Here is a 53,634-nt window from a genome sequence, read left to right as displayed (position 1 = left end):
CCGGAGGTCCGAGTCGCGGTACTGCCGGGTGGAGACGATCAGTCCGGCGTGGGTCTCCGACGCCGTGCGCGCGGGCACGGGGGAGAGCGACAGGGCGTCGTCGTGGCCGGTGTTCTCGCCGTGGCCGTCGAAGACCGACCGCCACGGCCCGTGGACCGAACCGTCGGTCCACGGCCGTGCCGGCTCTCCGCCGCCGCCTCCCCACTCGGTGCTCACCGTGAAGGCGAGCCCCGCCGCGGCGGTGGCCGCGAGCAGTGCGAGGGCGAGGAGCCGGCGAACTCTCGTCATGCCGTCGAGTATGACCCCGGACCGCCGGGCAGAGGGATGGGCCGAGGGGCCGCGGACGGGTCGTCCGCCGTGGACGCCGCAGCCGCGTCCACGCCGAAGTCCCGGGCCAGCTGCGCCAGGATCCGCGCCGTGGCGTGCCCGTCACCGAAGGGGTTTCCGGCCTTGGCCATCCGCCGGTACGCCACCTCGTCGTCCAGCAGCCGTACGGCGGCGTCCAGGATGACCTCCGGGTCCGTCCCCACCAGTCGGGCCGCGCCGGCCTCCACGGCCTCGGGCCGCTCGGTGGTGGTGCGCAGCACCAGGGCGGGCTTGCCGAGGGTGGGGGCCTCCTCCTGGATGCCGCCGGAGTCGGTGAGGACGAGGTCGCAGCCGGCCAGGGTGGCGGAGAAGTCCGCGTAGCCCAGCGGTTCGACGATCCGGATGCCGGGGTGGTCGGACAGTTCGGGCAGCAGGGCCTCGCGGACGGCCGGGCTCTTGTGGAGCGGCAGCACGATCTCCACGTCGCCGCGGTCGGCCAGTCGGCGCAGGGCCTTGCCCATGGCGCGCATCGTGTCGCCCTGGTTCTCGCGGCGGTGCAGGGTGACCAGGACGCGCCGCAGGCCGCTGCTCTCGAACTGGTCGTGGCCGGCGTCCTGTCCGAGCACCCACAGCAGGTTGTCGATGACGGTGTTGCCGGTGACGAACACCTCGGCCGCCGGTACGCCCTCGGCGATGAGGTGCCCGGCGGCGCGGGGCGTCGGCGCGAAGTGCCGGCGGGCGATGCGGCCGACGAGCCGGCGGTTGAGCTCTTCCGGGAAGGGGTTGTCCGGCACCCCGGTGCGCAGCCCGGCCTCGACGTGCGCGACGGGGACGTGCTCGTAGAAGGCGGCGAGGGCACCGGTCAGCGCGGAGGTGGTGTCGCCCTGCACGATGACGAGGTCGGGGCGTTCGGCGCGGACGACCTCGCCCAGCCCGTCGACCAGTCGGGCCGTCAGCTTGGACAGTTCCTGCCGGTCTCTCATCACGTCCAGCTCGAACTTCGCCTCGATGCCGAGGAGTTCGAGCATCTGCCGGAGCATCTCGCGGTGCTGGCCGGTGGTGACGACGAGGGGTTCGAAGTGCGGGGAGGCGGCCATGGCGCGGGCCACGGGCGCGAGCTTGATCGCCTCCGGGCGGGTGCCCAGGACGAGCATCGCGCGGACGGGCGCGGTGCCGGGGTCCGGGGGCATCGGGTCGGTCCGGGGCGTGGAGTCGTTCCGGGGCATGGAGTCGTTCGGGGCCATCGGGCCGTTCGGGGACATGGAGTCTCCAGAGAGGGTGCTTGAGGCACAGGGAGGGAGGGAGACGGCGACGGGACGGGTGCGCGTCAGGTGCGCGCGGTCTTCAGCCAGGTCCGCTTGCCGGTGAGCATCCGCCACAGGCCCCACCATCCGGCGGCGAACCAGATGTAGCCGTAGACGACGAAGACGTGGGAGAGCAGCACCGCCCGGACCAGACCGAGTCCGCGCTCGCGCCGGGAGTAGACCCAGCCGTAGGCGTACGCCGCGGTGAAGGACAGGACGTACGGGCCGATGAACCACATCGGCGACATCAACGGGCGGCCGGCCTCGACGGAGCCGAGCACGATGCCGCCCGCGGCCACGGCGAAGGAGAGCGGCAGCAGCGAGGTGAGCAGGATCAGCACGGGGCTGGAGAGGTGGTACAGCAGGTCGATCGCGGCCTTGGTGGGCACCTCGCGCAGGATCAGCGGGACCAGCCGGGCGGACTGGAGGTGGCCCTGGAACCAGCGGGACCGCTGGCGCACCAGCCGCCGCACGTCGAGCACGGCCTGCTGGGACACGGCGGCGGTGGTGCAGTGGTGGTTGGTCCAGCCGCGGGCGATCAGGCGCACCCCGAGGTCGAGGTCCTCGGTCAGGGAGTCGCTCCACGGTCCCGTCCCGCTCCCGTCGCTGAGGGTGTCCAGCGCGGAGAGCCGCATGAACTGGCCGTTGCCGCCCATGCCGACGCTGCCGAAGTAGCGGCGGGCGGACTGGAAGATGTCCCCGTAGATGACGAATTCCATGTCCTGGAGCCGGGCGAGGAGGCCTTGGTGGCGGTTGTACATCCGCACGCCTACCTGCGTGGCGCCAGCGCGCGGGTCGTCGAAGAAGGGGTCGACGGCCTGGACGACGTGCGGGTCGAGGCGGCCGTCGGCGTCCACCACGCAGACGATGACGTCGCTCGGGTCCCGGCCGTCGAGGATGCCGGATTCCCGCAGGTGGCGGATGCCGGCGTTGAGGGCGGCGCCCTTGCCCTTGCGGGCGTCGGGCAGGTGTCGCTGGAGGAGTCTGACCCGGTCGGGGTCGGCGGCGCGGGCGATCTCGGCCGTGCGGTCCTCGGACGCGTCGTCGATGACCAGGGCCATGAAGCTGCCCACCGGCAGTGAGGTGATCCGGGCCAGGCTCTCGGCGAGGACCTTCTCCTCATTCAGGCAGGCGAGGAGGAAGACGTACAGACGCTCGGCCTGCGGGGCCCGGTCGTTGCGGAGCCGGCGTCTGGAGAGGAGGAAGAGGGCGGAGTTGTAGCAGCCCGCCATCACGATGATGGCGATGCTCGACCAGAGGAGAACATCCGTGATCATCGGTTCTCACCGGGGTTCCGGAAAGCGAACCAGAATTTTACCCCGATAAGGGAGACGGCCAGGAAGCAGTAGAGCAGGAATCCGGCGCCGGCCGCTTCCTGCAGGTCTTTGGCGAAGGGCAGCCCCGGCAGAACTTCTGGGGCTGCCGTCAGCCCGGCCAAGGGCAGGGCTATCCCCAGAGCGGGTTTTCCGTACATGAGATCCCCCCGGATTCCGCCTCGCCTGTCGTTCCGAGGCGTTGCGAACCGGAAGCTATCAGACGGCAGGCACGGGCCAGTTGGAGATGATGAGAAATTTAGGGTCGGAATGATTAATTCCACCGATCAGCGGCACGTCGTGGCTGGTCAGACGGCTGTGTGGCGCGTGGGACCAATGGCCTGAACCGGCCCGGCCTGGCTCATTTCGCTGCGGCGGGGGTTGATCTGTCATGAATGCGGCATCCCGGACAGTGATTTCCTGTTGACACTCCTCCTGGCCCGGCGCAAGAATCGGCATTCTGTCGGGTCTCATCTCCGCGCCTTCACCGGTTTCATCGAGGGATGCCCGGGGTTGAGAACTCAGGTGGAAGATCTCCGTCGTGGATCTCAATCGTGGATCCCGGGCGTGAAACCCGGGTGGTGATGCCGGGCGGGGATCCCTGGTGGAGGTGCCGGCGAAACTCTTGAATCAGGGGGGCACCATGAAAAATGTGCGAGGGAGAACTCCGTTTTCCCGCGTCCCGCTCGTCCTGGCCGCGGTCGGTGCCCTGCTGGGTGGCGTCGTGTTCTCCGCGGGCGCCGAAGCGGCGACGGACCGGGGCTGGGGGCCGCCCGCCGCGTCCCGTGGCGTCGGGGCCGCCGATGCCGGGTCGCCCTCCGCCGTCGGCCCCCAGGACCTGACGGCCTGGAACGCCGCCGGGCTGGCGAACGACCGCAAGCGCCACGCCCACCAGCTCACCGTCACCCCGACACCGGCCCGGGCCACCGTCGCGGCTCCGAAGACCGCCGCCCGGAACACGGCTGCCGCGGACACCACGACCGGCACCTCGGCCCTCGTCCTCTACGACACCACCGGCCCCTACGGCTACCTCGGCGAGCTCTACGCGATGGCCGTCGCCAACCTCGCCGGCCACTTCGGCGCCGTCACCGCCAAACCGGTCTCCGCGTACACCGCGGCCATGGTCGAGCAGTACACCGCCACCTTCTACATCGGCTCGACCTACTACGGCGGCTCCGTCCCGGACGCCGTCCCGGTGGCCTTCTACCAGGACGCGATGACCACCGCCAAGCCGGTCACCTGGATCGGCGACAACGTCTGGAACATGGCCAACGCCGTCGGCATCGAGAACTTCAAGAAGAAGTACGGCTGGGACCCGACCAACTCCTACTTCGAGACCAACGGCAGCGTCGGGAACATCAACCAGGTCACGTACAGGAACCAGTCGCTGACCCGGAAGATCCCCGCGGGCCAGGACGGCGGAGTGCTGCACCCCGCCCTCTCCGGCGCCGGCTACCCCCAGGTCACCCAGCTCGCCCAGGCCGTCGACGGGACGACCGGAGCCACCAGCCCGTGGGCCGTCCGCTCGGCCAACCTCACCTACGTGGGGGAGATCCCCTTCTCCTACGTCTCCGAGTCGGACCGGGTGATCGCCTTCGAGGACCTCCTCTTCGACTTCCTCGCCCCCGCCACCACCGAGCGCCACCGGGCGTTCGTGCGGCTGGAGGACATCAGCCCCGACTCGGACCCGACGCAACTGCGGACCATGGCCGACTACCTGGCCTCGCAGCACATCCCCTACGGGATCAACGTCATCCCCGTCTACACCGACCCCAAGGGCGCCTACGACAACGGGATCCCGCAGACGATCACTCTGGCCCAGGCCCCGGACGTCGTCGCCGCGCTCCAGTACATGCTCCAGCACGGCGCCGTCCTGATGAACCACGGCTACACGCACCAGTACGGCAACGTCGACAACCCCTACACCGGCGTCACCGGCGACGACTTCGAGTTCTTCCGCGCCCACATCGACGCCGCCGACAACGTCGTCTACGACGGACCGCCCGCCGAGGACTCCACGGCCTGGGCCCAGAACCGGGTCACCTCGGCCCTCTCCGCCTTCGCCGCGGCCGGCCTGCCCAGGCCCACCCTCTGGACGACCCCGCACTACGCCGCCTCGGCCGCCGACTACCAGGTCTTCGGACAGAACTACACGGCGCGGCTCGAGCGTTCGCTCTACTTCGCCGGAACGCTCAGCGGCGGGACCGGAACCGTGAACGCCAACCGTTACATCGGCCAGTTCTTCCCGTACCGGGTGAAGGACGTCTACGGTACGACCGTGCTGCCCGAGGACCTCGGCAACTACGAGCCGCTGCCCTACAACAACCACCCGGCGAGGCTGCCCGCCGATCTGATCGCCTCCGCCAGGGCCAACCTGGCCGTCCGGGACGGCGTGGCGAGCTTCTTCTACCACCCGTACTACGACGTGGCGCCGCTCCAGCAGACGATCGACGGCATCAAGGCCCTCGGCTACACCTTCGTCGGCCCGACCGACCTCGCCAACTGAACTCCCCGACAGGTGAGGAGCCCCGAGCAGTGAACCCGATGAAGAGGACGGCCGCCGCGGCCCTGTCGGCGGTGGCCGTCCTCTTCGCCGCCGTCGGATGCTCCTCGTCCGGCGGCGGCGAGGACGAAACGCCCACCCCCTCGGCCAGCGGACCGAGCAGCCGCAGCGGCCCGACCGGGCCCGGTACTCCCGCACCGACCACTTCCGGTGGTGCCAGCAGCCGACCCGAGGACGGGACGGCGAGCCGGATGCGGGGCATGACGCTCCCCTCGTGGAACACCGACGACTACGACAGCCCGCAGGCCACGGCGTACCTGCGGCAGATCGCCGCCACCGGCGCCCGGTGGGTGACCTTCACCCCCACCTGGTACCAGGACCGCGTCAGCGATTCGGACATGCACACCACCCAGGAGACCGCCGCCGACGACAGCCTGCGCAACATCATCCGCCTCGCTCACGCCGCCGGCCTCAAGACCATGGTCAAGCCCCACGTCGATCTGACCAAGGGCGGCGACCGGGCCGAGATCAAGCCCGAGGACCCGGACACCTGGTTCGCGGCCTACGAGCGCTTCATCACCCACTACGCCCAACTCGCTGCCGACGCGGGCGTCGAACAGCTCTCGGTCGGCACCGAACTCGCGGGCACCTCGCAGGACGGCGCGCACTGGAGCAAGGTCATCGCCGCCGTCCGGGAACGCTACAAGGGCCCGCTGACCTACGCGGCCAACTACGACGAGTACCAGAAGGTCCCGTTCTGGAAGGACCTCGACGTGATCGGCATCGACGCGTACTGGCCGCTCGCCGACAAGGCCACGACCGACCCGGCCCAGCTGCGCCAGGCCTGGCAGCCCGTCGCCGACGAACTCGCCGCCTTCTCCGCGAGCGGGCAGCGGAAGATCCTCTTCACCGAGGCCGGGTACGTCAGCCAGCGCGGCACCACCACCGCCCCCTACTCCTGGACCGTCAGCAAGAGCGCCGGTGACGCCGAACAGGCCGCCGCCTACGAGGCGTTGCTCGAATCCTTCGACGGCAAGGCGTGGTGGGCCGGCGTCTGCTGGTGGATGTGGGACGACTGGCCCGACAGCGGCGAGACGGCGAAGAACCTCGCGTACACGCCGCACGGGAAGCCGGCGGAGCAGGTGCTGCGGAAGTGGTGGGCGCCCGGCACGTGAGGGTTCTCGGGAAGTCTCGGACGCGGCGGCTCACGACCTCACGACCGTCGGACGCGCAGCACACCGGTCAGCATCGCCAGGGTGAACTCGCCCTCGGCGGTCTCCGGCCTGCCGGCCAGGAACGCCCGGATCCGGCCCAGCGCGGCCTCCCGTGCCTCCTCCGGCATGACCAGCATCCCCGCCCGGGTCCCGAGGGTCGCGACGAGGGAGTCCGCGGTGCGGCGCTGCCCGTGCGGGAACAGCCGCTGCTCCGCCGAACCGAACCGGGCCGCCCCGCCGCTCCTCGGAAGGTGAGCCCCGGCCGTCTCGGCCCGCCAACCGTCCGGGGTGTCCCGCGGCCCGACGGCCGCGGGCCCGCTGACGCGCGCGAGTTCGGCCACCCACCCGACCCGGTCGTCCATGACGTTCCACAGTCCGGCCAGGACACCGCCGGGAGCGAGCACCCGGGCGATCTCGGGCCCGGCGAGCGCCATGTCGAACCAGTGCATCGCATTTCCGGCCAGTACGGCATCGACGGAGGCGTCCGGCAGCGGAATCGCCTCGGCGCTGCCCGACAGCGCCCGGACGGCCGGTTCCTCGCGGCGCAGCTCGGCCAGCATCGCCGGATCCGGCTCGACCGCGACCGCCTCGGCCCCCAACGCGACCAGTACGGCGGTCAACTTCCCGGTCCCGGCCCCGAGATCGAGCACCCGCGGACCGGGTGCGGCCTCCAGTGCCCAACGCACCGCATCGTGTGCGTAGTTCGGACGGTGCTCGGCGTACGCAGCCGCCGCCCCGCCGAAGGATGATGCGTGGAGCCTCCGCTCGTCCTGATCCATCCGGCCACGCTATCGGCGCGGGTGGTGGATGGTGGCCGTTCTCATCAGTTCCGCACGTGCCGGCTGACGGGTGGTGCCCCCGTCGAGGCCTGCGCGCTCCTCGGCTGCCGTACCGGCGACCCCGCCGCCGCCCGGGCCGTCCGCTCTGCTCTCGACCTCCCCCTCGCCCGAGGCCCCGCGCCGCCTCAGGGGCTGCTACGACGCCCTCCTCGCTGGCCCCCGCGCGGGCGTCGAAGCCGACGTCGGCGGCCTCCTGCTCGCCACTCACTGTGGCACCGGGTAGCCCGAACACCCCATGCCTGAACACGGGAAGTCGGCCTCACCGACTTCCCGTACCGCAGGCTTCCGGCGCTGGTCGCAGGCTTTGCGGGGGGCCGGAGGTAGGGGGCGTTTCATCCGGAGCGCGGCCGCTCCATTGACGTCGGGCGGCCGGGCCGGGTGGGCGGTGATCGATCTGGATCCCAGTGGCGCGACGACGGGTACTGCGCAGGGGGTGAACGAGATCAACGTGCTGGTCGACCAGGACGGTACCAATATGCCGCTGGCCAACACTCGGAACTTCCCGTTGCCCGGTGGTGTGCGGGTGCTGGATCCGCGGATGGGCCTGTACCGGGCCAGTGTCGCGGAGGCGGTCGCCTCCGCGGCGTCGGCCGGCAAGTGATGCCCGGGCACTGAGCGTTCGGCCGGCCGGCCGGGCGGGGTGGTGCGGGTGGTGCGGGCGGTGCGGGTGGTGTGGGGCGGTGGTCAACCGGTCAGTGGCAGGCGCCAGTTGTTGGAGCGGATGTGGTGGCCTGGCGGGTACTCGAAGGCGACCTCGCCGAGCAGTTCGAATCCCGCCTTGCGGCAGACCGCGTTGGACGCGTCGTGCCGTACCGAGGGGAAGGCGTGCAGCCACGCCAGCACCCCTTCGTGCCCGGCCCGCCGCGCGCATGCCAGCAGCGCCCGTACCGCCAGGCCCCGGCCCTGGTACTGGGGCAGCACGGTGTATCCCGTCTCGTAGACGTCTCGTCCCTGCCAGGTGTGGGGCCAGTAGCCGACCGATCCGGCCACCTCGCCGTCGGACAGCAGCAGGAACATCTGTCCGTCGGTCATTGTGAGGTAGCGCTCGTGCCGGCGCCGTACCTGCGCGGTGTCCTCCACCCCGCCCAGGTGTTCCGTCAGTTTGGGGGTGTTCTGGCGGTGCAGCAGGTCAAGGCCCGGTTCGGACCACGGCGCGAGGGTGAGGGACGTCGTCATGTCCGCACGCTAGCGCCGGGCACTGACATTGATGCCGAAGGCAGCCCAGCAGGGCGTCAGTCAGTGCCCGAGTCACGACCACCGGAACCTGACGTGTCCGGGGCCGCGCGAAACCGTCTTTGACTTGAAGGCGGCTTGAGGTTTTACGGTGGTCGTGTCCTGGTGGTGGAACGGAAAGGGCGGATCGGCGTGACGTTGAAGGGGTATCCGCACGAGGTGCTGGCCGGCCAGCCGATCGGTGCGTGGAGCGGTGAGGTGTACCGGCGGGTGGTGGGGGCGCTGCGTGAGCAGTTGGCGGTGGAGGGCTTGACTCAGCCGCATTGGTGGACGCTCAACCACGTCGCCGGGGCGCCGGGTGCCTGGAATCGTACGACGCTGACCGCGCGTCTGGCCCGTTACGAGGATCTCGGCATCGATTTCGGCGGGGTCTTCGATGATCTCGCCGCTCGTGGCTGGCTGCTGGAGGACGGGGTGGGGGGCGGCCTGTCGCTCACCGGGGAGGGCGAGGCGGCGCGCCTGCGGGCCCGTGAGCGCAACCTGCGCGTGCACCGCCGCTGTCACGAGGGTGTGGAGGAGGCCGATTTCGTGACCGCCGTCAACGTCTTGCGCCGCATCACCGCCAACATGGGTGGCGACGGCGGCCTGCCGGAGTGAGGGGCGCCGTTCGTGGCGGCGGGGCGTGGAGGGGTGGGTTGGCCGCGGCGGGGCCGCCCGCCGGCGGGGCCGTCACCCCGCCGGCGGCGCGGGCCGGGGCCGTTGCCTGTGCAGGAAGTCCATGGGGGTGACTTCCCGTGCGGGCGGGCGGCTGCGGGCCCATGCCCCCACCAGAGCGCAACGGGCAGCATGACCAGCCGGGTTCACCACCGCCCGGCCCGGCTCGGCCTGGCATGCCACGGCTCGGCTCGGCTTGGTCTGGCTCGGCCCGGGCACAGGATCGGGGCGAGGGGTGGGGGGCTGTGGCCTGTGGCTGTCCCGGGGTGGGCGTACTGGTCGGTGTCTGCGCGTGTTTCTGCGGGTACTGGCCACAAGTGGTGGAGGCGGAGCGTTCAGGGGCGGAGGTTGGCCTGGGGTGGGCGTGGCCCCGCCGGCCCGGGGGAGGGGCGGTGGGGCCGTCGACTGCGGTCGGCGGGCGTCGGATCCGCGGGGGCGGACGGTGGTGATGAAGGACTGTCAGGCGGTGGCGGTCAAGGCGAGGGCACGGCCGTGGGGGTCCTTGGAGTCGCGAACGGGCTGGACGCCTGCGAAGCGTCGGCCGGCACGCCGGCCTGGTGGTCGGACTCGTCTGGTGGTCGGATTTGTCTGGTGGTTGAACACCCGCCGACGGGTTGTCTTGTTGGCCGCTGCCTGCCGGCCCCCTTTCGGTCAGTGGGTGAATCGGCCGCCCAGGTAGCGGTACTCGGGGTCGTCGGCGGGTAGTTCGCCCAGTTTCGCGATCAGTTCCTGTGCGTAGACCTCGGCGTCGTCCTGCGGCTGGTAGCCCAGTGCCCGGGCTGTCGAAAGGTCCCACCAGCCGCGGGTGTTGGCGGAGACGCCGTATACCACGGCATGGCCCGTCACCGGGGCGGTGAGCGCGGCGTGCACGAGGCGGGCGCAGTCGCCGGGGCTGAGCCAGGTGCCCAGCGCCCGGATGCTGCGCGGTTCGTCGCCGAAGGAGCCGATGCGCAGCGAGACCGTGTCCAGTCCGTGTCGGTCGGCGTACAGCGAGGCCAGGTTCTCCCCGAAGCATTTGGACAGTCCGTAGTAGGTGTCGGGCCGCTGTGGGGTGTCCACCGGCACGACGGCGCCGTCGGCGGGCCGCTCGGTGAAGCCGACCGCGTGGTTGCTGCTGGCGTAGACGATCCGGCGCACCCCCGCCGTCCGGGCGGCGTCGAAGAGCCGGTAGGTGCCGTCGATGTTGGCGGCCGCGATGTCGGCGAACGGCGCCTCACCCGCGATCCCGGCCATGTGCACCACCGCGTCGACGCCCTGCGTCGCCGCCGTCAGCGCCGCGGTGTCGCTCAGGTCGGCGACGACCGCCGCCGCTTCCCCGGGCACCGGCACACGGTCGAAACAGCGCAGCCGGTACCCGTAGGCGGGCAGTAGTTCCCGCAGGCGGGTACCGATCCGGCCGGCCGCGCCGGTGAGCAGGACCAGGCGGGGCTGAGCGGCCATGTTCGGTGTCTTCATGACGTCCTCGCAGACTCGTTCGACGTACCGACGATCGAATTCGACGGTCTGTGACTGTGCCTGACAGGGCGTCGGGTGAGCCCCGTACGCGGTCTGCGGACCGTGTACGGGGCCCTTCGCTCAACCGGCCGCAACCGGTTCAGCCGGCGGTCACCGGCATCCGATGGGTGTGGTGACGGTGTGGGTCACCGTGTCCACCGCCACCGTCGCGTTCTCGCCGGGAATGCAGAAGTAGTAGGTGGGGTGCGGCCTCTGTACGACGGGCTCGTTGAGGTACAGGGCCTTGAACGCGCCGGTGTGCCCGTGCCTGGCGGCCAGTTCGTGGGCCTGGCTCTCGGTCATGGTGAACGCGGAGACGGCACCGAGTCCCAGGGGCGGCTTCCACGACTGCCTGCCCTGGTACTGCCCGTTGGTCGCGTACGTGTACTCGAAGGACTTCGCCGGGTCCTTGGTCCGGAAGTGGATCATCCAGGCCCGGATGTCCTGGGGATTGGTCGTGGGCCGCGGCAGGACGGCGTCGGCCCCGTAGAACTGCGCGTCAGGGTGCTCGTGGTGTGCTCTGTTCACGGCCTCCCGCAGGATCTGCGTCAACGGCAGGTGGGCGGAGGGCGCCGCGTCGGCGGACGGCGCGATCGGCAGCAGCGACAGGGCCGTGGCGCTCGCCGCGAGCCCGATGCGCCAGGGGGCTGCGCGAAGGCGACGGCGCGGGTTCCCGTTCCCGTTCGAGGGGACGCACGCGGGCGTGGGGGTGGTGCGTGTGGTGGTCATGGTCGTCATCTCCTCCGACACGGACCAGGTCGTGGTCACGGTGGAAGCGCGGTAGCGGGTTCGACGCGAGTCGCGGCCCGGGACCGGGGGTTCGTCCCGGCCGGACTTCGCTCCACTGCCCTCCCGAGGACCAACGCTAGGGAGGTCTTCGTACGCCGTCGCCCCCCGCTGAGCCGATCAGGCGAACCTGCCCCGGACGGAATGCCCGCCTGGGGTACCGGGGGATGCGCTCCCCGCCGCACAGCCCGATCCTTCGGGCGCCGGCCCCCGCGCGGCGGCGACGACACGGGGGCGCGCGGACACCGAAGACGTCGCAAAGGGCGCCGTCACCCACCCCGGTATGAGACGGCGGCGCGCACATGTCCCGGCCCCTCGGGGGGCACGGCACCGGTGAGCGCGCTGCCGCGCGGGCGGCCCCCCTCGGGGGCACGGCACCGGTGAGCGCGCTGCCGCGCCGGCGGGTTCGCGGGCGTCCACGTCCCGGGCGCCACCCCCCTGTGTCTGCCCTGGCCCGGGGACGGCCGACGGGGAATCAGTTCAGGGCCGTCGGTGCAGGGCGTCCCCTATGGGCGAGTGGTCGCCCGTCACGTACGCGCGGATCGAGGTCAGGTGCTGCGCGCGGCTCACGCGCCCGTCGCCGTCGCCGTGCGGGGCGTCGAGCGCGGCGTCGGCGTTGTCGGCCCGGTTGTCCAGGGCCCGGCGCGGCGCTGTGAACTGCGAGCGGTCCAGGGCGCCGTCCTGGTCGGCGTCGGTGGGGTCGAACAGGGTACCCAGCGCGTGGCGGCAGACGTTGTCGAACTTGTCGGCGTCCACCCAGGCGACGTAGTCCTCGGAGGTCATCACGCCGTTGCCGTCGGCGTCCGTCGCGGCCCAGGCGTGTTCGCCCGTGGTGCGGGCGGCGACCACCAGCGGGTCGTCGTGGCCGCGCGCGGTGGCCAGTCGGGTCCGTTCGATGCGCACGAAGTAGTCGTGGCGGGAGGAGGCGCCGTCCCCGTCGGTGTCGAGCATCGCGTAGACGCGGCCTTTCGGGGTGGCGGCAGGGCGGGCCGGGGCCGGCTGCGGGGCGGTGCGGGACTGTGGCGTGTCGGGACTTTCCTTCTGGTGTGCGAGGCGGTGTGCCGGTCAGTGGGTCTGGCGCAGCACGAGGTGGAGTCGAGGGTGCTCTCGCCGGCCGGGGTGCCGCAGCCGGCACCCGAGCTGGTGCCCACCGCGGTGAGGGCCTCGCCCGCGAAGTGCGCGCTGTCGGCGCTGACGGCGCCGGAGACGACCGGGGAGGCGGTGCCGTTCGCCTTCACCTCCTCCGTCCGGTCGAACCGGAGGACGGAGGTGCTCGGATCGGCCCAGTGGACGGTCGTGGTCGAGGTGTCCGCGTGTTCGTCGCCGGTGCACTCGGTGGCCGGCATGGTGACCGTGCGCTCGAACGTGCCGGTGGCCAGCGGCGCGCCGGTGGCGTCCACGCACGAGACGGTGCCGGTCATGGCCGGGGTGTCGGGCAGGGGCAGGTTGACGCCGCCGGGATCGAGCGCGTCGGCGAAGACGCCATGGGCGTTGAGTACGCAGGTGGCGTCGGTGCCGGGCGCGGCGGAGACCGGGCGGGCCGGGGCCGGGGCACCGGTGAGCGGCGGCACCACGGCCAGCAGCGGGGTGGCGGCCAGTGAGACGCCACGGACGGAGATCTTCATGTCGTGTTCTCCATAACGGTTTCGGTCATGCGCGGGAAAGCGGGTGCGCGGCTGAGCCGGCCCGCCCGGCCCGCCCGGCGTGCCCGGCGCGGCGGCCCCGGGGGCGGGTGCTGCGTCCGTGATCGGGGGCGGCGTCCCGGGTGGCCTGACGACCCGCCAGGTGCCGGGAAGAGGAGCCGTTGGCAGGGCTGGGGCCGGTTCCGGAGCGCTCCGGTTTTGCCGAAGGCGTGCGCGGCGAGGGTGTCCGGGCCACGGGTCGTGTCGACGGTGCCGGCCCCGGTGTACTTCTTCTCGCTGTGGCGCTGTGGCCACTGCGCGTACTGCTCGTCGGGCACGCCTGTGTGCCGGGCCCACTGCGCGGCGTGGGTGCGGGCCCGGTCGACGTGGGGGTTGAGGCGGGGCTCGAAGGGCTGGGGCCGGTCCCGGAGCGCTCCGGTTTTGCCGAAGGCGTGCGCGGCGAGGGTGTCCGGGCCACGGGTCGTGTCGACGGTGCCGGCCCCGGTGTACTTCTTCTCGCTGTGGCGCTGTGGCCACTGCGCGTACTGCTCGTCGGGCACGCCTGTGTGCCGGGCCCACTGCGCGGCGTGGGTGCGGGCCCGGTCGACGTGGGGGTTGAGGCGGGGCTCGAAGGGCAGGGGGAAAGGTGGTGGTGGAAGGGATCCCGTGGTCGGGTCGCTTTCCTTCTCCGGCTCCGGTGATGCCGCGGTTCACTCGTCGGAGCACCGCGCGGGAGGGAAGTTCACGTTCTGGGCCCCGGGGGGCGGCCGGTCAGGGGACCTCGGTGACGATCCAGTCCGCGGACGGGGTGGTGCCGCCGGGCTGGGCGCCGACCGTCCCCGCCCGGGTCTGCGTCAGGTAGAGGTCGTTGTCGTTGAGGTCCGATCCCGACCGGACCCGGGAGCGGCCGCCGCCCGTCAGGCTCCACGCGGACTCGGTGGCGCGGCACTGTCCGTAGCGCACGTTCCAGTTGTCGCCGATGGCCACGCAGCCCACGGTGCCCTTGCGCGGGTCGAACGCGGCGACGTTGGTCCAGGCGCCCTGGGGCCGCAGCTCCCAGCGCTGCTCGGGCGCCGCCTGGCACGGTTCCAGCCGCAGCTGCTCGGTGCCGAAGGTGTGGTGCAGGCAGGTGCCGGTACGGGCGTTGCGCAGCGTGTACGCCGGCGGCGGGCCCGTGGCCGCGCGGGCGGCGGCGGGCAGGAGGAACAGGAGCAGGGACGCGAGGGCGGCTGCGGCCGGCGCCGCGCGCCGGGAACGAACGGGCAAGGGGGTGGCTTTCCGTTGAGGCTCCGCGGATCCGTTTGTGCAACGCTCAACGATCGACGGGGAGTCAGGCAACGCACCACCGCCCGCCGGGGCACGCCGGGGCGCGGGAAGCCGGCCCGGCCGCCTTCGCGCCCTGCGGGGCCACTACTCGCCTGCGGGGCCACTGCTCGCGCCTTGCGGGGCCACTGTTCCACGGGGGGCCTTGCGGCAGGCGTTGGCCGCGGTGACGAGGGGGAGGTAGCCGTCGCGCGGGATCCGGTAACAGGTCCGGAAGGCCTGCCGGGACCACCCCCGGGAGCGGTGCCGCGGTCACGGGCGCCGGGCCAGGAAGACCAGTTCCTTCCCCGGCCGGTCCACGGCCCCGCGCACCTCCTCCAGCCGCAGGCCCTCGGCCGCCAGGTCCTCCTCGACCTCCTCCCGCCCGCGAAAGCGCAGCGTCGAATCCGAGGTCAGCACCTGCCCGTCCACACCGAAGACGTACGTCCAGCGGAAGGTCACCCACGGCCAGCGCACCCCGGTCAGCTCCACCCAGCTCTCCACCGCACCGGCCCCCGGTACCCGCGTCACCCGGTGGGTGCGCTCACGCGTCCACCCCTCCCAGGCCCGCGCGGCCGGATCACGGGTCTCGAACACCAGGTGCCCGCCGGGGCGCAGCGCCCCGCGGGCGCCGCGCAGCGTGTGCCGCCAGGCCCGCGCACCGGTGATCGCCTGGGCGACGTTCGCGGTCATCGTCACCAGGTCCACCCGCAGCGGCGGCAGGCTCCTCGCGTCCGAGTGGATCCAGCGCACCCGCTCGGCGCCCGGCTTGGCCCGGGCCACCTCGATCGACGCCGCGGCCGGATCCACCCCCACCACCTGCACCCCGCGCCCGGCCAGCAGCAGCGCGAACACCCCGGTGCCGCAGCCGATGTCCAGCACCCGGCGCGCCCCCAGCCCGGCCGCCAGCCGCAGGTAGGCGTCCAGATCGCCGCGTTCGGCCTCGAGCGTGTCGTAGAGCGCGGCGAGCCGCGGATGCCCGAAGCACTCGTCAGCCATAGAGCGACCGTAGCCGGGGCCCCGGGCCGCCCGCCACCGGGACCTCCCCGGACCGCGACGGCGCTCAACTTCCCGCATCGCGTCGCCAGTTCGGGGGATTGCGGTATCCGGCCGGCCGCCGACACGATCCTGCGCACGGACACCGCCACCCCGTCGCGGTGCCGCCCCCCGAAGAGGGAGGAAATCCCATGCGTCGTCAGATCATCGGGGCCGTCATGCTGGCCGCCGCCGGAACGTTCGCGCTCACCGCACCCGCCGAGGCGGCCACCGGGCTGCTGGTGGTGAACGGCGTCCCCCACCAGAACCCGCAGCGCGGCTGCTACCCGACCTCCTCGCCGGTCACCGTCCACAACCGCACGAACACCGTGGTCCTGGTGCACGCCGCGGCGAACTGCCAGGGCCCGGTGACCGCCGAGGTGGAACCCGGCCGGTCCGCCACCACCTTCGGGGCCAGCTACTTCGTCTTCTGACCCGCCCCCAGGGCCCGTCCCGCCCCCAAGGGCCCGTCCCGCCCCCAAGGGCCCGTCCCGCCCCCAAGGGCCCGTCCCGCCCCCAAGGGCCCGTCCCGCCCCCAAGGGCCCGTCCCGCCCCCAAGGGCCCGTCTCGCCCCAGGGCCCGTCCCGTTCCGTGCCGCTGCGCCGACCGCGAACACCGGCCCTGGGCCAGGGCCGGGTGCACGACGTGAAGGCGGCCGGCACGAACATCCGCTGCCCGGTGCGGGCCGGTGCCGGACCGCAGGACCCGGCCATGCCGGCGCGGCCCGGCGGGACGCTTCGCCGCCGAGGTGAGGGCTGCCGGCATCGACTGGCAGCTGAGCGTCTACGGCGGTCCCCGGTGTCGCCCGCCACTCGCCCGTCGACCAGTCGCCCGTCCCCGGTGTCGCCCGCCACTCGCCCGTCGACCAGCCGCCCGTCCCCGGTGTCGCCCACCACCCCTGGTGTCGCCCATCACTCGTCCGTCGACCAGCCGCTCGTCCCCGGCGTCGGCTGCCACCCCGGCACGCCTGGCACGCCTGGCGGGTGTGGCGGGTGTGGCGCGATGTCCTCGCCCTGCTCGCCCGGTGCCCGCCCCTGCAGGCCCGTTGACGGTTGCGGACCGGCCGGGGAGCGGGTCCTTGCCGGCACACTCGACCGCGGGTTTGAACCCGACGGCTTCCGGCCGCGGCGCCGGGTGGGATGCCGGTTCCTTGCGCGCGTTCGCGGGCGTCTCACCCCGGGGGGCGGGCCGCTTCGGTGTGCGGCGTCCTTCGGGTGGTGGCCGAACGGGGAGGGTTGCGAGAGCGCGGCCGAGCTGACGTCCTGACCGGGTCGGGGCCCGGCGGCCGTGACGGCGCAAGCCGGCGGCCGTTTCCTCGGTGGCCTTGACCTCGACCGCACTTGAGCTTCTACCGTCGGCCGTGTGAACTTCACCGAGACGGAACGCCGCTACCTCGCTGGCCAGCCGCTGGCCCGGCTGGCCACCACCGGCCCCGACGGCAGCCCCCAGGTGCGCCCGGTGGGCTTTCGGCTCAACGACGACGGCACCATCGACATCGGAGGGCCCGCGATGGCCCGTAGCCAGAAGTACCGCAACGCCCAGGCCCGGCCCGACGTGTCCGTGCTGGTGGACGACATGGCTCCGGCCGGCGATCCGGTCGCGGCCGGGTGGGGGCGCGGTGTGGAGATCAGGGGCCGGGCCGAGGTGCTGAGCGTCGAGGTGGCGCCGGTGGCGCCCGGGCGCTTCAGTAACGACATCATCCGTGTCCATCCCCGGCGGGTCATCACCTGGAACCTGGAGGCGCTGGGCAGTGCCGCCCGCGTCGTCGGGTGGCAGGGGCGGCGGCTGCGGCCTGTCAGGCGCGGGTGCAGGTGTGGGTGGTCCTGCTGCTGCCGGCGGTGTGGACGATGGTCAGCGTGGTGCCGTCGTAGGTGACCGCGAGGTTCTCGCCGCTGCTGTCGGTGGAGCCGGGCGGCTGCCAGGGCAGGGTGAGTTGGACGCTGCCGCCCACCGTGGCGGGGACGTTGAGGGCCTGGGGGGCGTGGTCCCGGGGCAGCGTGGCGGGGCCGTCGACGATGTTCAGTGACAGGTGGCCGCCGCGCAGCAGGAAGTTGCCGCGCCAGGTGCCCGCCTTGCCGCTCAGGCCCTGCCAGGTGATCGTCCAGCCGCCGTTGCCGCCGCCGTCGGTCTGGACGTCGACCTTGCCGGCCAGGGGCTTGCCGTGGGAGCTGGTGGACGTCAGGTTCCAGCTGCCGCGTACGAACGCGTCGAAGGCGCGGTCGGCGACGGTGGGCTTCGCGGCGCCGGAGGGGGCACCGGTGGTGGCGCCGGAGGGGGCGGCCTGCCCGCCGTCACCGTTCGTGCCGCTCGTGCCGTTCGTGCCGCTCGTGCCGTTCGTGCCGCTCGTGCTGCTTGTGCTGCTTGTGCTGCTCGTCGCGGTGCTGCTGGAGCAGGCGGCGGCCAGGGCGGAGCCTGCGCCGATCGCCAGGTAGCGCAGGGTGTTGCGGCGGCCGATGGCGCGTGCGGCGGTGTTGAGGTGACGGATGCTCATGCTGTCCCCGTTCCGACGTGCGGTTGATCAGGACGGGGAGTCTAGGGGAGCGGGCTTCGCGTCCGCTCTGCGGTATCCGGGCCGCGGGGCGGGTGCGGGGCGGGTGCGGGGCCCGGGGTCAGTCCGGGGCCGGGAAGCCGGCGGCGTTCTCGTCCGGGCGGGACTCGCCCGGGCTTAGGGGGTTGAGGGTTTTTGTCGTGCAGTTGCCGCCGGGCGGGAGCGGGATGGGGGCGATGGTCCGGTTGGCGGTCGCGGTGTCGGCCCCGAGGCCTCGGTGGCACCGGCCGGCCTCCAGGTCCCGCACGGAGGTGAACCGGTCGTCGTTCTCCGTGGTCCCGACGCCCGGCGCCACCGAGGCGGTCGGGACGCCGGCGAAGGACAGGGCCAGGGCGCCGGCGGTGACGGCGAGGGTCGCGCGCGGGCGAAAGCGCATGGGCATGAGGGAGACCTCCTGACGGCGGGGGTTGATCACCGGGAGCCCCGGAGAGCGCTTCGACGCGGTTCCTCGGTGACTCCCGGTGACGGGTACCCGGCCGGTCCCGCCGCCGACGGGCGGGGGCTGCGGTTCACCCGAAGGGAAGGCCTACCGCCCCTGGCGTTGCCGGGTCCTGCGCAGGCCGAGGTCGGACACCTCGCCCAGGTGGCCGAGTTTGTCGGGGTTGGTCACGGCGTGGATCTCGCGCACCGTGCCGTCCTGGGTGACGTCGAGTGCGATCACGTTGAGCACCCGTCCCCGGCCGTCGTAGGCGACCATGCCCGGGCGGGCGTTGACCCGGGCCGGCACCAGGCGCGCGCCGAGTTCGGTGATCCGGCGCACGGCGCCGGTGAGCAGCGTGGCGACCTGGCGCGGGTCGGTGACGCGGCGGCCGATCGCCCGGGCCTTGCCGCCGCCGTCGCCGTGCAGGACGATCTCGGGGGCGAGCATGCCGAGCAGCCGCTCCAGGTCCCCGCCCGCGGCCACCTCGAAGAAGCGGCGGGCCAGTTCGTCGCTTTGCGCCCGCCGGGCCGGGGGCGGCGGCGGGGTGGGGGTGCCGGATGCGGACAGGTGCTTCCTGGCGCGGGTGAGGATCTGACGGCAGTTCGCCTCGGACTTTCCGGTCAGCTCCGCGACCTGCGGGTAGTCGTAGCCGAAGGCCTCGCGCAGCAGGAACACCGCCCGCTCCACGGGGGAGAGGGTCTCCAGCATCACCAGGAACGCCATCGACAGGCAGTCGGCGAGCTCGGCGTGCTCGGCCGGGGCGTCGCCGGGGCGGTCGGCGAAGGCGACGACGGGCTCGGGCAGCCACTCGCCGACGTAGGTCTCGCGGCGCATCCGCGCCGAGCCGAGGTGGTTGATGCCCAGCCGGGTGACCGAAGTGGTCAGGTACGCCTTGAGGTTGGTGATCGTGGTGCCCGCCTGCTCGGCGCGGGTCAGGTTGAGGAAGGTGTCCTGGACGAGGTCCTCGGCGTCGCCGACCGAACCCGTCATGCCGTAGGCGATGGAGAACAGCAGCGGCCGGTACCCCGCCGCCGCGTCCGCCGCGTCCGCCACATCTGCCGACCCCGCCATGGAACCCCGTCCCTTCCGGCGCCCCCCGGCGGGTGGCGCGCGTCACACCGGCACACCTGTCACAGGCGGCCCGGCTGCCCTGTCCCAGAGGGCACCAGCGGACAAGGTACCGAGGAGAACATGATGGAAGCCCGCCTGAACCCTTTCGCCAGCCCGGTCATGGGCAAGGTCTTCAAGCAGCTGATCGCCGCCAACCGGATCCTGCTGGAGTCGAGCCTGCCGCTCGCCGTCCAGGAACTGGTCAAGCTGCGGGCCAGCCAGATCAACGGCTGCGGGTACTGCGTCGACATGCACTTCAAGGACGCCGTGCACGCGGGCGAGGAGGCGGCCCGGCTGAACCTGGTGGCGGCCTGGCGCGAGGCCACCGTCTTCACCGACGCCGAGCGGGCCGCCCTGGAGCTGGCCGAGGAGGGCACCCGGCTCGCGGACGCGGCGGGCGGGGTGAGCGACGAGGTGTGGGAGAAGGCCGCCGCGCACTACGACGAGGAGCAGCTCGCCGCCCTGGTGGGCCTGATCGCGGTGATCAACGCCTTCAACCGGGGCAACGTCCTCACCCGCCAGGGCGCCGGCGGCTACCGGAGCGGACAGCACCCCGCCCTGTGAACCCGCCACCCTTGGACGCCCTGCCCCGTGAACCCCGCTTGCTGAACCGCCCCGCCTGCAAGGAGAAAAGCCGTGAACCTCGCACTGTGGACCGTCACCGCCCTGCTGGCCGCCGCCTACCTGCTCGGCGGCTTCTTCAAGGTGCTCGTGCCGAAGGAGAGGATCGCCGCGGCCGGGCGCAGCGGGCGCTGGGTCGAGGACTTCAGCGCCGCGGGGGTGAAGGCGATCGGCGCCGTCGAGGTGCTGGCCGCCGCCGGGCTGGTGCTGCCCGCCGTGCTCGGCGTCGCGCGGCTGTTCGTGCCGCTGGCCGCGTTCGGGCTGGTGCTGCTGATGGCCGGGGCGGCGGCGGTGCGCCTGCGGCGCCGGGAGTACGCGCTGGTGGCCGTGGACGTCCTCTACGTCCTGCTGGCCGCGTTCGTGCTGTGGGGGCGCCTGGGCCCGGAGTCCTACCTCAACTGACCGCCCGGGCGAAGCGGCACCGCGCCGGCGCCAACGCCCCTTGGGTACGAGGCTGTCGCGTTCCCCTCCCGTCCCGGTGGCCATCGGCGCGACAGCGACAGCGACAGCGACAGGGGCAGGGGCAGGGGCAAGGGCGCGGGGCAGGGGCAGGGGCAAGGGCGCGGGGCAGGGGGGGGCACGGCGCGCGGGCGCGGCGGTAGTGCCGGCGCGGGGGCGGCGGCCTGCACGGGGCGCCGGCCCGGGGGTGGCCGCGGCCGGTGTCGACGGTGAACGCGGCGGTGCTCTCCGAGCCCGCCCCGCGGTCGGTGCGGTGGACCGTGGATGAGCTGTCCGAGCCCGGCGCGTACCGGGACGGTTGTTCCGGTCCCCTCGCGCGCCGACATGGCCGTGCCCGACAGCGACGACCGCCCCCGCGCGTGCGCGGCCGTGGTGGGGCGGGGGCGACGGCCTGCGGGTGTGCCCGGCCGGGATCGGCCGCGGCGCGGGCGGCGGCGCGGTGGTCGTCTCCTCGGGCCGGCTCCAGGGCCTCACCCGTGGGCCGTGGTCACCCGCGGGCCGTGGTCGCCCTGGCCGGCGGGGTCCTCCTTCGGCCTCTCGCCCGGTGGGGCGGGGACGGTGGTGATCGGGGGCGCGACGGCCACCGCTTCGGGCCGTCGCACCAGCCGGTGGCGGACTTCGGCGGCGGCCGCAAGGCCACCTTCGTGCGGCGCGCCGTCGCCGGTCCCTCCTCGCCGCCCCGCTCGTCCCGTGCCTTGGCCCGCGCCCGGCTGTGCCCCCGCGCGGGCGGTGACTGCCGCCTTGCCGGGGTGGGCGCGTGAGCCTGCGGCACGTGTGGCCGTCGCCCGTTCAGGTCAACAGGGCCGCCACCGCCCCCACCCGCCAGTGCCCGGCCGCGCCGGGGCGGGTGGCGAGGTAGCCGGCGCTGCGCCAGGGGCCCCAGTGGTGGGACTCGGCCAGGCCCGCGGCCAGGGTGCGCAGGTAGGCGGGGGTGGGGGCGCTGAGGTCGGCGCCGGCCAGGCCGGTGGGGGAGGTGAGGGTGAGCACCGGGCGCCCCCCGATCGCTCCCACGCGCAGCAGGGTCTCGTAGCGGCCGGGGCCGAGCCGCTCGCGCCCGGTGGCCAGGACCCGGGTGAGGTCGAGGTCGGTGCCGGGGCAGCGGTGCATCTCCTGGGCGGCGAGGTCGCCGAACTGGCCGCGGGTGACCAGGTAGGCGCGGCAGGGCACCCGTCCGGGTGAGGCCGGGTCGTAGAAGGCGATCGCGCCGCCCCAGGTCCGCGATCGCCCGGCGAAGTAGAGGGTGCCGGGCAGCGTCAGCACGGCCTCGCGCCGCGGCGGCCGGGGGTCGCGGCAGCCCGGGCAGTGGCGGGCTCCGCCGTCCGGACGGCCCCCGTACAGGTAGCAGGCGAAGCGCGCGGCGTGCAGGTTGGATCCGTAGGCCGCGTACCAGACGAGCGGCTCACCGGGCGCTCCGCCGGTCGGAGCGCCCGGTGCTTTCCCGTCATCGCGGCCGGAAGGGGCCGCTGTGGTCCACACCGTATTCACAGGAAACATCCGCACGGAAAAAGACGGCGGCAGAGTCTCACACAAACGTGCGACCGACGTGAACGGGACGATGATCCGACCAACCCCCCCCGATTCGGTAGCCGGCCCCTCACTACCGGTACCGTTCCGGACGCCATGGTGTCCATCAATCTTCCCTCTGCCGTCACGGCCCCCAGGCTCGTGCCGATTACGCTTCACCAGCGAAAACGTTCGAAAAACATCGAAACGACATTCGAATCGCATCGCTGCCGGCCCCTACGGCATCGATGATGAGAATTCCCTTTGACCGCACCTTCGCTGCATCCAGCCGACTCCCAGTGGAGTCATGGTGAGTGGGCGCGTCCCACCAGGTGACAACACCGTCACCGTCCGTAGCAAGCGATACGCGCCCCCAGGAAAAACGGAGCCGAGGAACCCACCCCCATGGACGCACGCCACGACACGGCCGGCCCAGGCACGCTGCACCGCCCCCATCCCGGGCCGGCCGCGGGCTGGCCGGTGGCCCAGGCCGCCCACCCACGAAGCCTGCTCGACGTCATCGCCACCACGGCCGACGCGCACCCCCACGCACCCGCGCTCGACACCGGCGACACCGTCCTGGACTACCGCACCCTGATGCAGGAGGTCGACGCCCTCGCCGGCGTCCTGGCCGGCCACGGCATCGGCACCGGCGACCGGGTGGGGGTACGCATCCCCTCCGGCACCGCCGACCTGTACGTCTGCATCCTGGCCGTACTGCGCTGCGGCGCCGCCTACGTGCCGGTGGACGCCGACGACCCCGACGAACGCGCCGAGATGATCTGGCAGGACGCCCAGGTCTGCGCGGTCCTGGGCGCCGAACGCCGCCTCTTCGCCGGCCCCGGCGCCCGCCCCTCGGGCCGCCCCGCCTGGCCGAGCCCGGCCGACGACGCGTGGATCATCTTCACCTCCGGCACCACCGGCCGCCCCAAGGGCGTGGCCGTCACCCACCGCAGCGCCGCCGCGTTCGTCGACGCCGAGGCCCGCATCTTCCTGCGCTCCCGGCCGCTGGGCCCCGGCGACCGGGTCCTGGCGGGCCTGTCGGTGGCCTTCGACGCCTCCTGCGAGGAGATGTGGCTGGCCTGGCGCCACGGCGCCTGCCTGGTCCCCGCCCCCCGCTCCCTGGTCAAGGCCGGCACCGACCTCGGCCCCTGGCTGGTCGAGCGCCGCATCACCGCGATCTCCACCGTCCCCACCCTGCTCGCCCTGTGGCCGCAGGAGTGCCTGGACCAGGTGCGCCTGATCATCGTCGGCGGCGAGGCCTGCCCGGCCGAACTGGTCGAGCGCCTGGCCGTGCCCGGCCGCGAGTTCTGGAACACCTACGGCCCCACCGAGACCACCGTGGTGGCCACCGCCGCCCGGATGCTGCCCGGCCAGCCGGTGCGCATCGGCGCCCCGCTGGACGGCTGGGAGATCGCCGTCGTCGACCAGGCCGGCAACCCCGTGCCCTGGTACGAGAGCGGCGAACTGCTGATCAGCGGCATCGGCACCGCCCGCTACCTCGACCCCGCCAAGGACGCCGAGAAGTACAGCCCCCACCCCGCCCTCGCCTCCCCGCGCGTCTACCGCAGCGGCGACCTGGTCCGCAACGACCCCGAGGGCCTGGTCTTCCTCGGCCGCGCCGACGACCAGATCAAACTCGGCGGCCGGCGCATCGAACTCGGCGAGATCGACGCCGCCCTCCAGGCCCTGCCCCACGTACGGGCCGCCGCCGCCGCCGTGCGCAAGACCCCCGCCGGCGCCGACCTGCTGGTCGGCTACCTGGTCGCCCGACCCGGCACCAGCCCCGACCTCGCCACCGCCCGCCAGCACCTGCTGGAGCGCCTGCCCGCACCCCTGGTGCCCGTCCTGGCCGTCGTCGACTCCCTGCCCACCAAGACCTCCGGCAAGGTCGACCGAGGCGCCCTGCCCTGGCCACTGGCCACCACCGGCACCACCACCGACGGCCCCGCCGAGGAACTGGACGCCACCGCCGGCTGGCTCGCCGGCCAGTGGGAACGCCTGCTCGGCACGGCCCCCCGCAGCAGCGACGACTTCTTCGCCCTCGGCGGCTCCAGCCTCACCGCCGCCCGCCTGGTCTCCGAACTGCGCACCCGCCACAGCGGCGTCTCCGTCGCCGACCTCTACGCCCACCCCGTACTCGGCGACCTCGCCCACTACCTCGACTCCCTCGCCCCAAACCCCCGGGCCGCGGCCGAGCCAGGGCCGCAAGCCGCCGCGACCGCCGGGCCCGTACGACCGGTGCGCCCCACCCCGCGCAGCGCCGCCTTGTGGCAGACCCTCATGCTGCTCGCCCTGTTCGCCCTCGCCGGACTGCGCTGGATGATCGTCCTGATCGCCGTCGACAACCTGCTGGGCACCCACCTGCCGTGGGCCCCCCACACCTCCTGGTGGCCCGTCGCCGCGGGCGCGGCCCTCTTCTACAGCGCCCCCGGCCGCACCCTGCTCGCCGCCGGCGGCGCCCGCCTGATCACCGCCGGCATCCGCCCCGGCAGCCACCCGCGCGGCGGCCACGTCCACCTGCGACTGTGGGCCGCCGAACGCTACACCGCCATGTTCGCCACCGCCTCCCTCAACGGCACCCCCTGGGCCCCGCGCTACGCCCGGATGCTCGGCTGCCGCATCGGCCGCGGCGTCCAACTGCACACCGCGCCCCCCGTCACCGGACTGGCCCGCATCGGCGCCGGCGCCTGCCTCGAACCCGAGGTCGACATCGCCGGCTGGTGGCTCGACGCAGACACCCTCCACCTCGGCCGCATCGACATCGGCGAAGGCGCCAGCATCGGCCACCGCGCCACCCTGATGCCCGGGGCCCGCATCGGCGCAGGCGCCGAGATCGCCCCCGGCACCTGCGTCACCGCGACCGTGCCACCCGGCGAACACTGGCACGGCTCCCCGGCCCGCCCCTGCACCGAAGCCCGGACCCGCACCCCCTGGCCCGCCGGCCCGCCCCGCACCACCCGGGCCTGGAACGCCGCCTACGGCCTCGGCTTCGCCCTCTTCGGCCTCATCCCCGTCATCTCCGCCCTGCCCGCCCTGTTCCTCGTCTACCCGATGGTCGACAACGACCACACCCTCGGCGCGGCCCTGCTCCAGCTCCTGCCCCTGACCGTGCCGCTGGCCGTACTGACCCTCCTGTGCCACGCCACGCTGATAGCCCTGCTGATCCGCCTGTTCTCCCTGCCACTGCGCCCCGGCTTCCACCCCGCCACCGGCCCCGTCGCGTTCTGCGCCTGGGCCGTGTGCGGCCTGAGCGACAGCGCCCGGCGCACCCTGTTCCCCTTGTACGCCAGCCTCTTCACCCCGGTGTGGCTGCGCCTGCTCGGCGCGAGGATCGGCCACCGGGTGGAGGCCTCCACCGTGCTCGCCCTGCCCGGCCTGATGCGGGTCGACGACGGCGCCTTCCTCGCCGACGACACCCTCGTGGCGCCCTACGAGCTGCGCGGCGGCTGGCTGCACCTGGGCCGCGCCCACGTCGGACGCCGCTCCTTCGTCGGCAACTCCGGCATCGTCGGCCCCGGCCGCACCCTGCCCGACAACTCCCTGGTCGGCGTGCTCTCCGACACCCCCGCCCACGCCCCCGAGGGCTCCTCGTGGCTGGGCCGGCCCGCCTTCGCCCTGCCCCGGGTGGCCGAAGCCGGCGGCGAGAACCGCACCTACGACCCGCCCAAGCGCCTGATGTGGGCACGCGCCGGCGTCGAGGTCTGCCGGCTCGTCCCGGTCATCGTCGCCGCCCTGCTCGCCGACCTGGTCTTCGCCGCCCTCCAGGCGACCCGCAACGGCTACGGCCTCGGCGTCGCCCTGGCCACGGCCGGCCCGGTGCTGGTCGCCGCCGCCGTCGCCGCCTGCGCCATCGCCACCCTCGCCAAGTGGCTGCTGGTGGGACGCTTCCGGGTCGGGGAGCACCCGCTGTGGTCGTCCTTCGTCTGGCGCAACGAGCTCTACGACACCTTCGTCGAGGAACTCGCCATGCCCTTCGGCGGCGGCGCCATGACCGGCACCCCGTACCTGAACCTGTGGCTGCGCAGCCTCGGCGCCAAGATCGGGCGCGGCGTGTGGTGCGAGACCCACTGGCTGCCCGAGAGCGACCTGGTCACCGTCGGGGCGGGCGCCAGCGTCAACCGCGGCACCGTGCTGCAGACCCACCTGTTCCACGACCGGGTGATGCGCCTGGGCCCGGTCCACCTGGGCCCCGGCTCCACCACCGGGCCGCACTCGATCGTGCTGCTCAACTCCTCCCTCGGCGACACCACCACGGTCGGCCCCGCCTCGCTGGTCATGCGCGGCGAGAACGTCCCCGGCGCCACCCGCTGGCTCGGCAACCCCGTCGCCGCCTGGAACGCCGACCCCACCCCGCCGCCGGGGCGCCGCGCCGCCCGGGGACGACGCCGAGCCGCCGTGAGGTAGGCCACACTTTCCCGGCCCCGGGACGGCGGGGGGGGGGGGGGGCCCCCCCCCCCGCCCCCCCCCCCCCCGGGGCGCCCCCCGGGGGGGCCCCCCCCCCCCCCCCCCACCCCGGGGGGGGGGGCCCCCCCCCCGCGGGCCGGGCGCGGGGGGGGGGGGGCGCCGGCCGGGGGGGGCCCGGGCCCCCCCCCCCCCGCCCCCCCGCCCCCCCCCCCGGGGGGGGGGGGGGGGCCCGGCCCCCCCCGCCCCCCCACCGCCCGCGCTTTGCCCGCCCTTGGCAGGACGCCCGGCATGACCACGACATCTGTGAAGGGTCCGCCCGGCGACGGCGGACGCACACCGCGCCGCGAACGCCTCGTCCCGGCGCCGCGGTGAAACCCGGCGCACAGGAGCCGGGACCGCCCACGGCACGATCGCGAAGGAGGCGGCCCCGGCCCCGGTCCGCTCCCGTACGGGCGGGGCACCGACCGCGAAAGCCCGTACGGCCGCGGCCGGCACCCGGGGAACGCCTTCAACAGCACGTGAAGTCAAGCCCGCCCCGCCCGCCCCCGGCAGGAAGACCGGCACCCGCGCCAGGTAGCCTCGCTCCCGGCGGGGGCCGACAGGCAGGACGGAACAGGGGCGGACGGATGACGCAGCACCAGCGCGGCTACTGGCGGGACTCGGACGGCTCGGCCGTCGCCGTCAGCCAGGCACACATCGTGTGGACCAGGGCGGCCTACCCGGCCCTGGTGGACGTGGCACGCCGCTACCACGCGGTGATCACCTACGCCGAACTGGCCGAGGCCGTCCAGCAGGCCTCCGGGGTGCGCACCAGCGTCAACCAGCGGCACTGGATCGGCAAGGTACTGGCCCTGGTGGTGCGCGAGGCCCACCGGCGCGGCGACCCGCCGCTGACCGCCCTGGTCGTGCACGCCACCGACGGCATGGTCGGCGCGGGCTACCAGGACGTGCTGGCGGTGGCCGGACAGCCCCCGATCGCGGACGAGATGGACCGCGAACAGCACGCCGCCGCCGCCCGGCTGGCCTGCTACCGCCACTTCGGCGCCGACCTGCCCGCCGACGGCGGCATCCCGGCCCTGGCCCCGCGGCTGAAGACCACGGTCACCCGCAAGGCCGCCGCCACAGCGCCCGCGCCGCGCCCGCCGGCGATCTGCCCCACCTGCTTCCTGGAACTCCCGGCGACCCGGGTGTGCGACTCCTGCGGGGCGACGATCGCGCCCTGAGCACCGGGGGCGGGCCCCGGCCCTCACACGGTGGCCGGCAGCCTGCCCGGCATCCGCCAGCCCTCGGCCAGCCGCGAGGGGCTCAGCCGCCGGCCCTCGCCGAAGAACTCGCAGAACTTCATGATCAGCGGGTCCCACCCGAGCGGATCCACGTAGTGGTCGCTGCCCGGCACGATCAGGCGCTCCTCCACATGGGCGCGCACCACGGTGACCTCGAACGCGGTGCACCCCGGGTTGCCCGCCAGCGCCGTGGCCGCCTCCACCCGGCACTCCAACTGCACCGGGCACTCGGCCGCCCGCGGCGCCCGCACCAGCTCGCCGGGCAGCTCACTCAGCCCGGCCGCACCGAACTTGTCCCGCTCGTGGCGGTAGCCCTGCTCACGCCGGTACTCGGCGATGTGCGCACTGGCGGTCAGCAGCGCGAGGGCGTCGACGGCGTCCACCTGCGCCGCGCAGGGCAGGTTGAGCACGCACTCGCCCTCGCGCCGCAGGTTGGCGGAGGTCTGGGAACTGTTGCCCAGACCCAGCACGCACGACTGGCCCAGCCACCAGGCCGAGGACATCGGCGCCAGATTGGCGCTGCCGTCCTCGTTGCGCGAGCCGATCAGCACCACCGGGGTGCCGAAGTAGAGGACCTTGAGATCGGTGACCTTGTGCACGGGAAGAGCCGTTCCTCGCATCGGGGAAGCGGGCGGACCGGGGATGATCCGCCGCCGGCCACCGACTCTGCCCCCGCCCGCGCACCGGCGCTGGCGGGGATCGGACACCCAGTTCCCCCCGGCTCCCGTGCTGACCTCAGCTGACGCCGCGCGAGGCGACCGTACGGGCCTGGCCGTCGTGCAGCCGGTACGACAGGCCCACCACCGCGAGCCGCCCCTCGGCCACCCGCGAGGCCAGCAGCTGGGAACGCTCCAGCAACAGATCCACGGTCTGGCGGATGTGCTCGTCCACGATCGCGTCCGGGTCCTCGATGCCCGCCGCCCGCGCGGACAGCACGCTCGGCGTCACCCGCTCCACCACGTCCCGCACGAAACCACCGGGCAGCCTGCCCTCCTCCAGGGAGTCCAGCGCCGCCGCCACCGCACCGCACGAGTCGTGGCCGAGCACCACCACCAGCGGGCAGTCCAGCACCGCCACCCCGTACTCGACACTGCCCAGCGCCTCCGCACCGGTCACGTGCCCCGCGGTGCGCACCACGAACAGGTCGCCCAGGCCCTGGTCGAAGATGATCTCGGCGGCCAGCCGGGAGTCCGAACAGCCGAACAGCACGGCGAAGGGCTTCTGCCCCGGCGCGAGCGCCGCGCGCCGCCCGGCGTCCTGGTTGGGGTGCTCGGGACTGCCGGCCACGAACCGGGCATTGCCCTCCAGCAGCACCCGCAGGGCCCCGTCGGGATCGGATATCGGACCGGACATCGCAGAGGTGATCATGCCAGCCACCCTAGAACGCCCCCGACAGAACCCGCAGCCGGGGGCCCCGCCCCGAAACGCGGATGCCCGCCCCGCCCCGGCCGTGGGAGCCTGCCGCCCATGAACACCGACACCGGCAACGCCTGGTCCTTCACCACCGCACGGCAACCGGCCGCCTTCGGGGCCTGCACCACGCACGACGACCCCGACCTGGAACACGCGGCCCTGGGCGAGGACCGGACGCTGTGCGCCGGGACACCACGCACCATCATGCGCTACCGGCACCTGTTCGGGGTGCGCACCGGCGCCCGGTCGTGCGCACGCTGCCTGGAACTGGCCGCCGCGGCGCCACCTCGGCCGAGCGTCCAGGAACGCCTGCACGAGCACGTCCTGCACGCCGCCCGGGCAACACCGCGCGACGAACTGCTGGCCGCGCTGCGCCGCGGCGCACCCGTACCCAAGTGGCTCAACGGCCCCCCGGACTTCCTGGCGGAGCACGCCCGGCTCGACGCCCTGACCGAGGGGGCCGGGCCCGCCGCCGCGGCCTTCAGCGCACCGACCCTCTCCATGGCCCGCGTCGAGGACGGCCCCTGGCACTACCTCGTCCTCCTGCCCCAGGACGGCACAGCACCCCTGGTCGCCCGCGGCCCGCGCGACACCACCCCGGACGGGTCCTAGCACTCAGCGGGCCGGGCGCAGCACCAGCACCGTGACGTCGTCGCGCCTGCGCCCGCCGCTCCAGCGCCGGGCACACCCCTCCAGCGCCCCGGGCAGCTCGGCGGCCGGGGCGCCGGCCAGGTCCGCGAGGCCCCGCTCGACCGGGTAGAAGGCACCGGAGGCGTCCTGGGCCTCGGTGATCCCGTCGGTCAGCAGCACCAGCACCCCGCCCCCGGGCAGCGCGAAACGCTCCACCGTCCGGGGCTCGCCGGTCAGCGCCGCCAGGCCCAGCGGGACCCCGGCCGGCAGCCGCACGGACTCCACCCGGCCGTCGGCGTGCAGCAGGCACGGCGCGAGATGACCGCAGTTGACGGCCCGTACGTCGCCCCCGCGCCGCACGCACAGCACGGTGGCCGTCACGAACCGCTCCAACTCGCCGCTCTGCACGGCGTAGGCGTTGTGGCGCTCGACCGCCGCCTCCAGCGCGTCGGCCACCGCCGTCAGCTCCGCCTCCCGGAACACCGCCTCCCGGAAGGCGCTCAGCACCGCGAAGCCCGTGCCGATCGCGCGCAAACCCTTGCCCTGCACGTCGCCGACCAGCACCCGGGTGCCGTGCGGGGTCTCGGCGACGTCGTACAGGTCACCGCCGACCAGGGTGTCCTCCTCCACCGGCCGGTACAGCCCGAACAGCTCCACCTCCGCGGTGCGCACCGGCAGCGGCCGCAGCAGCTGGCGCTGCAGCGCCACCGCGCTCTGACGCATCCGGAACAGCTGGCGCTCGCGCCGCACCCGCCGCGCGCACAGGCCGATCACCGCCGCCTCGGCGGCGACCACACCCAGCAGCGTGCCCAGCCGGGCCGGCAGGTCCGCGGGCGGGTACAGCACCGAGTGGACCACCACCACGCCGATCACCCACACCGAAACGGCCACCGTCTGCGCCACCGTGCCCAGGCCCGCCAGCAGCGCGGGCAGGAACACCAGCAACAGCACCAGCCGCGAACTGGGCCCGCTGGCCGCCTGGGCGAGCAGCACCAGCGCGGTCGCCACCAGCACCCCGACGGCCACCGCCCCGCCGGCGGGCGCGCGCGGGGCGGCGGGCTGCTCCTGGGCGCCGTCAGGGCCGGCGAAGGCGTCACTGTCCACCCTCCAGGGTGGTCGGCCCCAAGCGGCGCACGCGAGCGGGCCGCCGCCGGGCGGGGGAGTGCGTCAGCGGCACCGGGTACGGTGGCCGGTGTGCCCACCCGAGTACCCCTCGCCGACCTCGTCCGGCTGCGCCGGGCCCGCGACCGGATGGACCGCGAGTACGACCAGCCGCTGGACGTGCCCGCGCTGGCCGCCACCGCGCTGATGTCCCCCGGCCACTTCTCCCGCAGCTTCCGCGCCGCCTACGGGGAGACCCCCTACGGCTACCTCATGACCCGCCGCATCGAACGGGCCAAGGCCCTGCTGCGGCGCGGCGACCTGAGCGTCACCGACGTGTGCATGGCCGTCGGCTGCACCTCGCTGGGCTCCTTCAGCACCCGCTTCACCGAACTGGTCGGCGAGAGCCCCAGCGCCTACCGCGCCCGCGACCACGCCGACGGCGAACCGATCCCCGCCTGCATCGCCAAGATCCGCACCCGCCCCGTGCGCCGAACGGAGGCGAGGGACGCGCCCCCTCCCGTAGCGTGACGGCCATGAGCATCGAACTCGCGCAGTGTTTCATCGCCGTCGACGACCACGACAAGGCGCTCGCCTTCTACCGCGACGTGCTCGGCCTCGAGGTGCGCAACGACGTCGGCTTCGAGGGCATGCGCTGGGTCACCGTCGGCTCGCCCGACCAGCCCGGCGTGGAGATCGTCCTGGAACCCCCGCTGGCCGACCCGCACGCCTCCGAGGACGACCGCCGGGCCGCCGCCGAACTCCTGGCCAAGGGCCTGCTGCGCGGCGTCATCTTCCGCACCGACGACTGCGACGCCACCTTCGAGCGCATCCGCGCCGCCGGCGCCGAAGTCCTCCAGGAACCGATGGACCAGCCCTACGGCGTGCGCGACTGCGCCTTCCGCGACCCGGCGGGCAACATGCTGCGCTTCAACCAGCCCCGCGCGAGGTAGGCCCGCGCTCAGCCGCCGGCCGGCCTCCCGGCCCGGGCGCGGCCCAGGCGGTGGAGGACCAGCCGGGCCCGGACGCCCTGGGCCGGGGCCACGCTGGGCAGCAGCGGCCGGGGCAGCGGTCCGGCCGGCGCGAGCGGGGGCAGGAACACGGCGGATGCGGCCAGCACGGGCAGGGCGCTCGGCAGGCTGACGCGCAGCCGGATGAGGCGGGGCACCGCGGTGGTCATCGCGACGCCTCGCGGGCCCGGTCGAGGAAGGCGCGCAGCGGGGCCCAGGCGTCGGCCGGGGGCGCCGGGGTCGCCGGACAGCGCGACCGGGTCCCGGCGCCAGGCGGTGCGCCCGGCGGCGGACAGGGCGGTGTCGCCACCGCTGAAGAGGCGGCAGAGTTCGTCCAGGCGCGCCGCGACGCGGCGCACCCGGGGGTCGGCGGGGTCGGTGCCGGCGGTGCGCAGGGCCTCGGCGCGGCGGTAGAGCTGGGGCCATTCGACGTCCAGCAGGTAGTGGGCGGCGGGGCCCAGCGCGGCGGCGTGGTCGGCGAGGGCGTGCAGCTGGTCGTCGCCACGGGCATTCCTCCTCACGCCGTATCAGGTGCAAGCCGGGGCGCACGCCCGACGGCCCCGGCTCAGACGGCGCGGGCGGCCTCAGGCAGTGCGGGTTCAGGCGGTGCGGGCGGGCTCAGGCGGCGCGGGCCGGCAGGGGGTAGTCGGGCAGGGCGATGCCGCCGGCCTTGGCGAACTGGGCGGCCAGGATGGGACGCAACGGCCAGCGGCCCATCCAGCGCATGGAGGCGGCGCGCAGGCGGATCATCAGGGCGCTGTCGGGCGCGTAGCCCCGCACGCCGCCGGGCGGCAGCTCCTGGGCGCGGGTCACGTAGGGGCGCATCAGCTCCTCGTAGCGGGCGTAGGCGGTGGTGAAGTCGCCTGCCGCGGCGGCGAGTTCACCGGCCAGAAGGTAGGCGCCGACCAGGGCGAGGCTGGTGCCCAGGCCGGTGAGCGGGCTGGGGCTGTAGCCGGCGTCGCCGAGCAGCGCGGTACGGCCGCGGCTGTAGCGGTCGAGGTGGATCTGACCGAAGGAGTCGAACGCGAAGTCCTGCGCGGTGGCCATGGCGGCGAGCAGGCGCTCCACCTCCCAGCCGGCGCCGGCGAAGCGCGCGGCGAGCAGGCGCCGCTGGGCGGCCGTGTCGCGGCGCTCCACGGCGAGCGGGCCGCAGCGCACGCCCAGGCCGGCCTTGACCTCGCCGGGCAGCCGGCCCGGCCGGGCGGTGGCGACCAGCCCGCCGGGGGCGTTGTACATCAGGAACCACCCGTCCAGGCCGCGGGCGAACGCCGGGTCGTGGACGGTGAACCAGCAGTGGTAGCCGCCGAGCGGACGGTAGTGCTCCTGCCCGGGGCCGAACGCCAGGCGCCGCACGACCGAGTGCGGCCCGTCGGCGCCGACGACCAGGTGGAAGCGGCGGGCGGGGGCGTTCTCGAAGTGGACGGTGACCCCGTTCGCGTCCTCGGCCAGCGCGGTGACGGTGTCGTCGTACAGGTACTCCACGCCGCCGGTGGCCTCCCGTAGCAGGTCGGCCAGGTCGCCGCGCAGGACCTCGACCTCGGAGACGATGCCCTCGCCCCCGAACAGCTCGACGGGCATCCGGGCGGTGTGCCGGCCGCGGCGGTCGACCAGGGCGATGCCGCGCTGCTCCACGCACAGGGCGCGGGCCCCTTCCATCAGGCCCATCCGCTCGATGACGGTGCGTCCGGCGCCGCGCAGGTCCACGGCCTGCCCGCCGGGGCGCGGCCCGGGGGCCCGCTCGACGACGGTGGGGCTGAAGCCGTGGCGGCGCAGCCAGTAGGCGAGGGCGGGGCCGGCGATGCCGGCGCCGCAGATGAGGATGTCGGTGTTCTCCACGCCCGCAACCGTACGCCGTACGCGCGATGCTCAACAAGCCTTGTCCTAGGGCGATTTGGGAAAACGCACTAGTGCACTAGGGGTGTTTCGGGGCGGCGTCGGCGGGGCGGGGGAGGGTTTGCCCAGGCGGGCGGCCCGGCGGGGTGCACTAGTGCGGACGGCGGCGGGGGAAGCGGGGCGGCGGGGCGGGTCGGTACAGGAACGGCGGGGCGGGGTTCAGGGGCTGGGGGCGGGGCTGGGGGTCGCCGAGGGGGCGGGGCCCGCGGGCGCTGCCATCAGGGTGCGCAGCAGGTCCTCGCCCAGGGCCAGGCCGGTCTTCGACTCGTCCGGCAGGCCGTAGTCGCGGTACCACTCCGAGGACGCCTCCGGGTGGGGGCCGCTGACCGCCACCCGCCCCGCGCCGTAGGAGGCGACCACGGCGGCGGCCCGGCCGTTGGTGTAGTGGGCCAGCACCTCCGCGCCCGGGCCGTTCACGTCGAAGTACGGGCCGTCCTGGAAGTACATCTTGCGCGGCTGCCCGCGCCACAGGACGTCGACCAGGTGGTCCTGCTCGTCGGTGACGGTGGCGCCCGGGGAGCTGACGTACTGGCCGGAGTCACCCGGCAGGAGGCCGTAGCCGGGTTCCCGGCCCGCCAGGTAGCCGCCCATGCACAGGCCCAGGTAGTGCCCGCCGGCGCGCACGTAGGAGCGCACCAGCTCCGGGGAGAAGCCCGGGTCGCCCCGCATCAGGCGCCACGCGGTGCTCACCTCCTGCCCGTTGGTGCCGCCCGGCTGCACGTACAGCGCGGCGCCGGACAGCGCGTCCGGGCCGAAGTGGGTCTGCTCGTCGGGTCCGATGTAGCGCACCGCGTAGCCGTCGTGCTCCAGCATGTCGTGCGCCGCCTCCGGGCAGCCGTCGCAGGCCGCCTGACCCCGGTAGACCAGGGCCAGCGGACGGCCGCGGGGATCCTGCCCTCCCTGGTCGGCCACGGGCGCCCGGTCGGCCCTGTCGCCGCTGCTGCCGGAGGAGGGTGCCCCGCACGCCGTCGCCACCAGCACCGTCGCCGCCAGCGTCAACGCCACGGTGACCCGTCCAGCCCTCATGACCTGCACTCCTGTCGCCCTCCCCGGGCCTTGCGACATCCGCTGTCACGACGCTAGTGCCGTGCGCCCCGGCTTGCACACCAGCCTCCCTGATCGGGTTGAACGGCGGGCTGGTGGTTGACGGCGCGGGCCGCTTCCAGGGCGGCCCTCAGGCGGACGGGCCCGTCGCCGCGCGCCGGGCGACGGCCGCCCGATGCGGCGGGTAGCGCCGGGGGCGCACCAGCGTGAGGGCCGGCACCACGGCGAGGCCGCCGGCCAGCGGCCCGAGGCGGTCACCGCCAGGCCCTGCCCCGCGATCAGCCCGCTGCCCAGCAGCGTCATCGCCCCGCCCATGCGCCCGGCCGGGGCGATCCGCTCGGCCAGGGCGAACACCGCGATCAGCGTCGGGCCACCGCCAGGCCGATCGCGGCCACCGCCAGCGCCGCGCCCGCCACCGCGTCGACCGGCAGGAGCGTCAGCGACAGGAGCGCCTGCACCGCCAGGGCCGCACGCCGCCGCGGCCCACGTCGCCGAGCACGGTGGCCATGAGCAGCGTCCCGGTCGGGCACAGGGCGGCGGGCAGGCGGGCGAGGAAGGAGACGACGGGCAGCCGGGGCCCGGCGAGCCGGACGACGCCGTACAGGGCGCCGTGAGCGGACAGGGGGCTGCGGGTGGGCACGCGGTCACGGGCGGACAGGGGGCTGCGGGTGGACAAGGGGGGCGCCTTCCGCCGGCGGGGGTGGGTGCCCCCACTCCACCGGACGGCGTGCGGGCCCGGCCATCGGCGCCGGCCACCAAGCCGTCCGCCGCACCCCCGGCCGGGGTGGACGTTCCTCCCGGGCGGTTGTCCCGGACGGTTCATCTAACGGCTCCCGGCCCGTGAGGCGTTGAGCAGGGTGCGCAGCTGCGCGGTGTGGGTGCGCAGCAGGCGCACGGCGCGGTCGGTGCCGCCGGGCAGGAACGGCAGGACGACCAGCGCGGGGACGGCGGCGAGCACGGTGACCAGCAGCAGGGGCGTCAACAGGGCGACCAGCAGCACGCGTTGGGCGGTAAGGCCGGACAGGGGCAGCAAGGGCAGGTGCACGGCGGATCTCCTCGCGACGGTGGTGCCACGGCGGGTGGCGAGGAGGAATCTGGCACCGGTCGAGTTGATCCACCCCTGTCCGGGGCGTTCTTGCAGGTAAGGTCCGGACAACGGCGGGTTGGCCCGGGACGTCCGGGACAACTGCGGGGGAGCGGGCGGGGGTTGAGGGCATGGGAAGGCCGTGGGGGCCGATCCGGGCACACAGCGCCGAGGGCCGGGAACTGGCGCGCTTCCTGCGCGCCCTGGTGGACGCGAGCGGCATGACGATGACCGCGATCGCCGGGCGGATCAACCGGTCCAGGACGCAGGTCGGTTCGTACCTGGCCGGCAGTCAGCTGCCCGAGCGGGACTTCGTCCTCGCGCTGGTGGCGACCGCCGTGCCGGAGCCCCGGCTGCGCGAGCGCCGGCAGGCCGAGGCGCTCGGGCGCCTGCGGGCGGCCCAGCACCCGGCGGCGCCCGCGCCCGTGGGCGCCCAGGCCCCGGCGGGCGCCGCGGCCCCGGCCCCGGCGCGCCTGGCCGTGGAGCTGGCCGAGGCGCGCAGGCAGCAGATCGACACCTACGACCGGCTGACCAGGTCGCTGGAGCAGCAGGCGGTCCTGGAGCGCACCTCGCACAACTCCGCGCAGCTGGTGATGGCCCTGCTCTACATGATCAACAAGCTGGAGCAGCGGGTCCACACCCTGTCCGCCGAACGCGACGAACTGCGCGGCCACGGGCGCGCGTACGAACTGGAGCAGGCCCAGCGGCAGTTGGAACGCGCGCTGGACCAGGAACGGCGGGCGCGGGAGGAACTGCGCCGGGCCGAGGACAAGCAGCGCCGGGCCGAGGAACTCGCCGCCCGGGTGCAGGAACAGGCGCGGCGGCTGACCGACGAACTCGACCGGCTGCGGGCGGGGGACACGGGCACGCACACCGGCCGGCCGCGCCCGGTGGCCGAGGTGGTGGCCGGCGCGGCCGACGCCGACCCGGTGGGCGACGACATCGAGCAGGCGCTCGCCAAGGCGGCGGCCGTCAACGACGCGGACGGGGAGGCGATCGAGCGGGTCAGCGAGGAACTGGGGCAGGAGGCCCTCCCGGTTGTCCCGCCCGTCCCGGACAACCGGGACAACCCCGCGACCGGCCACCCCGCGGCCCGGGCGCGGATCCGGGCCCGGGCCGCCGAGGCCGCCGCCGCCGGACCCGGCCGGGCCGTGAGGCTGTGGGAACTGCTCGTCGCGGACGCCGTGCGCGCACTCGGCCCCGACGACCCCGAAACCCTGGCCATCTGCGGCAACCACGCCAGGACCGTCGGGGGAGACGATCCCGCACGGGCGCTGCGCCTGTACGAGAACCTGCTCCCCCGCTTCGAGCGGGTCATGGGGCCCGATCACCGCGAGACCCTGGTCGCCCGCAACGGTCATGCCCTGAACGTGGGCGACGCCGGGGGCCATCCGGATGCCGTCCGACTGCTCGAAGTCCTGATCGGCGACTGCGAACGCGTGCTGGGCCCCGACCACCCCGAGACCCTGGCCGCCCGCAACAACCACGCCTGCAACGCCGGTCACGCCGGGACCTGGCGTTGGGCCGCGGAACTCTTCGGCGGCCTGGTCGAGGACCGCCGGCGGGTCCTGGGGGCCGGACACCCGGACACCCTGGCCACCCGCAGGAACCACGCCTACGCCCTCGGGCGCTCCGGCTCCCGAACCGAGGCCGCCCAGCTCCTGGACGCCCTGGTCCTCGACCACGTCCAACTCCTCGGCCCCGACCACCCCGAGACCCTCGCCACCCGCCGCCACCGCGCCGACCTGACCCGCAACGGGCAGCGCTAACCCTCCCGCAGCGCCGACACCACCGCCGACAGGTCCAGGTCCGCGATCGACGGATCGGCCAGCAGCACCTGCCGGGCCGCCGACAGCACCGGGCCGCCGCCCGCCAGGGCGAGGTCCTTGGCGGCCAGCCGCACCGGGAAGTCCGACTCCGCGCTGCGCGCCCGGGCCAGCGCCCCCGCGAGCGGCCCGGCCGACAGCACGTCCAGCGCCGTCTCCCGCGGCACGCCCAACTCCCCGGCCACCGAAAGCACTTCGGCGACCACGGTGACCGAGGCCACGATCCCGCCGATCACCACGACCTTCAGCGCCGCCCCCGAGCCCGGGCCACCGCAGCGCCGCACCCGGCCCAGGTGGGCCAGGACGGGTTCGGCGCGGTCCAGGTCGGCGTCCTCGCCGCCCGCGAAGACGCCCAGCTCGCCGCCGGCCGCCGGGCCGACGCTGCCGACCACCGGGGCGTCCACCATGGAGACGCCGTCCGGCAGTTGGGCGCGCAGCTCGGCGACGGCGCGCGGGCCGATCGAGGACATGTCGATCCACAGAGTGCCCGGGGCCAGTCCGGGCGTGAACTGCCCGGCGACCTCGGCCGCGGCCCGCGGGTCGGACAGCATGGTGACGACGATGCCGGCCCCGGCCACGGCCTCGGCCGGGCTCGCGGCCTCGGTGAGGCCGTCGGCACGGCCGGGGGAGCGGTTCCAGACGGTCAGCGGGTAGCCGGCGGCGGCCAGGCGACGGGCCATCGGCTGCCCCATCCGGCCCAGGCCCAGAAAGGCGATCTTTTCCATGGCCGCAACGCTAGGCAGCCCCCAGCCAGGCGACAAGCGAATGTCCCGCATGGTATCCATGCGCAATGGACATGGCTTGGCTGGACGTCTTCCGCACCGTCGCACACCTGGGCTCCTTCACCGCCGCCGGGGAGCGGCTGGGCTACACCCAGTCCGCGATCTCCCGCCAGATCGCCACCCTCGAAGCCGAGTTGGGCACCCCGCTGTTCGACCGCCTGGCCCGCGGCGTACGGCTGACCGAGCACGGACGCACCCTGCTCCCGCACGCCGAGGCCCTGCTGGCGCGCCTGGACACGACCCGCCGCGACCTCCTCGCCCTCACCGAACTGGGCGCCGGACGCCTGCGGGTGGGCGCCTTCGACAGCGCCAACGCCGAACTCGTCCCCAGCGCCCTCGCCGCCTTCCGCGCCGCCCACCCGCAGGTGGAGATCGCCCTCACCGAAGGGCTCACCGCCCACCTGCTGGAGCAGCTCGCCGACGGCGCCATCGACCTCGCCGTCGTCGCCTCCTACTCCCAGGACGCCCACGACAGCGACCAGTTCGACCTGCAACCCCTGCTGGACGACCCGGTCCTGGTCGCCCTGCCCCGCGGACACCGCCTCGCCGGCCGGCGCCGCCTGCGGCTGGCCGAACTCGCCGACGAACCCTGGATCGCCGCCCGCCGCCACCCCGAGTCCACCCTCCTGGCGGCCTGCCTGCGCAGCGGCTTCCAGCCCCGCATCGAATACGCCGTCGGCGCCTGGACCGCCAAACTCGGCCTGGTCGCCGCCGGACTGGGCCCCACCCTCATCCCCTCCCTCGCCGCCCGCGCCGCCCGCCCCGACATCGCCCTGGTGCCCCTCCACCCCCTGGACACCCCGGTGCGCCACGTGTCCACCGCCACCCGCAAGGGCCGGCAGATCGCCCCCGCCGTGGCCGCGTTCACGACCTACCTGCGGACGGCGGTGGGGAGCTGACGGGCCGGCGGGCCCGCTGCCCGGCGACGGCCACCCCAACGCCGGTCACAGCCCGCCGCCGGCCATAAACCCTTTGACGGGAAGGGGTGGTGGCGGGTGAGCATGCCGTATGACCGAGCGACCCGAGCGATGGACCCAGGCGAGCGTGTACCCCGACATGTGGGCCGACCCGGCCGACGATCCGCGCAACAGCGAAGGGCCCGCCCCGGACGGCGAAACCGCCACCCTCGCCGACTACTTGACCAACTACCGCCTGACGCTGCGAATGAAGTGCGAGGGCCTGGACGCCGAGCAGCTGGCCCGGCGCTCGGTGCCGCCGTCCACGATGTCGCTGCTGGGCCTGGTGTGCCACCTCGCGCGGGTGGAGCGCGACTGGCGCAACTGGATCACCGAGGGCGAGCCGCTGCCGAAGCTGTACGGCGCGCGGGACGCGGACTTCGACGGCGCGGTGGCCGACCCGGCCGTGGTCGAGACCGCCTGGCGGGACCTGGAGCGCGAACAGGCCGCACTGGATGGCGAGTTGGCCACCCATCCGGACCTGGGGGAGCGGCTCGGCAAGCAGCGCCTGTCGGTGCGGGAGCTACAGGTGCACCGCATCGAGGAGTACGCCCGTCACTGCGGACACGCCGACCTGCTGCGCGAATGCGTGGACGGCCGGGTGGGCCAGTGACGGCCTCCGGGGAATGGGTAACCACCCGGTACGGGACCGCCGCCGGCCCCGAACAGCACCGGCGCACCATCGCCCGCCCCCCACTCCAGCCCGGCCGTCGACCACCTCTTCACCGAAGCCGCCTCCTACGACCCGCGCGCCCTGCTCACGCGAGGTCGGGCCGGCGGGCGGGGGCGTCGACGGACCACAGGCCGAGCGTCCGGTCCCGGTCCGCGGGAAAGCGGTGGGACAGGCCCGGGTGGAGGCCGTCCGGATAGGCGGCGGGGGTCCTCGTTCCAGGCGCGGGCGCACCACGGTGACGTCCAGGTCCAGGTCGGCGTGGACCGCGTCGGCTTCGGCCTGGAGGCCGGCCCGGCGGCGCAGGAGCTCGTCGTCCGTGGTCATCGGGCCGGTGTGCCGGTGCGCCGGGGCGGGGGGCGCCGCTCGACGGGCCGGGGCGGGCGGGGTGTGGAACGGTGGAAGACCGGGGGTCCTGGCTGTGCAAGCCGCGAGAGGAGTCGCCATGTCGTCCAAGCGCCGCCGCAAGAAGAAGGCCCGGGCCAGGCGCGGGGCCAACCACGGCCGCCGGCCCCAGTGCTGAGCGGCTGAGCCGCCCGGCCCCGCGGCCGTCGCTGCGTTCCGCGGGGTCGGGTGCGCCCACGTGGGGGAGGGTTCAGGCGCGTCCGCGTCCGGCGAGGCCGCCGCGCTTGGCGGTGTAGTAGGTGCAGGCCTCGCGCCCGTCGGTCCGCACGTCCAGTTGCAGGACCAGCCCGCGCCCGTGCGCGCGGGCGGTGCGCAGCAGCTCGGCCGGGTCCGCGTCGGGCGGGGTCTGCTCGTTGCTGGAGCGCACGCTGCTGGCGACGCGCTTCCAGTACGGGTCCGGGCGCAGGGTGGCGGAGTCCCGCAGGTCCCAGTGCAGGCGGGCGCCGGGGCTGCTCAGGCCGGGGGCTTCCATCCGCCAGCCGTCGGGGTCCAGCCGCCAGCCGTCGTCGGCGAGGTCGGCGCCGTACCAGCGCAGCGCGTAGGCGGGGGTGCCGGTGCGGTTGTTCGGAGAGCCCCACTCGGCCAGGCCGGCCGCCGCGATCCTGGGCAGCAGGGCGGTGATGTCCTCCCGGGTGGCGAAGTAGGCGCTCGCGGTCATCCGGCACACCAGGGCGAGGCGCCCCTCGGGGCCCGGGGCGTGGATGTCGAAGGACTCGGGGCGGCCGCAGTGGTCGCTGATCCGGGTCAGCAGGTGCTCCATCCCCTCCACCGCTTCCAGCGCCGCCACCATGCGCTCGATCCGTTCCCGCTCCGCCTGCCGGGCGCAGCGGGCCCGCGGCGAGTCGGCCAGGGCGCGCAGCCGCCGGTCGGTGGGCCAGATCCGGCGCGACGCCTCCAGGCCCCGGCCGGGCAGGCTCAGCAGGTAGCCGAGGACGTACGTCAAGCTGTTCACCGGCCGGTGGTTCCTCTCGGGGAGTGGGGCGAGCGGCGCGTGCCGGACCACACCCTGGCCCGGCCGCGCCGCTGTCCGCAATCCGCTCCCGCACTCAACTCCCTTACGTGGCAGGGTGATCACCGCGCGGCGTCGAGCGCGGCCGCCTTGCGCAGCAGTACGGCCCGCTCGCGGGTGTTGCGGCACAGCCGGGCGGCGAGCTCCAGTTCGGCCCGGGCCTCGGCGGTGCGGCCGAGCCGGGCCAGCAGTTCGCCGCGCACGCCCGGCAGCAGGTGCGAGCCGGACAGCCGGCCGGAGACGGCCAGGTCGTCGACCAGGGCGAGCGCCTGCCGCGGTCCCTCGGCCATCGCGACGGCCACCGCCCGGTTGAGCTCGACCACCGGGGACGGCGCGACGCGGCCGAGCGCCTCGTAGAGCAGCACGATGCGCTCCCAGTCGGTCCGCTCCACCGAGGGCGCCGCCGCGTGGCAGGCCGCGATCGAGGCCTGGAGGCCGTACGGGCCCAGGCCCCGCCCCAGGGTCGCGGCCCGGCCGAGTGCGGCCAGGCCGCGGCGGATCGCGGAGCGGTCCCAGCGGCGCCGGTCCTGGTCCTCCAGGAGCACCGCCTCCCCGTCCGGGCCGGTGCGGGCCGGGAAACGGGCGGCCGTGAGCTCGAACAGGGCGAGCTGGCCGTGCACCTCCGGTTCGGCGGGCAGCAGGGCGGCCAGCATCCGGGCCAGCCGTACGGCCTCGTAGGCGAGGCCGGGGCGCAGCAGGTCCTGGCCGCCGGTGGCCGTCGAGCCCTCCGTGAAGATCACGTACAGCACGCTCAGGACCGCGCCGAGCCGGGTGCGCCGTTCCTGCCGCGGGGGGAGCTCGAAGGGGACGTGCGCGGCGGCGATGGTCTTCTTCGCCCGGGTGATCCGGGCCTGGACGGTGGGCACCGGCACCAGGAACGCCCGGGCGATCTCCTCGCTGGACAGGCCGCCCACCACGCGCAGGGTCAGCGCCACCCGGGCCTCGGGGGAGAGGACCGGGTGGCAGGCGGTGAACATCAGGGCGAGGACGTCGTCGTCGACCCGGTCCGGGTCCCACGGCAGGTCGTCCGGCTGTGGCGGGGCGCCCGCCGCGCCCGTGCTGAACTCGCCCTCGGCGAGCGGGCCGGCGAGCGCGGCGTAGCGCTCGTCGAGCGCCGAGGCGCGGCGGAAGGCGTCGATGGCCCGGCGCCGGGCGGTGGCCAGCAGCCAGCCCACCGGGCTGGCCGGCGGGCCGTCGCGCTCCCAGCTGACCAGGGCCTGCGCCAGCGCCTCCTGCGCGACGTCCTCGGCGAGCGCGAAGTCCCCGGTGTAGCGGGCCAGCGCGCCGACGATCCGGGCGGACTCGATGCGCCACACGGCCTCGACGGCCCGCCGGGCGGACTCGCCGCCCGGCGGGACACCGGTTGCCGAGGGCATCAGAGCTGGCCGGTCCGCTCGCGCCAGGCCCGCTCCTTGACGATCCACTCGTTGTCCTGCGGGAACTCCTCGATGCCCGGCACCCGGCGCACCTCGCACTTGGAGCCGGGGAACGACGGCAGCCGCTTGGCCCACTCGACGGCCTCCTCCTTCGAGGCGACGTCGAGGATGTAGAAGCCGCCGAACAGCTCCTTCGTCTCCCCGTACGGGCCGTCGGTGACCACCGGCGCCTCACCGCCGAACTCGACGACCACGCCCTGCGACGGGTCGTCCAGCCCCTCGGCCGCCACCAGCACGCCGGCGCGGATCAGCTCCTCGTTGAAGCGCCCCACGGTCTCGAGCATCTCCTCGAACGGCGTCTCCATCATCTTCGCCACGGACTCGTCCGTGCCCCGCATGATCAGCATGTACTTCGCCATCTCAACCTCCTCGAACGGGGCCGCCTGCCGACCCTCTCCAACCCAAGGTCGAACGGCGCGGTGGCAGATCGACACGGTGGACGAAGACGGACCATATTCCTTTCCGCCGCCCCTCGCCCGCCAGGAAGCGCGTCGCTGTGCAGGAAGTCGGACCGGCCGACTTCCTGCGTGCGCGGGCTCCGGGACGGCGGCGCGTGGGGTGTGCTGTCGGCGGCTGCCGAGGGGTGGGTCGCCGATCTGCCGCCGGTCAGTGCCGGACGGGGAACTCCCCCGCGCGGACGGCGGTGATGAAGGCCGTCCAGGCATCGGGGGTGAAGAGGAGGCACGGCCCCTGCGGGTCCTTGGAATCGCGGACGGGAAGCAACCCCGGGAACCCGTCCGCCACTTCGACGCACTCGTTGTCAGGACCGCTGTACGAGCTCTTGCGCCAGGTGGCGGTGGAGAAATCGGGTATTTGGTTCATGCGCCGAGGTCCTTGATAGAGGTGATCAGTTCCAGGGACTCCGCAGGCGGGAGTGCCTTGGTGCAGACATCGTGCCAAAGCTCCAAGTACGCCTCCACCTCCGTTGCGCCCTCAAGCCACATGGACCCCGACGGGTTGTCCAGCAGGACGACATCCATCGCGGCCTCGGAGGGAAATCCCAGGATCACGTAGGGGCCGGCCATGCTGGCGTGCGCGCCGACGCTGAACGGAACCACCCGGATCGTCACGTTGGGCATGGACGCCACATCCACCAAGTGCGCGAGCTGCTCCCTCAGGACATCAGGTCCACCGACCTGCTGGCGCAAAGCGCCCTCGGCCAGCACAACGGAGAGGGACAGCGGCGGATCGGCCGTCAGGCGCTGCTGTCGCTTCAGGCGAACAGTCACGAACTGCTCGATCTCCTCCGGCCGCTTCCAGCGACGGCCCGCCGCGGTGAGCGCGCGTGCATGGTCTGGAGTCTGCAACAGCGCCGGAATCATCTGAGTTTGGAAGGTGCGCACCGACGACGCCACTTCCTCCAGCGCGATGAAGTCGCGGTAGGTGTCAGCGAGTACATCGCCGTACTCGTTCCACCACCCGCTCCCACGTCGCCGCTTGTTGGCCGTACGGGCAAGTTCGGCAAGGCGCTCATGAACGGCCGGCTCGTCAACGCCGTAGAGCCGGAGCATCGCAGTGAGATCCGGAATCCGAACAGGGCTGCGACCATTCTCGATCCGCGAGATCTTGCCCTTGGTGCAATCCAGCGCTTCGGCAACCGCGCCGGTGCTCAAACTGGCACGCTCGCGCATGCCCCGCAGTTCTTCGCCCAACTGCCGCCCCAGCACGGTGGACGGCGCGCTCGCCACGCGATCCGGTTGCACCCGACCTCCTCTGATCAGCAGTCAATGTGCGCTCACAGTAGCCGGACGGGCAACCGAAGCTCCTCGCATCTTTTCTTCAGGCAACGTTGCGAATGATCTTAGAGTGGATGCATGCTACTTGGCGTAGCTACTCGCCTCACAGAGGGTGACAGTGTGAGTCCGCTGCTCGGGCATTCCTATGCCTCGACCCCCGCCGTCAGGCCTTTCGCCGATCTTGATCCGCATCCCCCCGGAGGTGGCTCCGCCATGCCTGAAACCGACGCGCCCGTCAGTCCGACCGCCGTCCGCAGCTGCTGGTTCCCGCGGTCGTGCCGCTCACCGTTGCTCGCGCGGCGGATGCTGCGCGATCTGCTCGCCACGGTGCCGGGCGGCGACCGCTACTCGGAGGTCGGCGAGTTGCTCGCCACGGAGCTGGTGGGCAACGCCGTGCTGCACTCGGGCATGCCGGGCCGGCTGATCCGGGTGTCCTTCGACGTCAACGCCATCCGGCTGCGCATCGAGGTCCACGACGCGAGCGACCGGCCCCCGCTTCGGCAGCAGCCCGACCCCACGGCCGGGTGCGGGCGCGGGTTGCTCCTCGTGGAAGCCCTCGCCACGCAATGGGGGCACTTCCCGCGCTCGGGCGGAGTGGGGAAGGTGGTGTGGTGCGAGTGCGTTCCCGCGCCGCTCGTGGTGAAGGCGTGAGTCCGATAGGCCGGAGGGCGGGCCGTGGTGGTGTCCACGGCCCCGCCCTGTCCAGTGGATCTCCCGTGGAACGAAGAGTGGGTCTGCGTCGCTGCTTCGGCCGGCCGAAGCAGCGACGGCATCGTCCGGACCTTCGCGCCAGAAGTCGGCCCGGCCGACTTCCCGCGCAGCAGGTGGAGGTGGGCCCGGGTCAGGCCTGGGGCGGCTGGTGTTCCAGGGTGGCGGCGAGGGCGGTGGCGGTCGCGGCGATGCGTTGGAGTTCGGCCAGGTGGGAGGCCAGGGCGCGGCGGCCCTCGGGGCTCAGGCGCAGCCACGTGCGGGGGCGCTTGCCGACGTAGCCGCGGCGGACCTTGACGTAGGAGGCGGCCTCCAGGGTGCTGACCACCTTGCTCAGCGCCGACTCCGAGACCCCGCAGTTCTCCCGTACCGTGCGGAACTCCGCCTCGGCGCAGCCGGAGAGGAAGGCCACCACGGTGAGCCGGGTGGGCTGGTGGATCAGCTCGTCGAAGGCGGGGGCGGCGGCGGGCGGTTCGGCGTTCACTCGGCGCCCGCCCGCGCCCGCTTGCGGCGAAGCTGCAGCAGGTGGGCGAGGCCGCAGGCGGGGCCGAGGATCAGCAGGAACCCGCCCGGGCCGAACGCCAGGCCCAGCGCCCCGGACACGGCCAGCGCCAGTAGGTGGGCCGCCGCGGCCGGGAACCAGGCGGCCGGACGTGGCAGGGCCGCGACGATCCCGGGCCGGTGCTCGACCCGGTGGCCGACCACGACGTGGCCGGTCAGGACCGCCGCCGCGGCCAGTTGCAGGCCCGCGGCCGGCAGCCAGAGCCGTTCGGGCAGCAGGGCCGACAGGCCGAGCAGGAAGAACCCCAGCGCGAACAGCCCGGCGGCCGTGGCCGGGTACCAGCCCGGCAGCGGGCGGGGCCGGGCCGCCGCCCGGGCCCGGTGCGCGGTGCGCAGGGAGGCGAGCGCGTCCGCGGGGTCGATGTGGTGAGCCGCCATCAGATCTCCAACTCCGGAGGGCCTGAGCATGGTTGAGAGCGCGCCTGCGATCCTGGCATTTACTTTCCCGTCAGGCAAGTACTAGCGTGGTGGGCATGCGCAGGGGGGGCAGCGAGGACATGACCGCGACGACGCCGCGGCCGGCCGGGCCGGAGGCGAACCCGGGGCGTCCTGGACGGCCCGGACCCGACCGTGCGGCGCGCCGGACCCTTCGCCCCGCTCGGCCCCGCCCCGACCCCGAAGAGCGCAGACCGAATCCGATCGGAAAAAGAGGAACCACCATGTTCAACCCGCTGTCCAACCGCGCCAAGCCGGCCAACCTCGAAGCCCTTCAGGCGGCCCTGCGGGCCGCACTGGACACCGCCGACGCGAACGAACTCCCGGGCCTGCGCCGCGCGATCCGGATCGTGGAGGACTTCGTCCCGAGCGGGGGTGCGGCCGGGGTGCAGTGGGCGCGCAACGTCCTGGCGCTGGCCGGGATCGACCCCCGTACGGCCGAGGTCAAGGCCGTCCGCGAGCTGCGCCTGGCACGGCCGGCCCTGAGCCTCAAGGAGGCCGTCGCGCTGGTCAAGGCACTGACCTCGCAGACCGGTTGAGGCGCCAGGGCCGGGGGCGCTACGGCTGGTTGAGGTAGGCGGCGACGAAGGCGTCCAGGTCGCTCAGGGCCGCGGCCAGGTCGGCCCGGGTGAGCTGCTCGGCGGCGGCGCCGGTGGCGAGGAAGTGGCCGAGGGCGGCCTGGCAGGTGCGGACGGGGGCGGCCGAGGCGGGCAGGGTGCAGCTGATCTCCTGGGCCGGGCCGCCGGGGGACTGGAAGGTGAGCAGGGCGACCGTGCGGTTCGGGCCGCCGCTGGTGCGCAGGTTCGGCTCGCGGGTGTTCGCCGGGACGCCGACGGCGGTCAGCAGCAGGCCCGGGGCGCGGGTGGGCACGGCGTGCACCCGGTCGACCGGGAGCCGGGCCGGGGCGTTGCAGGTGTTGGGCGAGGCACCGGCCCGGGGCGCCAGGCCGCAGACCAGGTCGACGTTCGTCTGCGCGCCGCCGCTGACGAACACGGCCCGCACCACCGCGTCGAATCGGGCGTCGACCGGAGCGGCGACCGGCGCGCCGGGGTGGACGAAGGCCTGCTCGCCGCCGTCCGCGGCGAAGAACACCACCTCGCAGGTCCAGGCGCCGGGAGCCACCAGGAAGTGCGTCTCGCCCGGGTAGCGGGCTGCGTACACCGCGGCCGTGGCCGGCACGTCCACCCCGTTCGGCACCGGCGCCGAGGCCGGTACGGCGCCCAACGGCGGCAGCCCCGGGCCGGTCGCCTCCGCCGGACAGGCCCGCACGGGCACGCTCCCGGCGGCCGACGCCGTCCCCGCCCCGGGCGCCAACAGGCCGCCCGCGGCCAGCAGCACTGCCGCTGCCAGGACCCCCGCCCGGCGCGAACCGGATGCACCACGCATGCTCCACCTCCAGGCACCCGCGGTGGAGGCCCCCGGGGACACGGCGACCCCGCCGCACCCCTTCAGCCTAGGACCGCCGCCCGCCCGCCCGCGCGCCGAACTGCCCCCGGCCTGCGGGGACGTGAGGAGGGTGGGTGGCGGTGCGGTCGCTCAGTCCCACGTCTCGGCCCGGTGCGGGAGCGCGCTCCAGCGGGGCAGCCGGCCCGCGGGCGTCCCCGCCCGTCGGCGCGGGGTACAGCCGGTCGCCGAAGCCCAGGCCGGAGTGGTGCCGCGCCGGTGCCGGCCGTGTCGGAGCCGGGCGCCGGCCTCCCGTCGGTCGACGGGCCCGGGGAGGCGGACCACGTGGGGACCGTCGCGGACTTCGTGCCGCTGCTCCAAGCGCCCGTGCGGGAGAACGAGGGGCCTGTGGTGGAGGAGGTGGCCGCGTCCCGGTCGGTGGTCCTGCCCGAGGACTACGGGGAGATCGCCGGCGCCTACGGCGACTCGGCCGTCGCGCAGCGCCCCTTCCTCTTCGGGGCCCGCAACCTGCGCTCGTACCCGGCCACGGGCGGCCTGCCGGAGCAGTCCGGCGCCGCTTTCCGTCGGTGCGTGCCCCTACCGTGGGCGCCATGATCGATTCCCACCTGCTCAGCGGCCTGCGCCGGCGCTTCCCCGACCGCAGCGCCGAGGGCCGCACGACGCCGTTGCTGCCGGGCCGTCAGGTCGCACCCGCCCTGTGGGTGAGCGATGGGGCGCCGCCGCAGGGGGTGTGGCAGCGGCTGCACCGGGAGCACGGGGCGGGCTCGGGGCTGTGGCCGCTGCTGCTGGAACCGAGGGGCGACGGGCCGCACCTCGACGGCGCGGACCTCGGCCTGGCGCCGGGGGAGTTCACGCCGGACGGTTACGACCCCGCCGCCGTGCTGCGCGGGTGGTGGGAGCGCGCGGTGCTGTGGTGCCCGACGGGCGATCCGCAGGAGCGGGCGGAGCTGCTGGAGACGCTGCAACCGTTCGGCGCCGCCTGGCCGGGCCCGGCCCCCGCCGCGTCGTCGCCGGGGGATCCGCAGGCCTGTGCGGACGCGCTGGCCCGCCAACTGCTGCGCGGCCGAGCCGGGTTGCGGATCGGACTGGTCCGCGCGGACGGCGGCGCCCAGGCGCTGGCCGCCTGCGGCTGGAACGGCACCAACGGCCACGGCGACAGCGGCGCGATCGCCGCCGTGCTGCACAGCTGGCAGGAGCGCTTCGGCGTCCGGGTCGTCCATGCGGGGGCCGACTCGCTGTCCCTGAGCGTCGCGGCGCCGCCGGCCGGCCCGGAGGAGGCGCTGGCGGTGGCGGCCGAGCACGCGGCGTTCTGCCCGGACAACGTCTTCCGGTCCGACGAGGGCCTGGCCGGCTACGCCGAGGAACTGGTCGACGAGGACTGCTGGTCGTTCTGGTGGGACTGACGGGCCCTGACCTGGCGACCGCGGGAACGGACATCCAGGGCGGCAGCGGCTACGACGAGGGCGAGCCGTGGATCACCGCGCCGGCCCGCGGTCGCTGCACGACCAGGCCGACTACCTGGCCTTCGGCTGCCCCTTCGGGGTACGCGACGAGGCCGGATTCCGCCCGCCGACCGGCCGGAGGACGTCCGTGCCCGGCTCGGCACGCCGCCGAAGGGGCGGGGCGATGCCACCGGGCCGGTGGAACCGACGGCGGGGGGAGTACCACGGCCGGTACGAGCCGCCGACCGCCGGGACCGTCCTGGGGGAGGGGGACGGACCGGCCGCACGTATTCGCGGTGCTGAAGGATCTGGCGGACCGTTTCACACGGAACCGCTCGACGCCTGACGGGTGTTCGGCCCGGGCGGGTCACTTTCCGCGGGAGACGACGCGCCCGGGCGCCACCACGAACAGGTGCCACGGGGCGCCCGCGCCGATCGCCGTCGGCAGGAGCAGGGCCGGCGGGGCCGGCCATGGACGGCGGCTCACCGTAGCGCGCCCTCGGTACGGCGGGCCCGCTCGGCGCGGGCGCGGGTGCGGACCTCGGCGACGGCCGGGCAGGTGGCGTAGACGCGGGCCAGGTGGGCGAGGTGCTCGGCCTCCCCGTCCATGGTGTCCGGCGTGGCCGTCCCGGGTGCGGCGGGTGCGGCGGGTGCGGCGGGCTGCGGTACGGCTCCGGCCGCGGCCAGCTCCAGGGCGGCGGCCAGCGCCGCCGCCTCGGCGGTGGCGGCGGCATGGGAGGGGGAGGAGGGCGGGAAGCGGCGGGTGGCGTGGTCGAGCCACTGGGCGGTGCGCGGGTCGCAGTGCGGGCGCAGGATCAGGCGGGCGTCGTGGATCTCGATGATCCGCCGGTAGAGCGCGAACTGCGGGTCGCGCGGGGGCAGCGGCAGGCGGCGGGCCGGGCCGAGGGCGATCTCCGGCAGCACGGTGTGCAGGTCGCGCCAGAGCGGGGTGAGTGCCCGGTAGCGGCGGTGGGCGCGCAGCCAGCCCCGTACCGCCCCGGTCGCGACGGGCCACAGCGTGCTGCCCAGGCCCGCGGCGACCAGGGCCGCGCACAGCCCGCCCAGGACGGCGCACAGCATGTCCTCGGGGCCGTCCTGGCTGCCGGTGGCGGCCGCGCGCAGCACGTCGTCCATGCTCCAGGCGTTCCACAGCAGACCGGCCACCAGCCCGCCGGTCAGCAGCCGCAGCCCGGTGCCCAGCCGCCCGGGGCCGGCCGCCCGGGCCCGCCGGACCAGTTCGCGCAGCAGCGCGACGAGGCACATGGCGGTGTGGAGCATGCCCACGGCGGTGTACCCGGCCAGCGCCAGGCGCGCGGACAGCTCGGGCCCCACCGTCAGCTCATCGCCCGCCAGGCCCGGCGCGGCGGCGGTGATCAGCGCCAGCCGCAGCCCCAGCACCGTGCCCAGCAGGGCCAGTGCGCCCCGCACCCCGGGCCGGCGCGCACCAGCCGGGCCGGCCCGCCCGCCGTGCGCGGCATCGGCCTCCCGCAGTGCCGGCGCGAGCAGCCGGATCGCCGCGGCCGCGCCGTCGCGCAGCCCGTCGCCGAGCACGATCACCATCACCGCCAGCACCGGAACCCCCGTGCCCTGCACCGCCCGTACGGTCGGCGGGGCGAGCACCAGCAGGGCGGAGCCCAGCAGGGCGGTGCCGTAGCAGGTGTAGCGGGCGGCGGCACGGGAGTCGATGCGGCTGCGGGCGAAGTGGGCGGCGCTGAGCACGAAGAACAGCCCGACGGGGTAGAGGGCCAGACTGCTCACGGCCGCTGCTCCTCCTGCGGTGCGCCGTCCTCCGGTTCGCCGCCGTCCGGCTCCTCAGCGGGCCCCGGGCCGCGGCCGCCACCCAGCAGCAGGCCCAGCGCGTCCAGCGAACCGCGCGCCGGCGCGGGCCCCGGCCCCGGCCGGTCGGCGGCGTCCGCCCGGTCCGCCCGGTTCAGGATCAGCGAGGCCAGCAGCTCCGCCTCCCGCTCCTGCGGCTCGTCGTAGCTGGTGCGCCCCAGCACCCGCTGCACCAGCGCGGGGGAGAGGCTGGGCAGCAGCGCGGCGGCCGGGGCCAGCGGCGCGGAGCCGGCGTGGTCGAGCAGCAGGTGGGCGATCTCGTGCACCAGGATGTGCCGCTGGTGCAGCGCGCCGGTGTCCGCCGCGTACAGGATGTAGTCCGCCTCCAGGGTGGAGACCAGCAGCCCGCAGGGGGCGTGCGGACGGGCCGGCACCGGCAGCAGCTCGATCGGCCGCCCGCGCCGCGCGGCCAGCCGTTCCAGCAGCACCACCGGGTCGAACGGGCTCGGCAGCTCCAGCTGTTCGGCCATGCGGCGACAGCGCCGCAGCGTGGCCCGGTAGCCCCGGCCACCCCATAAGTCACCCCACAAGCCGAGCTCCCCTCCAGCTCCACCCCTGCGCAGGTCCCGGGTATCAGGACGAGGGGCGTTTGCGCGACGCGTCCCGGCGGGCGATCACGTCGACCAGCTCGCTGACGGTGTCCAGGCCCTCCGGCGACAGGCCCACCGCCCGCAGCGCCAGGCTGCGCACGCCCGCGTCGCGCAGCGCGCCCAGCAGCGCCAGCTCCTTGGCGATCTCGGCGCCCTGCTGCTCGTCGAAGAAGTACGCGGGCGGGACCTGGAAGAACTGGGCCAGCGCCTCCAGGTGGCGCTTGGTCGGGTTGTCCCGGCGCCCGGTGCGCAGCTGCCACAGGTAGGTGGTGGAGAAGGACTCCCCGGTCGCCTCGCGGCAGGCCCGGGCCACTTCCTCGTTGGTGTACTGCTCGCGGTCGGGGCGGCGGACAGTGTGGAACAGCGCCTCGATCCGGGCCGCCAGCCCGCTCGCCTCCGCGCTCGCCGGACCGTCCCCGGATCCGTCCTCGTGCCCGTCCCCGGTCCCCTCCGGATGCCCGTTCGGCTCCGGGGGAGCGCCCTCCGGTTCCACCTGAACGCCGTCCCCCGTCGACTCCGTCATTCCCCACCCTCCTCACGCCCGGGCCCTCGGCGCCGCGACCTCGACGGACGGGCAGGGCCGGCCAGGTCACGATAGCCGAACGGCATCAGCTGACGTGGACCCGAAGGTGTTCGCGATCAACTCCAGTTGACCCGCGTACCGGCGGCTGACATCCTGGACGGGCAGCCCGAAGGCGCCGCCCAACCCGCCTGATGCGCCATCAGATCACGTCGCACCGCAGGCCTTCGGCCCGTTCACGCGGTGCCGGACCTCCCGTGCGCGCCGGACCTCCCGTGCCGCCGCCCGCGCCCTGCGGCTGCACCCGCTCTCCGCCCGGGCCGCCCGTACGGCCCGGGCGGCCGCCCCGCGCCGGTACGCCCCGGAACCGCCCGGTCACCGTCCGTCTGACCCTCCCCGCGCCCCGCATCCGTTGACCCCTTTCGAGGGCGCGCCCGAGGAGCGGCGCGCCGCGAAGGACGGGAGACGGACGTGCTCAGGTTCCACGGCGCGTGGCGTATCACCGTGGTCGGCCGCAACGCCGACTTCGACCAACGGGCCCTCGTACGCGGCCCCTGCGGCACCCGGGTGCTCCCCGGCCGGGCCGGCGCCGCACTGGAAGTGGACGAGGAGAGCTGGACCCTCGTCCTGGAACACCACCTGTGGGGCCGCAGCTGGCAGCCCAACCTGCGCACCACCACCGGACCGCTCACCGAACGCGACGGCGTGCGCAGCCAGTTGCTCATCAGCAACGACCGCCACTGGCCGGGCAAGCCGCTGGACTACGTCAACTTCGTGCTGCGCCTGGACCAGCCGCTGGCCGGTGCCGGTGCCGGTGCCGGTGCCCCCGCCCCCGCTGCCGCCCCTGCCCCTGCCCCGTTCCTGTCCACCCGCTCGGCCGGGCGGCCCACCGCCGGTCCAGCGCCCGGCCGCCGCTAAAGTCCCCGGTGAGCACCCCCGCGCCCGCCCGAGGAGATCCCGCCGTGCCGACCGACCCCGCCGCCCCCGCCGACGCGGCCCGCCCGCACGCCGCCCGCCCGCACGCCGCGCGCCTGGGCCTGGGCACCGCGGCGGTCGGCCGGCCCGGCTACATCACCCTGGGCCGCGCCGACGACCTGCCCGCCGAACGCACCGTCGAGGCCCTGCGCGAGCGCACCCACGCCCTGTTCGACGCCGCGTACGGCGCCGGCGTGCGCTACCTCGACAC

At 74.6% G+C, this 53,634-nt stretch carries 59 protein-coding genes (2 of these 59 only partly in view); 23 read left to right on the top strand and 36 right to left on the bottom strand.

Annotated features, from left to right (window positions below):
• The 4 genes from ACH4J0_RS00610 to ACH4J0_RS00595 all read right to left on the bottom strand — a co-directional run.
• Nucleotides 1–288 carry the start of a calcium-binding protein gene (locus ACH4J0_RS00610; RefSeq protein WP_396235474.1) on the bottom strand. It extends 381 nt beyond the left edge of the window, so 288 of the gene's 669 nt are visible here — the first part of the coding sequence; it begins with the start codon at nucleotides 286–288; its stop codon lies beyond the left edge, outside the window.
• The gene (wecB, locus tag ACH4J0_RS00605) at nucleotides 285–1,568 is read right to left on the bottom strand and encodes a non-hydrolyzing UDP-N-acetylglucosamine 2-epimerase (protein WP_396235473.1); all 1,284 of its coding nucleotides are present in this window, start codon (nucleotides 1,566–1,568) and stop codon (nucleotides 285–287) included. The genes ACH4J0_RS00610 and wecB overlap by 4 nt, the downstream gene beginning before the upstream one ends.
• A 65-nt stretch (nucleotides 1,569–1,633) precedes the next feature.
• A complete protein-coding gene (locus tag ACH4J0_RS00600; protein WP_396235472.1) occupies nucleotides 1,634–2,887 on the bottom strand; it encodes a glycosyltransferase in 1,254 nt (417 codons plus the stop codon).
• Nucleotides 2,884–3,048: a hypothetical protein gene (locus tag ACH4J0_RS00595; protein ID WP_396235471.1), complete on the bottom strand. Its 165-nt coding sequence runs from the start codon at nucleotides 3,046–3,048 to the stop codon at nucleotides 2,884–2,886. The genes ACH4J0_RS00600 and ACH4J0_RS00595 overlap by 4 nt, the downstream gene beginning before the upstream one ends.
• Nucleotides 3,049–3,566: 518 nt before the next feature.
• Between ACH4J0_RS00595 and ACH4J0_RS00590 the strand changes: the two genes are divergently transcribed.
• Nucleotides 3,567–5,429, top strand: coding sequence for a DUF2334 domain-containing protein (locus ACH4J0_RS00590; protein ID WP_396235470.1), 1,863 nt, complete (start codon nucleotides 3,567–3,569; stop codon nucleotides 5,427–5,429).
• Between the two features lie 38 nt (nucleotides 5,430–5,467).
• A complete protein-coding gene (locus tag ACH4J0_RS00585; RefSeq protein WP_396235925.1) occupies nucleotides 5,468–6,601 on the top strand; it encodes a glycoside hydrolase family 113 in 1,134 nt (377 codons plus the stop codon).
• 38 nt (nucleotides 6,602–6,639) lie between these two features.
• Here ACH4J0_RS00585 and ACH4J0_RS00580 read toward each other — a convergent pair whose 3' ends face one another.
• Entirely contained in the window at nucleotides 6,640–7,419 is a 780-nt protein-coding gene (locus ACH4J0_RS00580) for a class I SAM-dependent methyltransferase (protein WP_396235469.1), read from the bottom strand.
• Between the two features lie 445 nt (nucleotides 7,420–7,864).
• Between ACH4J0_RS00580 and ACH4J0_RS00575 the strand changes: the two genes are divergently transcribed.
• A complete protein-coding gene (locus tag ACH4J0_RS00575) occupies nucleotides 7,865–8,080 on the top strand; it encodes a hypothetical protein (RefSeq protein ID WP_396235468.1) in 216 nt (71 codons plus the stop codon).
• 83 nt (nucleotides 8,081–8,163) lie between these two features.
• Here ACH4J0_RS00575 and ACH4J0_RS00570 read toward each other — a convergent pair whose 3' ends face one another.
• Entirely contained in the window at nucleotides 8,164–8,655 is a 492-nt protein-coding gene (locus ACH4J0_RS00570; RefSeq protein WP_396235467.1) for a GNAT family N-acetyltransferase, read from the bottom strand.
• Nucleotides 8,656–8,817: 162 nt separating this feature from the next.
• On the opposite strand from ACH4J0_RS00570, the gene ACH4J0_RS00565 reads away from it, so the two are divergent.
• Nucleotides 8,818–9,309 (top strand): MarR family transcriptional regulator, encoded by a 492-nt coding sequence (locus ACH4J0_RS00565; protein WP_396235466.1) that lies wholly within the window; start codon nucleotides 8,818–8,820, stop codon nucleotides 9,307–9,309.
• Nucleotides 9,310–10,017: 708 nt separating this feature from the next.
• Here ACH4J0_RS00565 and ACH4J0_RS00560 read toward each other — a convergent pair.
• From ACH4J0_RS00560 to ACH4J0_RS00550, 3 genes are all read right to left on the bottom strand, one after another.
• Nucleotides 10,018–10,821, bottom strand: coding sequence for an NAD-dependent epimerase/dehydratase family protein (locus ACH4J0_RS00560; RefSeq protein WP_396235465.1), 804 nt, complete (start codon nucleotides 10,819–10,821; stop codon nucleotides 10,018–10,020).
• A gap of 150 nt (nucleotides 10,822–10,971) precedes the next feature.
• Nucleotides 10,972–11,589, bottom strand: coding sequence for a hypothetical protein (locus tag ACH4J0_RS00555; protein WP_396235464.1), 618 nt, complete (start codon nucleotides 11,587–11,589; stop codon nucleotides 10,972–10,974).
• A 537-nt stretch (nucleotides 11,590–12,126) separates the two neighbouring features.
• Complete coding sequence (locus ACH4J0_RS00550; RefSeq protein ID WP_396235463.1) at nucleotides 12,127–12,597, bottom strand: EF-hand domain-containing protein; 471 nt, start codon at nucleotides 12,595–12,597, stop codon at nucleotides 12,127–12,129.
• Between the two features lie 117 nt (nucleotides 12,598–12,714).
• Here ACH4J0_RS00550 and ACH4J0_RS00545 point away from each other — a divergent pair, with 117 nt between their 5' ends.
• A complete protein-coding gene (locus ACH4J0_RS00545) occupies nucleotides 12,715–13,287 on the top strand; it encodes a hypothetical protein (RefSeq protein ID WP_396235462.1) in 573 nt (190 codons plus the stop codon).
• On the opposite strand, the gene ACH4J0_RS00540 is transcribed toward ACH4J0_RS00545, so the two are convergent.
• From ACH4J0_RS00540 to ACH4J0_RS00530, 3 genes are all read right to left on the bottom strand, one after another.
• Nucleotides 13,268–13,828, bottom strand: a complete 561-nt coding sequence (locus tag ACH4J0_RS00540) for a hypothetical protein (RefSeq protein ID WP_396235461.1) — start codon at nucleotides 13,826–13,828, stop codon at nucleotides 13,268–13,270. The two genes, ACH4J0_RS00545 and ACH4J0_RS00540, sit on opposite strands and share 20 nt — an antisense overlap.
• A 211-nt stretch (nucleotides 13,829–14,039) precedes the next feature.
• On the bottom strand, nucleotides 14,040–14,534 hold the full coding sequence (locus tag ACH4J0_RS00535; RefSeq protein WP_396235460.1) for a hypothetical protein: 495 nt from the start codon (nucleotides 14,532–14,534) through the stop codon (nucleotides 14,040–14,042).
• A 309-nt stretch (nucleotides 14,535–14,843) separates the two neighbouring features.
• Nucleotides 14,844–15,569, bottom strand: a complete 726-nt coding sequence (locus ACH4J0_RS00530; RefSeq protein ID WP_396235459.1) for a class I SAM-dependent methyltransferase — start codon at nucleotides 15,567–15,569, stop codon at nucleotides 14,844–14,846.
• Nucleotides 15,570–15,757: 188 nt separating this feature from the next.
• Here ACH4J0_RS00530 and ACH4J0_RS00525 point away from each other — a divergent pair, with 188 nt between their 5' ends.
• Both ACH4J0_RS00525 and ACH4J0_RS00520 read left to right on the top strand, forming a co-directional pair.
• Nucleotides 15,758–16,039 carry a hypothetical protein gene (locus ACH4J0_RS00525; protein WP_396235458.1) on the top strand — a complete coding sequence of 94 codons (282 nt, stop codon included), beginning with the start codon at nucleotides 15,758–15,760 and terminating at the stop codon, nucleotides 16,037–16,039.
• A gap of 928 nt (nucleotides 16,040–16,967) precedes the next feature.
• Nucleotides 16,968–17,480: a PPOX class F420-dependent oxidoreductase gene (locus ACH4J0_RS00520; RefSeq protein WP_396235457.1), complete on the top strand. Its 513-nt coding sequence runs from the start codon at nucleotides 16,968–16,970 to the stop codon at nucleotides 17,478–17,480.
• On the opposite strand, the gene ACH4J0_RS00515 is transcribed toward ACH4J0_RS00520, so the two are convergent.
• From ACH4J0_RS00515 to sigJ, 3 genes are all read right to left on the bottom strand, one after another.
• A complete protein-coding gene (locus ACH4J0_RS00515; protein WP_396235456.1) occupies nucleotides 17,401–18,096 on the bottom strand; it encodes a hypothetical protein in 696 nt (231 codons plus the stop codon). The genes ACH4J0_RS00520 and ACH4J0_RS00515 overlap by 80 nt on opposite strands.
• 118 nt (nucleotides 18,097–18,214) lie before the next feature.
• Complete coding sequence (locus ACH4J0_RS00510; protein WP_396235455.1) at nucleotides 18,215–18,535, bottom strand: hypothetical protein; 321 nt, start codon at nucleotides 18,533–18,535, stop codon at nucleotides 18,215–18,217.
• A gap of 144 nt (nucleotides 18,536–18,679) precedes the next feature.
• Nucleotides 18,680–19,645 carry an RNA polymerase sigma factor SigJ gene (gene sigJ, locus ACH4J0_RS00505; RefSeq protein ID WP_396235454.1) on the bottom strand — a complete coding sequence of 322 codons (966 nt, stop codon included), beginning with the start codon at nucleotides 19,643–19,645 and terminating at the stop codon, nucleotides 18,680–18,682.
• A 123-nt stretch (nucleotides 19,646–19,768) separates the two neighbouring features.
• Between sigJ and ACH4J0_RS00500 the strand changes: the two genes are divergently transcribed.
• A complete protein-coding gene (locus ACH4J0_RS00500; RefSeq protein WP_396235453.1) occupies nucleotides 19,769–20,248 on the top strand; it encodes a carboxymuconolactone decarboxylase family protein in 480 nt (159 codons plus the stop codon).
• Nucleotides 20,249–20,320: 72 nt separating this feature from the next.
• Nucleotides 20,321–20,707, top strand: a complete 387-nt coding sequence (locus tag ACH4J0_RS00495) for a DoxX family protein (RefSeq protein ID WP_396235452.1) — start codon at nucleotides 20,321–20,323, stop codon at nucleotides 20,705–20,707.
• 846 nt (nucleotides 20,708–21,553) lie between these two features.
• Here the strand turns inward: ACH4J0_RS00495 and ACH4J0_RS00490 are convergent.
• Nucleotides 21,554–22,240 (bottom strand): histone deacetylase, encoded by a 687-nt coding sequence (locus tag ACH4J0_RS00490; RefSeq protein ID WP_396235451.1) that lies wholly within the window; start codon nucleotides 22,238–22,240, stop codon nucleotides 21,554–21,556.
• A 432-nt stretch (nucleotides 22,241–22,672) separates the two neighbouring features.
• Between ACH4J0_RS00490 and ACH4J0_RS00485 the strand changes: the two genes are divergently transcribed.
• Entirely contained in the window at nucleotides 22,673–26,674 is a 4,002-nt protein-coding gene (locus ACH4J0_RS00485; RefSeq protein ID WP_396235450.1) for a Pls/PosA family non-ribosomal peptide synthetase, read from the top strand.
• A 626-nt stretch (nucleotides 26,675–27,300) separates the two neighbouring features.
• Nucleotides 27,301–27,897: a hypothetical protein gene (locus ACH4J0_RS00480; RefSeq protein ID WP_396235449.1), complete on the top strand. Its 597-nt coding sequence runs from the start codon at nucleotides 27,301–27,303 to the stop codon at nucleotides 27,895–27,897.
• 23 nt (nucleotides 27,898–27,920) lie between these two features.
• Here ACH4J0_RS00480 and ACH4J0_RS00475 read toward each other — a convergent pair whose 3' ends face one another.
• A complete protein-coding gene (locus ACH4J0_RS00475) occupies nucleotides 27,921–28,556 on the bottom strand; it encodes a flavin reductase family protein (RefSeq protein WP_396235448.1) in 636 nt (211 codons plus the stop codon).
• A 136-nt stretch (nucleotides 28,557–28,692) separates the two neighbouring features.
• A complete protein-coding gene (locus ACH4J0_RS00470) occupies nucleotides 28,693–29,325 on the bottom strand; it encodes a carbonic anhydrase (protein ID WP_396235447.1) in 633 nt (210 codons plus the stop codon).
• A 99-nt stretch (nucleotides 29,326–29,424) separates the two neighbouring features.
• On the opposite strand from ACH4J0_RS00470, the gene ACH4J0_RS00465 reads away from it, so the two are divergent.
• Nucleotides 29,425–29,982, top strand: coding sequence for a hypothetical protein (locus ACH4J0_RS00465; protein WP_396235446.1), 558 nt, complete (start codon nucleotides 29,425–29,427; stop codon nucleotides 29,980–29,982).
• Between the two features lie 3 nt (nucleotides 29,983–29,985).
• Here the strand turns inward: ACH4J0_RS00465 and ACH4J0_RS00460 are convergent, their stop codons facing one another.
• Nucleotides 29,986–31,104, bottom strand: coding sequence for a PP2C family protein-serine/threonine phosphatase (locus tag ACH4J0_RS00460; protein WP_396235445.1), 1,119 nt, complete (start codon nucleotides 31,102–31,104; stop codon nucleotides 29,986–29,988).
• A gap of 147 nt (nucleotides 31,105–31,251) precedes the next feature.
• Here ACH4J0_RS00460 and ACH4J0_RS00455 point away from each other — a divergent pair, with 147 nt between their 5' ends.
• Both ACH4J0_RS00455 and ACH4J0_RS00450 read left to right on the top strand, forming a co-directional pair.
• Nucleotides 31,252–31,632: a helix-turn-helix transcriptional regulator gene (locus ACH4J0_RS00455; RefSeq protein WP_396235924.1), complete on the top strand. Its 381-nt coding sequence runs from the start codon at nucleotides 31,252–31,254 to the stop codon at nucleotides 31,630–31,632.
• Between the two features lie 5 nt (nucleotides 31,633–31,637).
• Complete coding sequence (locus ACH4J0_RS00450; RefSeq protein ID WP_396235444.1) at nucleotides 31,638–32,054, top strand: VOC family protein; 417 nt, start codon at nucleotides 31,638–31,640, stop codon at nucleotides 32,052–32,054.
• An 8-nt stretch (nucleotides 32,055–32,062) separates the two neighbouring features.
• On the opposite strand, the gene ACH4J0_RS00445 is transcribed toward ACH4J0_RS00450, so the two are convergent.
• From ACH4J0_RS00445 to ACH4J0_RS00425, 5 genes are all read right to left on the bottom strand, one after another.
• Nucleotides 32,063–32,632, bottom strand: coding sequence for a hypothetical protein (locus ACH4J0_RS00445; protein ID WP_396235443.1), 570 nt, complete (start codon nucleotides 32,630–32,632; stop codon nucleotides 32,063–32,065).
• Nucleotides 32,633–32,729: 97 nt separating this feature from the next.
• Nucleotides 32,730–33,947 carry an FAD-dependent monooxygenase gene (locus ACH4J0_RS00440; protein WP_396235442.1) on the bottom strand — a complete coding sequence of 406 codons (1,218 nt, stop codon included), beginning with the start codon at nucleotides 33,945–33,947 and terminating at the stop codon, nucleotides 32,730–32,732.
• 216 nt (nucleotides 33,948–34,163) lie between these two features.
• The gene (locus tag ACH4J0_RS00435) at nucleotides 34,164–35,030 is read right to left on the bottom strand and encodes a BPL-N domain-containing protein (RefSeq protein ID WP_396235441.1); all 867 of its coding nucleotides are present in this window, start codon (nucleotides 35,028–35,030) and stop codon (nucleotides 34,164–34,166) included.
• Between the two features lie 454 nt (nucleotides 35,031–35,484).
• Complete coding sequence (locus tag ACH4J0_RS00430; protein WP_396235440.1) at nucleotides 35,485–35,724, bottom strand: hypothetical protein; 240 nt, start codon at nucleotides 35,722–35,724, stop codon at nucleotides 35,485–35,487.
• Nucleotides 35,725–35,871: 147 nt separating this feature from the next.
• A complete protein-coding gene (locus tag ACH4J0_RS00425; protein WP_396235439.1) occupies nucleotides 35,872–36,093 on the bottom strand; it encodes a dTMP kinase in 222 nt (73 codons plus the stop codon).
• Between the two features lie 170 nt (nucleotides 36,094–36,263).
• Here ACH4J0_RS00425 and ACH4J0_RS00420 point away from each other — a divergent pair, with 170 nt between their 5' ends.
• Nucleotides 36,264–37,901 (top strand): tetratricopeptide repeat protein, encoded by a 1,638-nt coding sequence (locus tag ACH4J0_RS00420; RefSeq protein WP_396235438.1) that lies wholly within the window; start codon nucleotides 36,264–36,266, stop codon nucleotides 37,899–37,901.
• On the opposite strand, the gene ACH4J0_RS00415 is transcribed toward ACH4J0_RS00420, so the two are convergent.
• On the bottom strand, nucleotides 37,898–38,683 hold the full coding sequence (locus ACH4J0_RS00415; protein ID WP_396235437.1) for an NAD(P)-dependent oxidoreductase: 786 nt from the start codon (nucleotides 38,681–38,683) through the stop codon (nucleotides 37,898–37,900). The two genes, ACH4J0_RS00420 and ACH4J0_RS00415, sit on opposite strands and share 4 nt — an antisense overlap.
• 65 nt (nucleotides 38,684–38,748) lie before the next feature.
• On the opposite strand from ACH4J0_RS00415, the gene ACH4J0_RS00410 reads away from it, so the two are divergent.
• Both ACH4J0_RS00410 and ACH4J0_RS00405 read left to right on the top strand, forming a co-directional pair.
• The gene (locus ACH4J0_RS00410; protein WP_396235436.1) at nucleotides 38,749–39,639 is read left to right on the top strand and encodes a LysR family transcriptional regulator; all 891 of its coding nucleotides are present in this window, start codon (nucleotides 38,749–38,751) and stop codon (nucleotides 39,637–39,639) included.
• 109 nt (nucleotides 39,640–39,748) lie between these two features.
• The gene (locus ACH4J0_RS00405; protein WP_396235435.1) at nucleotides 39,749–40,309 is read left to right on the top strand and encodes a DinB family protein; all 561 of its coding nucleotides are present in this window, start codon (nucleotides 39,749–39,751) and stop codon (nucleotides 40,307–40,309) included.
• A gap of 652 nt (nucleotides 40,310–40,961) precedes the next feature.
• Here ACH4J0_RS00405 and ACH4J0_RS00400 read toward each other — a convergent pair.
• The 5 genes from ACH4J0_RS00400 to ACH4J0_RS00380 all read right to left on the bottom strand — a co-directional run bounded on the left by ACH4J0_RS00400 (nucleotide 40,962) and on the right by ACH4J0_RS00380 (nucleotide 44,919).
• Nucleotides 40,962–41,723: a hypothetical protein gene (locus tag ACH4J0_RS00400; protein ID WP_396235434.1), complete on the bottom strand. Its 762-nt coding sequence runs from the start codon at nucleotides 41,721–41,723 to the stop codon at nucleotides 40,962–40,964.
• 119 nt (nucleotides 41,724–41,842) lie between these two features.
• On the bottom strand, nucleotides 41,843–43,156 hold the full coding sequence (locus ACH4J0_RS00395) for an RNA polymerase sigma factor (protein ID WP_396235433.1): 1,314 nt from the start codon (nucleotides 43,154–43,156) through the stop codon (nucleotides 41,843–41,845).
• Complete coding sequence (locus ACH4J0_RS00390; protein WP_396235432.1) at nucleotides 43,156–43,575, bottom strand: YciI family protein; 420 nt, start codon at nucleotides 43,573–43,575, stop codon at nucleotides 43,156–43,158. Before ACH4J0_RS00390 ends, ACH4J0_RS00395 begins: the two co-directional genes overlap by 1 nt.
• A gap of 247 nt (nucleotides 43,576–43,822) precedes the next feature.
• Nucleotides 43,823–44,038, bottom strand: a complete 216-nt coding sequence (locus tag ACH4J0_RS00385; RefSeq protein WP_396235431.1) for a DUF397 domain-containing protein — start codon at nucleotides 44,036–44,038, stop codon at nucleotides 43,823–43,825.
• Nucleotides 44,035–44,919: a helix-turn-helix domain-containing protein gene (locus tag ACH4J0_RS00380; RefSeq protein WP_396235430.1), complete on the bottom strand. Its 885-nt coding sequence runs from the start codon at nucleotides 44,917–44,919 to the stop codon at nucleotides 44,035–44,037. The genes ACH4J0_RS00385 and ACH4J0_RS00380 overlap by 4 nt, the downstream gene beginning before the upstream one ends.
• Before the next feature lie 246 nt (nucleotides 44,920–45,165).
• Here ACH4J0_RS00380 and ACH4J0_RS00375 point away from each other — a divergent pair, with 246 nt between their 5' ends.
• A complete protein-coding gene (locus ACH4J0_RS00375) occupies nucleotides 45,166–45,603 on the top strand; it encodes an ATP-binding protein (protein WP_396235429.1) in 438 nt (145 codons plus the stop codon).
• Nucleotides 45,604–45,793: 190 nt separating this feature from the next.
• Here the strand turns inward: ACH4J0_RS00375 and ACH4J0_RS00370 are convergent, their stop codons facing one another.
• On the bottom strand, nucleotides 45,794–46,144 hold the full coding sequence (locus tag ACH4J0_RS00370; protein WP_396235428.1) for a transcriptional regulator: 351 nt from the start codon (nucleotides 46,142–46,144) through the stop codon (nucleotides 45,794–45,796).
• Complete coding sequence (locus ACH4J0_RS00365) at nucleotides 46,141–46,599, bottom strand: hypothetical protein (RefSeq protein WP_396235427.1); 459 nt, start codon at nucleotides 46,597–46,599, stop codon at nucleotides 46,141–46,143. Before ACH4J0_RS00365 ends, ACH4J0_RS00370 begins: the two co-directional genes overlap by 4 nt.
• A gap of 281 nt (nucleotides 46,600–46,880) precedes the next feature.
• Here ACH4J0_RS00365 and ACH4J0_RS00360 point away from each other — a divergent pair, with 281 nt between their 5' ends.
• On the top strand, nucleotides 46,881–47,195 hold the full coding sequence (locus tag ACH4J0_RS00360; RefSeq protein ID WP_396235426.1) for a hypothetical protein: 315 nt from the start codon (nucleotides 46,881–46,883) through the stop codon (nucleotides 47,193–47,195).
• A gap of 19 nt (nucleotides 47,196–47,214) precedes the next feature.
• On the opposite strand, the gene ACH4J0_RS00355 is transcribed toward ACH4J0_RS00360, so the two are convergent.
• Nucleotides 47,215–48,042 (bottom strand): hypothetical protein, encoded by an 828-nt coding sequence (locus ACH4J0_RS00355; RefSeq protein WP_396235425.1) that lies wholly within the window; start codon nucleotides 48,040–48,042, stop codon nucleotides 47,215–47,217.
• Nucleotides 48,043–48,384: 342 nt separating this feature from the next.
• Between ACH4J0_RS00355 and ACH4J0_RS00350 the strand changes: the two genes are divergently transcribed.
• Together ACH4J0_RS00350 and ACH4J0_RS00345 are read left to right on the top strand one after the other, a co-directional pair.
• Entirely contained in the window at nucleotides 48,385–48,654 is a 270-nt protein-coding gene (locus ACH4J0_RS00350; RefSeq protein ID WP_396235424.1) for a hypothetical protein, read from the top strand.
• Nucleotides 48,651–49,463, top strand: a complete 813-nt coding sequence (locus tag ACH4J0_RS00345; protein WP_396235423.1) for a DUF4253 domain-containing protein — start codon at nucleotides 48,651–48,653, stop codon at nucleotides 49,461–49,463. Before ACH4J0_RS00350 ends, ACH4J0_RS00345 begins: the two co-directional genes overlap by 4 nt.
• 522 nt (nucleotides 49,464–49,985) lie before the next feature.
• Here ACH4J0_RS00345 and ACH4J0_RS00340 read toward each other — a convergent pair.
• The 3 genes from ACH4J0_RS00340 to ACH4J0_RS00330 form a co-directional block, all read right to left on the bottom strand.
• Nucleotides 49,986–51,260, bottom strand: coding sequence for an MAB_1171c family putative transporter (locus ACH4J0_RS00340; RefSeq protein ID WP_396235422.1), 1,275 nt, complete (start codon nucleotides 51,258–51,260; stop codon nucleotides 49,986–49,988).
• Entirely contained in the window at nucleotides 51,257–51,808 is a 552-nt protein-coding gene (locus ACH4J0_RS00335; protein WP_396235421.1) for a ParH-like protein, read from the bottom strand. The genes ACH4J0_RS00340 and ACH4J0_RS00335 overlap by 4 nt, the downstream gene beginning before the upstream one ends.
• Nucleotides 51,809–51,911: 103 nt before the next feature.
• Nucleotides 51,912–52,451 (bottom strand): XRE family transcriptional regulator, encoded by a 540-nt coding sequence (locus ACH4J0_RS00330; RefSeq protein ID WP_396235420.1) that lies wholly within the window; start codon nucleotides 52,449–52,451, stop codon nucleotides 51,912–51,914.
• Between the two features lie 468 nt (nucleotides 52,452–52,919).
• On the opposite strand from ACH4J0_RS00330, the gene ACH4J0_RS00325 reads away from it, so the two are divergent.
• Together ACH4J0_RS00325 and ACH4J0_RS00320 are read left to right on the top strand one after the other, a co-directional pair.
• Nucleotides 52,920–53,366 carry a hypothetical protein gene (locus ACH4J0_RS00325; RefSeq protein WP_396235419.1) on the top strand — a complete coding sequence of 149 codons (447 nt, stop codon included), beginning with the start codon at nucleotides 52,920–52,922 and terminating at the stop codon, nucleotides 53,364–53,366.
• Nucleotides 53,367–53,410: 44 nt separating this feature from the next.
• On the top strand, nucleotides 53,411–53,634 hold the 5' end (the start) of the coding sequence (locus ACH4J0_RS00320) for an aldo/keto reductase (protein WP_396235418.1). It continues 790 nt past the right edge of the window; 224 of the gene's 1,014 nt are visible here — the first part of the coding sequence; its start codon is at nucleotides 53,411–53,413; the stop codon falls past the right edge of the window.

The sequence above is a fragment of the Kitasatospora sp. NPDC017646 genome (assembly GCF_044329365.1).
In the GTDB taxonomy this organism is placed as follows: Bacteria; Actinomycetota; Actinomycetes; order Streptomycetales; family Streptomycetaceae; genus Kitasatospora.
Note: the sequence above shows the minus strand (reverse complement) of the source record. Positions and strands in the feature narration are given on the sequence as shown.

Coding starts and splice junctions, on each gene's coding strand:
- ACH4J0_RS00585 (WP_396235925.1), top strand. CDS start 5,468: ATGAAGAGGACGGCCGCCGCGGCCCTGTCGGCGGTGGCCGTCCTCTTC.
- ACH4J0_RS00525 (WP_396235458.1), top strand. CDS start 15,758: ATGCGTCGTCAGATCATCGGGGCCGTCATGCTGGCCGCCGCCGGAACG.
- ACH4J0_RS00385 (WP_396235431.1), bottom strand. CDS start 44,038: ATGAACCAAATACCCGATTTCTCCACCGCCACCTGGCGCAAGAGCTCG.
- ACH4J0_RS00470 (WP_396235447.1), bottom strand. CDS start 29,325: ATGATCACCTCTGCGATGTCCGGTCCGATATCCGATCCCGACGGGGCC.
- ACH4J0_RS00555 (WP_396235464.1), bottom strand. CDS start 11,589: ATGACCACCACACGCACCACCCCCACGCCCGCGTGCGTCCCCTCGAAC.
- sigJ (WP_396235454.1), bottom strand. CDS start 19,645: ATGGCGGGGTCGGCAGATGTGGCGGACGCGGCGGACGCGGCGGCGGGG.
- ACH4J0_RS00560 (WP_396235465.1), bottom strand. CDS start 10,821: ATGAAGACACCGAACATGGCCGCTCAGCCCCGCCTGGTCCTGCTCACC.
- ACH4J0_RS00550 (WP_396235463.1), bottom strand. CDS start 12,597: ATGCTCGACACCGACGGGGACGGCGCCTCCTCCCGCCACGACTACTTC.
- ACH4J0_RS00395 (WP_396235433.1), bottom strand. CDS start 43,156: ATGCCCTCGGCAACCGGTGTCCCGCCGGGCGGCGAGTCCGCCCGGCGG.
- ACH4J0_RS00410 (WP_396235436.1), top strand. CDS start 38,749: ATGGACATGGCTTGGCTGGACGTCTTCCGCACCGTCGCACACCTGGGC.
- ACH4J0_RS00330 (WP_396235420.1), bottom strand. CDS start 52,451: ATGACGGAGTCGACGGGGGACGGCGTTCAGGTGGAACCGGAGGGCGCT.
- ACH4J0_RS00455 (WP_396235924.1), top strand. CDS start 31,252: ATGGACCGCGAGTACGACCAGCCGCTGGACGTGCCCGCGCTGGCCGCC.
- ACH4J0_RS00405 (WP_396235435.1), top strand. CDS start 39,749: ATGACCGAGCGACCCGAGCGATGGACCCAGGCGAGCGTGTACCCCGAC.
- ACH4J0_RS00360 (WP_396235426.1), top strand. CDS start 46,881: ATGTTCAACCCGCTGTCCAACCGCGCCAAGCCGGCCAACCTCGAAGCC.
- ACH4J0_RS00335 (WP_396235421.1), bottom strand. CDS start 51,808: ATGGCCGAACAGCTGGAGCTGCCGAGCCCGTTCGACCCGGTGGTGCTG.
- ACH4J0_RS00530 (WP_396235459.1), bottom strand. CDS start 15,569: ATGGCTGACGAGTGCTTCGGGCATCCGCGGCTCGCCGCGCTCTACGAC.
- ACH4J0_RS00450 (WP_396235444.1), top strand. CDS start 31,638: ATGAGCATCGAACTCGCGCAGTGTTTCATCGCCGTCGACGACCACGAC.
- ACH4J0_RS00435 (WP_396235441.1), bottom strand. CDS start 35,030: ATGAGGGCTGGACGGGTCACCGTGGCGTTGACGCTGGCGGCGACGGTG.
- ACH4J0_RS00510 (WP_396235455.1), bottom strand. CDS start 18,535: ATGCCCATGCGCTTTCGCCCGCGCGCGACCCTCGCCGTCACCGCCGGC.
- ACH4J0_RS00390 (WP_396235432.1), bottom strand. CDS start 43,575: ATGGCGAAGTACATGCTGATCATGCGGGGCACGGACGAGTCCGTGGCG.
- wecB (WP_396235473.1), bottom strand. CDS start 1,568: ATGTCCCCGAACGGCCCGATGGCCCCGAACGACTCCATGCCCCGGAAC.
- ACH4J0_RS00600 (WP_396235472.1), bottom strand. CDS start 2,887: ATGATCACGGATGTTCTCCTCTGGTCGAGCATCGCCATCATCGTGATG.
- ACH4J0_RS00500 (WP_396235453.1), top strand. CDS start 19,769: ATGGAAGCCCGCCTGAACCCTTTCGCCAGCCCGGTCATGGGCAAGGTC.
- ACH4J0_RS00480 (WP_396235449.1), top strand. CDS start 27,301: ATGACGCAGCACCAGCGCGGCTACTGGCGGGACTCGGACGGCTCGGCC.
- ACH4J0_RS00465 (WP_396235446.1), top strand. CDS start 29,425: ATGAACACCGACACCGGCAACGCCTGGTCCTTCACCACCGCACGGCAA.
- ACH4J0_RS00355 (WP_396235425.1), bottom strand. CDS start 48,042: ATGCGTGGTGCATCCGGTTCGCGCCGGGCGGGGGTCCTGGCAGCGGCA.
- ACH4J0_RS00515 (WP_396235456.1), bottom strand. CDS start 18,096: ATGAGCATCCGTCACCTCAACACCGCCGCACGCGCCATCGGCCGCCGC.
- ACH4J0_RS00375 (WP_396235429.1), top strand. CDS start 45,166: ATGCCTGAAACCGACGCGCCCGTCAGTCCGACCGCCGTCCGCAGCTGC.
- ACH4J0_RS00345 (WP_396235423.1), top strand. CDS start 48,651: ATGATCGATTCCCACCTGCTCAGCGGCCTGCGCCGGCGCTTCCCCGAC.
- ACH4J0_RS00485 (WP_396235450.1), top strand. CDS start 22,673: ATGGACGCACGCCACGACACGGCCGGCCCAGGCACGCTGCACCGCCCC.
- ACH4J0_RS00580 (WP_396235469.1), bottom strand. CDS start 7,419: ATGGATCAGGACGAGCGGAGGCTCCACGCATCATCCTTCGGCGGGGCG.
- ACH4J0_RS00415 (WP_396235437.1), bottom strand. CDS start 38,683: ATGGAAAAGATCGCCTTTCTGGGCCTGGGCCGGATGGGGCAGCCGATG.
- ACH4J0_RS00365 (WP_396235427.1), bottom strand. CDS start 46,599: ATGGCGGCTCACCACATCGACCCCGCGGACGCGCTCGCCTCCCTGCGC.
- ACH4J0_RS00570 (WP_396235467.1), bottom strand. CDS start 8,655: ATGACGACGTCCCTCACCCTCGCGCCGTGGTCCGAACCGGGCCTTGAC.
- ACH4J0_RS00590 (WP_396235470.1), top strand. CDS start 3,567: ATGAAAAATGTGCGAGGGAGAACTCCGTTTTCCCGCGTCCCGCTCGTC.
- ACH4J0_RS00420 (WP_396235438.1), top strand. CDS start 36,264: ATGGGAAGGCCGTGGGGGCCGATCCGGGCACACAGCGCCGAGGGCCGG.